At 70.8% G+C, this 57671-nt stretch carries 49 protein-coding genes and 2 pseudogenes (2 of these 51 only partly in view); 25 read left to right on the top strand and 26 right to left on the bottom strand.

Annotated elements, in window-relative coordinates:
• The 4 genes from ABD978_RS05440 to ABD978_RS05425 form a co-directional block, all read right to left on the bottom strand.
• Nucleotides 1-807 carry the 5' portion of an FAD-binding oxidoreductase gene (locus tag ABD978_RS05440; RefSeq protein ID WP_345349252.1) on the bottom strand. It extends 549 nt beyond the left edge of the window, so only the first 807 of its 1356 coding nucleotides appear in the window; the start codon lies at nt 805-807; its stop codon lies beyond the left edge, outside the window.
• 1137 nt (nt 808-1944) lie between these two features.
• Nucleotides 1945-3789 (bottom strand): WD40 repeat domain-containing serine/threonine protein kinase, encoded by a 1845-nt coding sequence (locus tag ABD978_RS05435; RefSeq protein WP_345349249.1) that lies wholly within the window; start codon nt 3787-3789, stop codon nt 1945-1947.
• Between the two features lie 272 nt (nt 3790-4061).
• Nucleotides 4062-5828 (bottom strand): beta-glucuronidase, encoded by a 1767-nt coding sequence (gene uidA / locus ABD978_RS05430; protein ID WP_345349246.1) that lies wholly within the window; start codon nt 5826-5828, stop codon nt 4062-4064.
• 49 nt (nt 5829-5877) lie between these two features.
• On the bottom strand, nt 5878-6372 hold the full coding sequence (locus tag ABD978_RS05425) for a hypothetical protein (protein WP_345349243.1): 495 nt from the start codon (nt 6370-6372) through the stop codon (nt 5878-5880).
• A 158-nt stretch (nt 6373-6530) separates the two neighbouring features.
• On the opposite strand from ABD978_RS05425, the gene ABD978_RS05420 reads away from it, so the two are divergent.
• From ABD978_RS05420 to ABD978_RS05385, 8 genes are all read left to right on the top strand, one after another.
• Complete coding sequence (locus ABD978_RS05420) at nt 6531-6833, top strand: urease subunit gamma (protein WP_345349240.1); 303 nt, start codon at nt 6531-6533, stop codon at nt 6831-6833.
• Between the two features lie 19 nt (nt 6834-6852).
• Nucleotides 6853-7155: an urease subunit beta gene (locus ABD978_RS05415; RefSeq protein WP_425550672.1), complete on the top strand. Its 303-nt coding sequence runs from the start codon at nt 6853-6855 to the stop codon at nt 7153-7155.
• A complete protein-coding gene (locus tag ABD978_RS05410; RefSeq protein WP_345349237.1) occupies nt 7148-8845 on the top strand; it encodes an urease subunit alpha in 1698 nt (565 codons plus the stop codon). Before ABD978_RS05415 ends, ABD978_RS05410 begins: the two co-directional genes overlap by 8 nt.
• Nucleotides 8845-9597, top strand: coding sequence for an urease accessory protein UreF (locus ABD978_RS05405; protein WP_345349234.1), 753 nt, complete (start codon nt 8845-8847; stop codon nt 9595-9597). Before ABD978_RS05410 ends, ABD978_RS05405 begins: the two co-directional genes overlap by 1 nt.
• Before the next feature lie 15 nt (nt 9598-9612).
• Complete coding sequence (ureG, locus tag ABD978_RS05400; RefSeq protein ID WP_345349231.1) at nt 9613-10266, top strand: urease accessory protein UreG; 654 nt, start codon at nt 9613-9615, stop codon at nt 10264-10266.
• The gene (locus tag ABD978_RS05395) at nt 10263-11015 is read left to right on the top strand and encodes an urease accessory protein UreD (protein WP_345349228.1); all 753 of its coding nucleotides are present in this window, start codon (nt 10263-10265) and stop codon (nt 11013-11015) included. The genes ureG and ABD978_RS05395 overlap by 4 nt, the downstream gene beginning before the upstream one ends.
• Nucleotides 11016-11179: 164 nt before the next feature.
• Nucleotides 11180-11986 (top strand): DeoR/GlpR family DNA-binding transcription regulator, encoded by an 807-nt coding sequence (locus tag ABD978_RS05390; protein WP_345349225.1) that lies wholly within the window; start codon nt 11180-11182, stop codon nt 11984-11986.
• Nucleotides 11987-12107: 121 nt separating this feature from the next.
• Nucleotides 12108-13634 (top strand): sugar ABC transporter ATP-binding protein, encoded by a 1527-nt coding sequence (locus tag ABD978_RS05385; RefSeq protein ID WP_345349222.1) that lies wholly within the window; start codon nt 12108-12110, stop codon nt 13632-13634.
• Nucleotides 13635-13643: 9 nt separating this feature from the next.
• Here the strand turns inward: ABD978_RS05385 and ABD978_RS05380 are convergent, their stop codons facing one another.
• From ABD978_RS05380 to ABD978_RS05370, 3 genes are read right to left on the bottom strand one after another with little or no spacing between them, the layout of a single operon-like run.
• Entirely contained in the window at nt 13644-14819 is a 1176-nt protein-coding gene (locus tag ABD978_RS05380; protein WP_345349219.1) for a hypothetical protein, read from the bottom strand.
• On the bottom strand, nt 14762-16099 hold the full coding sequence (locus ABD978_RS05375; protein WP_345349216.1) for a beta-L-arabinofuranosidase domain-containing protein: 1338 nt from the start codon (nt 16097-16099) through the stop codon (nt 14762-14764). The genes ABD978_RS05380 and ABD978_RS05375 overlap by 58 nt, the downstream gene beginning before the upstream one ends.
• A gap of 58 nt (nt 16100-16157) precedes the next feature.
• Nucleotides 16158-18686, bottom strand: coding sequence for a LamG-like jellyroll fold domain-containing protein (locus ABD978_RS05370; RefSeq protein WP_345349213.1), 2529 nt, complete (start codon nt 18684-18686; stop codon nt 16158-16160).
• Between the two features lie 248 nt (nt 18687-18934).
• Between ABD978_RS05370 and ABD978_RS05365 the strand changes: the two genes are divergently transcribed.
• The 4 genes from ABD978_RS05365 (at nt 18935) to ABD978_RS05350 (ending at nt 23643) form a co-directional block, all read left to right on the top strand.
• Nucleotides 18935-20017 (top strand): ABC transporter substrate-binding protein, encoded by a 1083-nt coding sequence (locus tag ABD978_RS05365; RefSeq protein WP_345349210.1) that lies wholly within the window; start codon nt 18935-18937, stop codon nt 20015-20017.
• Nucleotides 20018-20114: 97 nt separating this feature from the next.
• Nucleotides 20115-21674: a sugar ABC transporter ATP-binding protein gene (locus ABD978_RS05360; RefSeq protein ID WP_345349207.1), complete on the top strand. Its 1560-nt coding sequence runs from the start codon at nt 20115-20117 to the stop codon at nt 21672-21674.
• Nucleotides 21671-22636: an ABC transporter permease gene (locus tag ABD978_RS05355; protein ID WP_345349204.1), complete on the top strand. Its 966-nt coding sequence runs from the start codon at nt 21671-21673 to the stop codon at nt 22634-22636. The genes ABD978_RS05360 and ABD978_RS05355 overlap by 4 nt, the downstream gene beginning before the upstream one ends.
• Nucleotides 22633-23643: an ABC transporter permease gene (locus ABD978_RS05350; protein ID WP_345349201.1), complete on the top strand. Its 1011-nt coding sequence runs from the start codon at nt 22633-22635 to the stop codon at nt 23641-23643. Before ABD978_RS05355 ends, ABD978_RS05350 begins: the two co-directional genes overlap by 4 nt.
• A gap of 92 nt (nt 23644-23735) precedes the next feature.
• Here ABD978_RS05350 and ABD978_RS05345 read toward each other — a convergent pair whose 3' ends face one another.
• From ABD978_RS05345 to ABD978_RS05335, 3 genes are all read right to left on the bottom strand, one after another.
• Complete coding sequence (locus ABD978_RS05345) at nt 23736-24578, bottom strand: hypothetical protein (protein WP_345349198.1); 843 nt, start codon at nt 24576-24578, stop codon at nt 23736-23738.
• 217 nt (nt 24579-24795) lie between these two features.
• A complete protein-coding gene (locus ABD978_RS05340; RefSeq protein ID WP_345349195.1) occupies nt 24796-25278 on the bottom strand; it encodes a hypothetical protein in 483 nt (160 codons plus the stop codon).
• 228 nt (nt 25279-25506) lie between these two features.
• Nucleotides 25507-26658, bottom strand: coding sequence for a glycosyltransferase family 4 protein (locus tag ABD978_RS05335; RefSeq protein ID WP_345349192.1), 1152 nt, complete (start codon nt 26656-26658; stop codon nt 25507-25509).
• A gap of 350 nt (nt 26659-27008) precedes the next feature.
• Between ABD978_RS05335 and ABD978_RS05330 the strand changes: the two genes are divergently transcribed.
• From ABD978_RS05330 to ABD978_RS05290, 9 genes are all read left to right on the top strand, one after another.
• Nucleotides 27009-28142: a F420-dependent hydroxymycolic acid dehydrogenase gene (locus ABD978_RS05330; protein ID WP_345349189.1), complete on the top strand. Its 1134-nt coding sequence runs from the start codon at nt 27009-27011 to the stop codon at nt 28140-28142.
• Between the two features lie 121 nt (nt 28143-28263).
• Entirely contained in the window at nt 28264-29988 is a 1725-nt protein-coding gene (gene boxC / locus ABD978_RS05325; RefSeq protein ID WP_345349186.1) for a 2,3-epoxybenzoyl-CoA dihydrolase, read from the top strand.
• A 1-nt stretch (nt 29989) separates the two neighbouring features.
• Entirely contained in the window at nt 29990-31405 is a 1416-nt protein-coding gene (gene boxB, locus ABD978_RS05320) for a benzoyl-CoA 2,3-epoxidase subunit BoxB (protein WP_345349183.1), read from the top strand.
• Between the two features lie 19 nt (nt 31406-31424).
• On the top strand, nt 31425-32999 hold the full coding sequence (locus tag ABD978_RS05315; RefSeq protein ID WP_345349180.1) for a benzoate-CoA ligase family protein: 1575 nt from the start codon (nt 31425-31427) through the stop codon (nt 32997-32999).
• Between the two features lie 100 nt (nt 33000-33099).
• Nucleotides 33100-33960, top strand: a complete 861-nt coding sequence (locus ABD978_RS05310) for an amidohydrolase family protein (RefSeq protein ID WP_345349177.1) — start codon at nt 33100-33102, stop codon at nt 33958-33960.
• Nucleotides 33960-34478, top strand: a complete 519-nt coding sequence (locus tag ABD978_RS05305; protein WP_345349174.1) for a gamma carbonic anhydrase family protein — start codon at nt 33960-33962, stop codon at nt 34476-34478. The genes ABD978_RS05310 and ABD978_RS05305 overlap by 1 nt, the downstream gene beginning before the upstream one ends.
• 238 nt (nt 34479-34716) lie before the next feature.
• The gene (locus ABD978_RS05300; protein WP_345349171.1) at nt 34717-36210 is read left to right on the top strand and encodes a 3-hydroxyacyl-CoA dehydrogenase; all 1494 of its coding nucleotides are present in this window, start codon (nt 34717-34719) and stop codon (nt 36208-36210) included.
• A 4-nt stretch (nt 36211-36214) separates the two neighbouring features.
• Nucleotides 36215-36955 carry an enoyl-CoA hydratase/isomerase family protein gene (locus tag ABD978_RS05295; RefSeq protein WP_345349168.1) on the top strand — a complete coding sequence of 247 codons (741 nt, stop codon included), beginning with the start codon at nt 36215-36217 and terminating at the stop codon, nt 36953-36955.
• A 72-nt stretch (nt 36956-37027) separates the two neighbouring features.
• Nucleotides 37028-37549 carry a hypothetical protein gene (locus ABD978_RS05290; RefSeq protein WP_345349166.1) on the top strand — a complete coding sequence of 174 codons (522 nt, stop codon included), beginning with the start codon at nt 37028-37030 and terminating at the stop codon, nt 37547-37549.
• A 31-nt stretch (nt 37550-37580) separates the two neighbouring features.
• Here the strand turns inward: ABD978_RS05290 and ABD978_RS05285 are convergent, their stop codons facing one another.
• The 3 genes from ABD978_RS05285 to ABD978_RS05275 form a co-directional block, all read right to left on the bottom strand.
• Entirely contained in the window at nt 37581-37994 is a 414-nt protein-coding gene (locus tag ABD978_RS05285; protein ID WP_345349163.1) for a hypothetical protein, read from the bottom strand.
• A 211-nt stretch (nt 37995-38205) separates the two neighbouring features.
• On the bottom strand, nt 38206-38910 hold the full coding sequence (locus ABD978_RS05280) for a Clp protease N-terminal domain-containing protein (RefSeq protein WP_345349160.1): 705 nt from the start codon (nt 38908-38910) through the stop codon (nt 38206-38208).
• 135 nt (nt 38911-39045) lie between these two features.
• A complete protein-coding gene (locus ABD978_RS05275) occupies nt 39046-40275 on the bottom strand; it encodes an ROK family transcriptional regulator (protein ID WP_345349157.1) in 1230 nt (409 codons plus the stop codon).
• Between the two features lie 205 nt (nt 40276-40480).
• Between ABD978_RS05275 and ABD978_RS05270 the strand changes: the two genes are divergently transcribed.
• The gene (locus ABD978_RS05270; RefSeq protein ID WP_345349154.1) at nt 40481-42676 is read left to right on the top strand and encodes a discoidin domain-containing protein; all 2196 of its coding nucleotides are present in this window, start codon (nt 40481-40483) and stop codon (nt 42674-42676) included.
• A gap of 108 nt (nt 42677-42784) precedes the next feature.
• On the opposite strand, the pseudogene ABD978_RS05265 reads toward ABD978_RS05270, so the two are convergent.
• Both ABD978_RS05265 and ABD978_RS05260 read right to left on the bottom strand, forming a co-directional pair.
• Nucleotides 42785-42979: pseudogene (locus ABD978_RS05265) on the bottom strand (DNA glycosylase AlkZ-like family protein); the annotation flags it as partial.
• 106 nt (nt 42980-43085) lie between these two features.
• Nucleotides 43086-43508 (bottom strand): VOC family protein, encoded by a 423-nt coding sequence (locus ABD978_RS05260; protein WP_345349151.1) that lies wholly within the window; start codon nt 43506-43508, stop codon nt 43086-43088.
• Nucleotides 43509-43677: 169 nt separating this feature from the next.
• Between ABD978_RS05260 and ABD978_RS05255 the strand changes: the two genes are divergently transcribed.
• A complete protein-coding gene (locus tag ABD978_RS05255; protein WP_345349148.1) occupies nt 43678-44700 on the top strand; it encodes a helix-turn-helix transcriptional regulator in 1023 nt (340 codons plus the stop codon).
• Between the two features lie 359 nt (nt 44701-45059).
• Here ABD978_RS05255 and ABD978_RS05250 read toward each other — a convergent pair whose 3' ends face one another.
• Nucleotides 45060-45677 (bottom strand): hypothetical protein, encoded by a 618-nt coding sequence (locus ABD978_RS05250; protein WP_345349145.1) that lies wholly within the window; start codon nt 45675-45677, stop codon nt 45060-45062.
• A gap of 341 nt (nt 45678-46018) precedes the next feature.
• Here ABD978_RS05250 and ABD978_RS05245 point away from each other — a divergent pair, with 341 nt between their 5' ends.
• On the top strand, nt 46019-46183 hold the full coding sequence (locus ABD978_RS05245; protein ID WP_345349142.1) for a hypothetical protein: 165 nt from the start codon (nt 46019-46021) through the stop codon (nt 46181-46183).
• A gap of 347 nt (nt 46184-46530) precedes the next feature.
• Here ABD978_RS05245 and ABD978_RS43770 read toward each other — a convergent pair.
• From ABD978_RS43770 to ABD978_RS05225, 5 genes and pseudogenes are all read right to left on the bottom strand, one after another.
• Nucleotides 46531-47004 (bottom strand): annotated as a pseudogene (locus ABD978_RS43770) (SMI1/KNR4 family protein); the annotation flags it as partial.
• A gap of 172 nt (nt 47005-47176) precedes the next feature.
• Nucleotides 47177-48508 (bottom strand): GH1 family beta-glucosidase, encoded by a 1332-nt coding sequence (locus tag ABD978_RS05240; RefSeq protein WP_425550678.1) that lies wholly within the window; start codon nt 48506-48508, stop codon nt 47177-47179.
• Nucleotides 48509-48552: 44 nt separating this feature from the next.
• Nucleotides 48553-49410: a carbohydrate ABC transporter permease gene (locus ABD978_RS05235; RefSeq protein WP_345349136.1), complete on the bottom strand. Its 858-nt coding sequence runs from the start codon at nt 49408-49410 to the stop codon at nt 48553-48555.
• Entirely contained in the window at nt 49403-50398 is a 996-nt protein-coding gene (locus ABD978_RS05230) for a carbohydrate ABC transporter permease (RefSeq protein ID WP_345349133.1), read from the bottom strand. The genes ABD978_RS05235 and ABD978_RS05230 overlap by 8 nt, the downstream gene beginning before the upstream one ends.
• Before the next feature lie 16 nt (nt 50399-50414).
• Nucleotides 50415-51725, bottom strand: a complete 1311-nt coding sequence (locus ABD978_RS05225) for an ABC transporter substrate-binding protein (protein ID WP_345349130.1) — start codon at nt 51723-51725, stop codon at nt 50415-50417.
• Nucleotides 51726-51897: 172 nt separating this feature from the next.
• Here ABD978_RS05225 and ABD978_RS05220 point away from each other — a divergent pair, with 172 nt between their 5' ends.
• Nucleotides 51898-53628 (top strand): immunity 49 family protein, encoded by a 1731-nt coding sequence (locus ABD978_RS05220; protein WP_345349127.1) that lies wholly within the window; start codon nt 51898-51900, stop codon nt 53626-53628.
• Between the two features lie 16 nt (nt 53629-53644).
• On the opposite strand, the gene ABD978_RS05215 is transcribed toward ABD978_RS05220, so the two are convergent.
• From ABD978_RS05215 to ABD978_RS05195, 5 genes are all read right to left on the bottom strand, one after another.
• Nucleotides 53645-54598, bottom strand: coding sequence for a catechol 2,3-dioxygenase (locus ABD978_RS05215; protein ID WP_345349124.1), 954 nt, complete (start codon nt 54596-54598; stop codon nt 53645-53647).
• A complete protein-coding gene (locus ABD978_RS05210; protein ID WP_345349121.1) occupies nt 54582-55676 on the bottom strand; it encodes a 4-oxalomesaconate tautomerase in 1095 nt (364 codons plus the stop codon). The genes ABD978_RS05215 and ABD978_RS05210 overlap by 17 nt, the downstream gene beginning before the upstream one ends.
• Before the next feature lie 64 nt (nt 55677-55740).
• A complete protein-coding gene (locus ABD978_RS05205) occupies nt 55741-56436 on the bottom strand; it encodes a 4-carboxy-4-hydroxy-2-oxoadipate aldolase/oxaloacetate decarboxylase (RefSeq protein ID WP_345349118.1) in 696 nt (231 codons plus the stop codon).
• A complete protein-coding gene (locus tag ABD978_RS05200) occupies nt 56433-57179 on the bottom strand; it encodes a PIG-L deacetylase family protein (protein WP_345349115.1) in 747 nt (248 codons plus the stop codon). Before ABD978_RS05200 ends, ABD978_RS05205 begins: the two co-directional genes overlap by 4 nt.
• A gap of 348 nt (nt 57180-57527) precedes the next feature.
• A protein-coding gene (locus ABD978_RS05195; protein ID WP_345349112.1) for a GntR family transcriptional regulator crosses the window boundary here: on the bottom strand, nt 57528-57671 show its 3' end. 516 nt of this gene lie beyond the right edge of the window; only the last 144 of its 660 coding nucleotides appear in the window; its start codon lies beyond the right edge, outside the window; it ends in the stop codon at nt 57528-57530.

Raw genomic sequence — 57671 nt, 5'->3', positions numbered from 1 at the left:
CTTGACCTCGGCCGGCGACCCCGATTGCAGCACCGCCAAGAGGTCGATTCCGTCCGGACCGATGTCGAGCACGCTGCTGAGGCGCGAGTCGGTCGCCGGGGCCTGCCGCTGCCACGCGTCGAAGACACCCCGCAGGTCCTCGAAGCCATTCCACCGCGCCTCGAGCAAGCTGACCTGCTTGAGCGGGTGCATCCTGTAGGTGAAGGAGGTCACGATTCCGAAGTTGCCGTTGCCGGCGCCCCGCAGGGCCCACAGCAGGTCCGAGTTGTTGTGCTCGTCGGCCATGATCGCCTTGGCGCCGTCGTCGCCCGAGGGGACGACAACCTCGGCCGCCATCAAGTTGTCGCAGGCCATGCCAAAGTTGCGGGTGAGGAAGCCCAAGCCGCCGCCGAGCGTCGCACCAGCGAGCCCGACGGTCGCCTCCCCTCCGGTCGCCACGGCAAAGCCCTCCTCGCCGAGCGCCGTCACGGCCTCACCCTGGGTGAGGCCTGCCCCGACGGTCACAGTACGAGACGCCGGGTCGAGCCGAGCGGACTTCATCTCACTGACGTCGATGACGATCCCATCGGACACATTCGACCAGCCCGCGAGGCTGTGGCGGCCGCTGCGCGCCCGCAGCGCGACGTCGTTCTGGCGTGCCCAGGTGATCGCGTTGACGACGTCCTCCGTCGTGTTGGCGAAGACGATCACCAACGGATAGGAACGGTAGAGCCCGTCCCAGTCGGTGCGAGCCTTGGTGTAGGCAGGGCTGTCGGGGTGGATGACCCGGCCGGTGAGCTGAGCCGGCAGGCTCTTGCCCGTGGTCATGAGCGGCACGTTCCTGTCACCGCAGTCAGACGGCCACCGCTCGTCAATGCGTGACGACGCTTGCGTCTCAGGGCTGGGGCTCGAGCGCCTCGCGGTCGAACACAAGCCGGCCAAGAGGAACAGCCTTCCCGCGAGGGACCGGGCGTCCCGTTCACCTGCTGTCGATAACCCCCAGGCTCGACCGAACCCTCGGCGCCCCCGGCTGGTTTCGTCACCGCACCCCCCCATCTCCCGATGTGCATTTCCCATAACAGGGGGGCCTAAATGATGCTCGTGTATGCGCAAGACATTGTCAAGGGGCGCCGACCGACGCTCCGAGCGGGACGTTAGAGACATTCTGCGCGAAACTCATGGACAATTACGAAAGTGGTCTGTCCGGGTGATCTACTTCTAACCTCGAGCCCGTGAAGGCGTAGGCGCGGTACTGCGCGGTAGTGGGATGCGTCGCTGGGTGAACTTGGAGTCTGTGGTCCATGTGCTAGTCGAACAGAAACGAGTCGGACAGCTAGATATCAAGGGCGCTGTTAGAAGAGTCGTTGCCTCAGTATCTACCGGCAGGCTGCACGATGTCCGGGCCGCCGGTGTGCGGCGTCGGCACGTAACCGCGGTGTGGCTCCGGAAGTGCCGCCAGACGAGCCGGGGAGCACGCGTTCACCAGGAGCGGGAGCACGTCGGTGCCGATCCGGCAAGAGATTTACACTTGCCGCAGCTCAAGGTCGACCGGCCCGCTGCAGACACTGCAATTCCGTACCGCATCAGCACTCCACAGGGTTGGGTCGAGCGCGCCGAAAGCCGCATCCCCGGCGTCGGCCCCGGGCCGCAGTGTCGGAAACTTGTCCGTCAGCGCCATCGGGCTTCGACGCGACTTTCAGGTCGCCTACGTGGCCGGGAACCGGTTCGCTCTGATCGATGACATGGTCCCGCTGATCTGATCCACGGAACCGATTACGGCGCACACTTCAACCTCACGTCACAGCCCGCTGATCGTCGGCATGAGCGCCCGATCAGCGGCATGAGAGGGCGCCTCGGAAAGCACAGCGGCGGACTGCAAGAGCCACGCGATGTCTCGTGAGGAAGTAGCCCTTCCGTGACGAGATCTGTTTTCCGAGTGCACCTAGGCAGATGGTGAGATGCTGGTCATTCGATCTTCCACAGCCGGGTGGTGTGGTCTTCGCTGCCGGTGGCGAGGGTTTTGCCGTCCGGGCTGAACGCCACCGATCCGACCGAGTCGGTGTGGCCGGTGAGGGTGGCGGTGGTGCGGCCGGTGGCCACATCCCACAACCGGACGGTGTTGTCGTGGCTGCCGGTGGCGAGGGTCTTGCCGTCCGGACTGAACGCCACCGAATAGACCAAGTCGGTATGGCTGAGGGTGGCGGTGATGCGGCCGGTGGCCACGTCCCACAACCGGGCGGTATGGTCTTCGCTGCCGGTGGCGAGGGTTTTGCCGCCCGGGCTGAACGCCACCGATTCGACCGGGCCGGTGTGGCCGGTGAGGGTGGCCGTTGTGCGGCCGGTGGCCACATCCCACAACCGGACGGTGTCGTCGTGGCTGCCGGTGGCGAGGGTCTTGCCGTCCGGACTGAACGCCACCGATTCGACCCCGCCGGTGTGGCCGGTGAGGGTGGCCGTGGTATGGCCAGTGGCCACATCCCACAACCGGACGGTGCCGTCCCAGCTGCCGGTGGCGAGGGTCTTGCCGTCCGGACTGAACGCCACCGATTCGACCGAGTCGGTATGGCTGAGGGTGGCGGTGGTGCGGCCGGTGGCCACATCCCACAACCGGGCGGTGTGGTCGACGCTGCCGGTGGCGAGGGTCTTGCCGTCCGGACTGAACGCCACCGAATTGACCTCGTCGGTGTGGCCGGTGAGGGGGGCGATGGTGCGGGGTCCGGATTCGGCGTCTAGCAGCAGCAATGCCGCGGGGACGCCCGCGAGGGCGGCTGCTCCGAGACCGCCGAGGAGAACGGTGCGGCGCCGGATCCGGCCCAAGGCGGGCGGGGATGTCATCGTCGGCGCGAGGGCGGTCTGCGCTGGTCGCGGCGGATCCGGCCGTACACGCAGGGGAGGTGTCCGGTCTGCCGCAGGAGTGTTCGGGGTGTCGGTCACCTTTGCCGGAGGGGGCCGGCTTCCCTGCGGATGCGGCTCGTCGGGCAGTTGGCGCAGGCGTTCGGCGACGGATGTGGCGTCCTGGGGTCGGTCGTCGGGTTGTTTGGCCAGCAGGTCCAGCACCAGCGTGTCGAGTTGATCGGGAATGTCCTCCCGCAAGGATCGTGGTGGTGCTGGGGGTTGGTTGAGGTGCTGGTAGAGGATCGCGCCGAGATTTGAGTCGGCGTCGACCCAGGTGGTGCCGGTGAGCAGTTCGTACAGGACGCAGCCGAAGGCATACAGGTCGGTGCGCTGGTCCACCTGCCCGCCTTGGATCTGCTCGGGCGCCATGTACACCGGCGTCCCCGCAGAAGAGCCGGTGGCGGTGAGCTTCGTGGCGTCGGCGAGGCGGGCGATCCCGAAGTCGCAGATCTTCACCCGGCCCTCCTCCAGCAGGAACAGGTTGGCCGGTTTGATGTCACGATGCACCACGCCACGGCGGTGGGCGGCAGCGAGCGCATCGGTGACCTGCACGGCCAATCCCCGCACCTGCTCGATCGGCAGCCCCTTGCGATTGGCGGCGAGCAGGTGGCGCAGGTCACGGCCGACCATCAGCTCCATCACCAAGAACAGCCAGCGCTCATCCCCGACCCGATGTTCGTCGATGTCGAACACCGTGGTGATACCCGGATGATTCAACGTCGCGGCGACCTCGGCCTCCCGCCGGAACCGGGCGACTCCAGTCGCTTCCGCCGCGACCGTCAACGGAAGGATCTTGACAGCGATCTGACGGCGCAGCCGCAGATCGACCCCCCGCCACACCTCACCCATCCCGCCCCGGCCCAGCGGCTCCTCCAGCCGGTACCGGCCGGCCAGCTCCACGTTCCGCTGCACCATCGCCTCCGACCCTGCCCGCACCCAAGGGAAGATCACACAACCGCTACATCCCATCAGGTATGCGCGGCTAGGGTCCAGGTTTCTCCTTCCGTGAGCTGAATCGCGCAGAGACGAGACCACCGGTCTCAACCGACACTCATGCTCAATCCAGCAAACGGCACGAACATCCGACCATCGGCATGAGAGGACGTCTCGCGGCCGACCGTGGCAGGAGGCTCAGCGCCGGTTCAGCGGAACGGCGCCTGGGCGACGCGTGCTGTCGGGCCGGGAGGTCAGTCTTCCTTCGGGTGCCAGCGGCGGCGGAGGGCGAAGGCGGCGGCCTTCGGGCGGCGGTCGCGGGTGAAGACGCCCTTCTTGTTGCCGTCGGCGCGGTTGACGCCGTACCCCGTGGCGAAGTCGGCGAAGTTCCAGACGTGCTCGCCGATGACGGAGTCGACGCGGTCGAAGACCCGGTGGAACGTCTCCAGGAGCTCGATCTGGTAGTCCTCGGTCCAGGTGCCCGCCGCGACCGAGCGCACTCCGGCGATCGCGTCCGCGCCGTACTCCGTGACGATGATCGGCTTGCCGTGCAGGCGTACCCACTCGCGCAGTTCCGCCTCGAGCTCGCGTTCCGCCGTGACCAGGTCGCCGGTGTCGATGTACCAGCCGTTGTAGCGGTTGAGGCAGATGACGTCGAACAGGTCGCTCATGACGTCCTTGTCCGGCGGCAACTGGACCTGGGCGAAGCAGACCGGGCGGCTCGGGTCGGCCGCGCGTGCGGCGCGTACGAGCGGCTCGAAGTACGTGCGCGCCTCGGGGCGGGCCGAGTCCGGTTCGTTGGCGATGCTCCACATGACCACGCTCGGATGGTTCTTGTCGCGGGCCACGAGTTCCTGGATGGCGCGCAGGTGGGCGGCCTGGGTGGTGTCGTCGATCGCCGCCCAGATGTGCGGGGGATCGCCGGGCACGAGCGTGTGCGCGATCTCGAAGTTGAGCCCGACGGCCGGGGTCTCGTCGATGACGACGATGCCGTGCCGGTCGGCGTACTCCAGGACCTCCTCGGCGTACGGGTAGTGCGAGGTGCGGAAGGAGTTGGCGCCGATCCAGTCGAGCAGCGCGAAGTCGTGCACCATGTGCACGTCGTCGTGGCCTTTGCCGCGGACGGGGTTGTCCTCGTGCTTGCCGAAGCCGCGGAAGTAGAACGGCTCGCCGTTGATCAGGAAGCGGTCGCCCTCTACCTTCACGTCGCGGATGCCGACCGGCAGCGCGTAGTCGTCGGCGTCGTCGCCGCTCGTACGGACCTCGAGGCGGTAGAGGTGGCCGTGGCCGGGGCGCCACAGGGTCGCGTCCGGCACCTCCAGTGTGCCGGCGGCGGTCGTGCCCCGCGCGCGTTCGGCGCCGTCGGCGTCGCGCAGCACGACCTCGGCGACCTGGCCGGCCACGACGTCCACGCGGTAGTGCACGCGGGCGTCCGCGCCGGCCACCTCCGTGGTGACGGTGATGTCGCGGACGTACGAGCGGGGGGTGGCGCAGAGCCAGACGGCGCGGTGCAGCCCGGCATAGTTGAAGAAGTCGTGGAAGTACCGCTGCCGGCGGCGCCCGTCCGGCAGGACGTCGACGATGCCGGGCGGGATCGTGGAGGGCTCCAGGCGGTTGTCGACCACGACGGTCAGGCGGCCGATCTCGCCGGGCCGGGCGTGCTCGGTCACGTCGCACTCGAACGGCGTGTAGCCGCCCTCGTGCCGTCCGACCTCCACGTCGTTCCACCACACCACGGCGCGGTGCGCGGCGGCGTCGAAGCGCAGCACGACGCGCCGCCCCGCCCACCCGGCCGGGATCCGTACCTCGCGCTGGTACCAGACGTCGCCGACGTGGTCGTGGGCGTCCCGGGTGGCCGGCACGTCGTTGAAACTCGCCGGAACCGGCATCTCCACGGCGTCCGGCAGCGGGCCGCGCCACCACTGCTCGGCCCGGCCCCGGTCACCGGGGTCGAGGGCGAAGGCCCACAGCCCGTTGAGGCCGACACGTTCGCGGCTGGACGTCTCCTGAGGACGGAGCAAGGGAGCCTCCGGGTGGGTGAGAAGGGCCGGGATCCTCGTCTATCGACTGTCAGACGGATTCATCGAGGAGATGTGCGTTCCAAACGGCCGCCGCCTGCTCGTGGGAGTCGACGCCGGCGAAGAAGGCATCGGCCAATCCGGCGTAGTCCGGTTCCACGACATCCGTGACCTCGATGAATTTCGGCCGGTACACCGCGAAGCCCTGCGGAGCCGATTGCGGCCGGTAGGGCACGGCCATCTTCATCGACCGCCGGGCCGGGAGGTACTCGACGGCGTCGACGACCAGCGCGTCGACCCGTCTCCCGTCGAGGTTGAGGTAGGCGTCCGCGACGAATACCGCGCGGACCCAGTCAGGCCGGCCCGCTTCCAGCGCTTCCTGGCCGGCCTTCGCGGCGTCGGCGATATCGTCGGCCATAAGGCGGTTCATGCCTTTACCGCCGGCTGCGTCCGCGTGGCCCAGCAGGGGAATCAACGTGTCGCCGCCGGACACGCTCCAGATGCCGTGGGCGGCATAGAAACCGGCCATCCTGGAAACGTCGTACATGATCGGCCAGCGTAGCGAACGCGGCGGCCCCGAGAACGTGGCCGCGTCGCCGGGTTCCGGCGCCACGTCGTATGGTCCGCCTCCGATTCCTGTGAAGTTCCTGTTACATCGATGACCGGCCCGTTCCCAGCGGCTCCGGGCGGAGTTAGCGTCCGTATGTGCTGATCACTCCACATGAGCGGGAGCGGCTGCTCATCCACGTGGCGGCCGGGCTCGCCCGCGACCGGCGCGCCCGCGGCCTGCGGCTCAACCATCCCGAGGCCACCGCGGTCATCGCCTCGTACGTGCTAGAGGGCGCCCGCGACGGGTGTACCGTCGCCGAGCTGATGGAGGCGGGACGTACGGTGCTCACCCGCGAGGACGTCCTGGACGGCATCCCGGAGATGCTCGACTCCGTGCAGGTCGAGGCGACCTTCCCCGACGGCACCAAGCTCGTCACCGTCCACCGGCCGATCCCGTGACGTCGGCGAAGGGGACGCGATGAGCTCCGGAATCGTGCCGGGCGAGATCGTTGCCGGGGACGGCCCCGTACGCCTGAACCCCGGCCGTACGCGACGGACCGTCACGGTCGTCAACACCGGCGACCGCCCGGTGCAGGTCGGCTCGCACTATCACTTCGCGCAGGCCAACGACGCGCTCGCGTTCGACCGGGAGGCCGCGCGCGGCCACCGGCTCGACATACCGGCCGGCACCGCCGTGCGGTTCGAACCGGGTGTCACGCGTGAGGTGTCGCTGGTGCCGCTCGCGGGACGCGCGGTCGTACCGGGGCTGCGCCATGACTGACATCTCCCGGTACCGCTACGCCCGGCTGTACGGTCCGACCGCCGGCGACCGCGTACGCCTGGCCGACACCGACCTGTTCATCGAGGTCACCGAGGATCTGAGCCAGGGTGCCGGGGCCGGCGACGAGGCGGTGTTCGGCGGCGGCAAGGTGATCCGCGAGTCGATGGGCCAGGGCACGGCGACGCGCGCCGAGGGCGCGCCCGATCTGGTGATCACCGGCGCCGTGGTGCTGGACCACTGGGGCGTCGTCAAGGCCGACGTCGGCGTGCGCGACGGCCGGATCGTCGCGCTCGGCAAGGCCGGCAACCCGGACACGATGGACGGAGTCCACCCCGACCTCGTGATCGGGCCGTCGACGGAGATCCTGTCCGGCAACGGCCGGATCCTCACGGCCGGGGCGGTCGACTCGCACGTCCACCTCATCTGCCCGCAACTCGTCGAGGAGGCCCTCGGCGCCGGTGTCACCACGCTCATCGGGGGCGGTACCGGGCCGGCCGAGGGCACGAAGGCGACGACGGTCACCCCCGGCGCCTGGTACCTCGCCCGGATGCTGGAGGCGATGGACCCGTTCCCGGTCAACGTGGCGCTGCTCGCCAAGGGCAACACGGTGTCCGAGGAGGGCATGTGGGAGGCGCTGCGCGGCGGCGCGTCGGGTTTCAAGCTGCACGAGGACTGGGGGTCGACCCCGGCCGCGATCGACGCGTGCCTCCGCGTCGCCGACGCCTCGGGCGTCCAGGTGGCGCTGCACTCCGACACCCTCAACGAGGCCGGGTACGTCGAGTCGACGCTGAACGCCATCGGCGGCCGCTCCATCCACGCGTACCACACCGAGGGCGCGGGCGGCGGGCACGCGCCGGACATCATCACGGTCGCCGCGCACCCGAACGTCCTGCCGTCCTCGACCAACCCCACCCGGCCGCACACGGTCAACACGCTCGACGAGCACCTCGACATGCTCATGGTCTGCCACCACCTGAACCCGGCGGTGCCGGAGGACCTGGCCTTCGCCGAGTCGAGGATCCGCCCGACCACCATGGCGGCCGAGGACGTCCTGCACGACCTCGGCGCCATCTCGATGATCGGCTCGGACTCCCAGGCCATGGGCCGGATCGGCGAGACCGTGATCCGCACCTGGCAGACCGCGCACGTGATGAAGGCCCGCCGGGGCGGCCTGGACGACAACCTGCGCGCCCGGCGGTACGTCGCCAAGTACACGATCTGCCCGGCGATCGCGCACGGTCTCGACGCCGAGGTCGGCTCGGTCGAGGTGGGCAAGCTCGCGGACCTGGTGCTGTGGGATCCGGCGTTCTTCGGCGTCCGGCCGCACGTCGTGCTCAAGGGCGGCGTGATCGCCTGGGGCGCGATGGGGGACGCGAACGCCTCGATCCCGACCCCGCAACCGGTGTTTCCCCGCCCGATGTGGGGCGCGACCGCGGCCCCGGCGACGTCGGTGTACTTCGTCGCGCCCGCCGCGCTCGAGGACGGGCTGGCCGGGCGCCTCGACGTGCGGCGGCCCCTGGTCGCGGTCAAGGACACCCGGCGGCTGGGCAAGGCGGACCTGCCGCTGAACGACGCGCTGCCGGAGATCAGGGTCGACCCGGACACGTTCACGGTCACCGTCGACGGGGACGAGGTCGAACCCGCGCCCGTGTCCGAACTGCCCATGGCCCGTCGGTACTTCCTGTTCTGATGGACGCGCCGATGGACGCCGCGCTGCTGCTGCTCGCCGACTCGCGGCTGCCCGCCGGCGGGCACGCGCACTCCGGCGGCCTCGAGACGGCCGCCGCGACCGGCGTCGTCCACGACCTGGCCACGCTCGCCGCCTTCCTGCGCGGCCGGCTCGCCACCACGGGACTCGTCATGGCCGGCCTGGCGGCGGCCGCCTGCGCCTACGCGCACGAGTGCGCCGGATCCGAGGGCGATGGGCCCCCGGGCGATGCCGTTCCCGTACGACCCGGCGCGCGGGCTCGTACGGCGGCGTGGGCCGGCTGGGTCCGGCTCGACGCCGAGGCGGACGCGCGTACGCCGGCGCCCGCGCAGCGGCGGGCGTCGCGGGCGCAGGGGCGGGCGCTCCTGCGCGTCGCCCGCGGCCTGTGGCCCGGCTCCGTCCTCGACCTCCTGACCGGGGCGGCCGGCGGTCCGCACCAGCCGATCGTCCTGGGCGCCGCGGTCGCCGCCGCGGGTGGTGCTCCGGTACGGGCGGCGCAGATCGCGGCGTACGGCTCGGTGACCGGGCCCGCCTCGGCGGCGGTCCGCCTGCTCGGGCTGGACCCCCTCGGGGTGCACCGCGTCCTGGCGGGCCTGACCGCGCACGTCGACCACGTGGCCGCGGAGGCGGCCGAGTCCGTCCGCGTCGGCGATCTGCCGGCGGTCTCCGCACCGGCCCTGGACGTGTTCGCCGAACTGCACGACCGCGCCGACCTCCGCCTGTTCGAATCCTGACGATCGGAGGAACCCTTGGGACTCCACCACGGCCACGACCCGCACGAGCCGCGCCCCCACCGGGCCCTGCGGGTCGGCATCGGCGGCCCGGTCGGCAGCGGCAAGACCGCCCTGGTCGCCGCGCTGTGCCGGCTGCTCCACGAGGAGGCCGCGCTGGCCGTCGTCACGAACGACATCTACACGACCGAGGACGCCGACTTCCTGCGCCGGAACGCCGTGCTCGACGACGACCGGATCGCGGCGGTCCGCACCGGCTGCTGCCCGCACACCGCGATCCGCGACGACATCTCCGCGAACCTGGACGCCGTCGAGGCCCTGGAGGACCGGCACGGCCCGCTCGACCTCGTCATCGTGGAGAGCGGCGGCGACAACCTCACCGCGACGTTCAGCCGCGGGCTGGTCGACCGGCAGATCTTCGTCCTCGACGTGTCCGGCGGCGACAAGGTCCCCCGCAAGGGCGGTCCGGGCGTCACCACCGCGGACCTGCTGGTGATCAACAAGACCGACCTCGCGGCGTTGGTCGGCGCCGACCTGACCGTCATGGCGCGCGACGCCGAGCGCGTACGGGACGGGCTGCCCATCGCCTTCACCTCGCTGCGGGAACGCCCGGACGTCCCCGAGGTCCTCGGCTGGGTGCGCGCCGCCCTCGCCGAGCACGCCGCCGCGTGACCTCCGTCCGCGCGCCCTCGTACGCCGCCGCGACCGGCACCGGCTTCACGGCGCGGGCGGCGGTGCGCGCCGAGCGCGGTCCCGGCGGGCGGACGCGGATCACGCGGCTGCGGTCGGACGGCCCGCTGGCGCTGCGCGAGTCCGACGGGGCCGTCTATCTCGTCGGCGCGGGCGCGGGACCGCTCGGCGGCGACGACCTCGAGCTGACCGTCGAGGTCGGGCCGGGCGCGCGGCTGGACGTGCGCTCGGCCGCGGCGACGCTCGTCCTGCCGGGACGGCGGGGTGCCGGTGCCTCGCGCCTCGTCGTACGGGCCGACGTCGCGGCCGGGGGCCGGCTCGCCTTCACTCCCGAACCCGTGATCGCGGCGGCCGGCTGCGACCACCGCGCGCTGGCGGAGGCGACCTTGGCCGAGGGCGCGGACCTGGTGTGGCGAGAGGAGATCATCCTTGGCCGCCACGGCGAGGCGCCGGGCCGCTATACCGGCCGGTTCGACGTCACGGTCGGCGGGACGCCGCTGCTCCGCCACGAGCTGCGGATCGACGAGGACGCGCCGAGCGGCGCCGTGCTCGGCGACGCGCGGGCCGTCGGAACCCTGCTGGTCACCCGCGCCACCGCCGATCCCTACGCCGAGGAGGGGCTGGCCGTCCTGCCGCTCGCCGGGCCGGGCGTCCTGGTGACGGCCCTGGCCGCCGACGCCGTACGGCTGCGGGAACGCCTGACGGCGGGCCGCCGCCGGATCTCCTCGTGATCACCCGCCGAGCCGGGAACCTCGAAGCGAAGGCACGCGGAGCCGTGCTCGGGAGCCGGTCGCGGCGGCGGTCCGCCACCGCCGACTCGCTGATCGGGTGCGCCGTCGGCCCGGCGGGTGGCTACGATCTCAGAGAGTGGGAGTTTTCGCCTTCAGGGGGGACCGTGAGCGACGTCCCAGGGCCGTCGGACGGTCGCAAGCCGGTGTTCGCCGCCGAGCGCCGTAAGCGCATCCTCGAACTGCTGCGGGCGAACGGCACGCTGTCGCTGCGTCAGCTGGCGGAGGCCGTCCAGTCGTCCGAGGTGACGGTGCGCCGTGACGTACGCGCGCTCGAGGCCGACGGCCTGCTGGACCGCCACCACGGCGGGGCCTCCCTGCCCGGCGAGCTCTCTCGCGAACCGACCTACCTGCAGAAGGCCCAGGTCGCCGGCGACGAGAAGGCCGCGATCGCCGATCTGGCGGCGGCCCTGGTCGAGGACGGTGACGCGATCGCCATCGGCCCCGGCACCACGACACACGCGCTCGCGCAGCGGCTGACCGGCCACACCGACCTCACGGTGGTCACCAACTCGCTCTTGGTCGCCCAGACCCTCGCCGGCTCGCCGCGCATCGAGGTCGTGGTGACCGGGGGCACGCTGCGTGGTCCGGTGCAGGCACTGATCGGCAGCGCGGCGGAGCGGTCGCTGGCCGGGCTGCGGATGCGCCGGGTGTTCATCTCCGGCAACGGGCTGACCGCCGAGCGCGGCCTGTCGACCCCGAACATGCAGGTCGCGGGCACCGACCGGGCGCTCGCCGAGGCGGGGGAGGAGGTCGTGGTGCTCGCCGACCACACCAAGGTCGGGGTGGACACGATGGTGCAGACCGTGCCGCCCGAGCGCATCGACCACCTCGTCACCGGAGAGGACGCCTCGCCGGAGGAGCTTCACGAGCTGAGCGCGCGGGGCGTGCGGATCCACGTCGCCCGTCTCTGACGGCCCTCGGATCTCCCTTCCACGCCCTCGGCCGTATCGTCCGTGTCCGGCATCCCTGGTGGCGGACGGCCGCGGCGTGGTATTACCTGCGATACACCGGCGCGTTACCGGGAGGTGCGTCGTGACCGACAGAGCCCTTGAGGCGGCCGGGATCCTCAAGATGTTCCCCGGCACGGTCGCTCTCGACCATGTCTCACTCACGCTGGCGCGCGGCGAGGTGCACGCGCTGACCGGGGAGAACGGCGTGGGCAAGTCCACGCTCGTCAAGATCCTGTCGGGGGTGTACCGGCCCGACGCCGGACGGCTGCGCCGAGACGGCGAGCGGGTCCGCTTCGGCAGCCCGCTGGACGCCCGCCGCGCCGGCGTCATGGCGGTGCACCAGGACAGCGCGCTCATCCCGTCGCTGAGCATCGCCCGCAACCTGTTCGCCGGCGCCGAGCCGAGGGGCCGGCTCGGCCTGATCGACGTCGCGCGGATGAACGACGAGGCCGCCGGCGTCCTCGCCGGTCACGGGCTGCGGGTCGACGTCCGCCGGCCGCTGGCGACGCTGGACCCCGGCGCCCGCACGCTCGTCGCCCTGGCCCGGGCGGTGACGGCCGGCGCCGAGGTCCTCGTCCTCGACGAGCCGACCGCGGAGATGGAGCCGCCGCAGATCGAGACTCTGTCCCGGGTGGTGGCCGAACAGCGCGAACAGGGCCGGGCGGTGCTGTACGTCAGCCACCGGCTCGACGAGCTGTACCGGCTCGGCGACCGGCTGACCGTGCTGCGCGGTGGCCGGGTGGTGCACAGCGGGCCGTTCGCGGGTCTCGAGCGGCGCACGCTGGTGTCGATCATGCTCGGGCGGCGGCTCCCGCAGGTGTCGCCCGACCCGCCCGAGTCCGCCGCCGAGGCACCGGCCGATCCGCCGTACCTTCGCGCCACCGGGCTCACGCGCCGGCACGCGCTGGCCGACGTCTCGCTGGAGCTCCGGGAGGGCGAGGTGCTGGGGCTGGGCGGCCTGCTGGGGGCCGGCCGCTCGGAGACCGCCAAGGCCATCGCGGGCGCGCTGACGCTGGACGCCGGCCAGGTCACGGTGGCGGGCGCGCCGCTGCGGCGGCGCTCGATCGCCGGTGCGATCCGGGCGGGTGTCGGTCTCCTGCCGGAGAACCGCGCCACCGAGGGGATCATCCCGTCGCTGTCCGTCCGCGACAACATCGCGCTGGCCGCGCTGCCGCGGCTGTCCCGCTTCGGCCTCGTGTCGGGCGCGCGGATCGACCGGGTCGTGGAGACCTTCATGCGCCGCCTGCGCATCAAGGCGACGTCGCCGCTGCAGAAGGTCGCCGAGCTGTCCAGCGGCAACCAGCAGAAGGTCCTCCTCGCCCGCTGGCTGGCGATGCAGCCGAAGGTGCTGCTGCTGGACGAGCCGACGCGCGGCATCGACGTGGGCGCCAAGGCGCAGTTGCGGGACCTGCTGGACGAGCTGGCCGTCGCCGGCCTGGCCATCCTGCTGATCTCCTCCGACCTCGAGGAGCTGGTGTCCGGCTGCGACCGCGTCGTGGTGTTGCGCGACGGCGCCGTCGCGGCCGAGCTGACCGGCCTGGAGATCACCGAGGAGCGCATCATCACGGCCATGGCCTCCGCCGGCGGCGCGCCGCCGGCGGAGCGCTGACCTGTTCCTTCAGACCTGGTCGATCCTCCATTCGAGGATGCCGCCCGACACACCGTCGCCGAGCCGGGCCTCCAGCCGGAACGCGGTCGCCCGTACCGGAGTGAAGGTCGTGCGGTTGTACGTGTCGCGCGCCGTCCCGTACGCGGACGGGTTCTCGACCGGCGTCCACGTGTCGCCGTCGCGGTACAGCAGCCGCCACGACACCGGGACGCGGCACTGCCCGTGGCCGGTGTCGTCGAACCAGTACACGGCGGTGGCCGCGGCCGTGATCGGCTCCGGGTAGTCGTACTGGACCCACTCGACGCCGCCGCGGTGGTCCCACCAGGTGAACCGCGGGATCGACTCGTCGCCGGAGGACGCCGGTTCGATCCCGTCGCACAGCGCCTCCGTCGTGTCCCCCTGCCACAGGTGGGAGGCACTGGCGACCGGCACGAGCCGCCAGTCCCGGGCGTCCGCGCCGTGCCCGATGACGGGGAACGCGGTGATGCGGAGCCGCGCGGCGCCCATGGGGATGAGCGTGACGGTCTCCGCGCGTTCGTCCGACCGGACAGGGCCGTCCTGCAGCGGCCGGACGACGTTCTCGTCGTCGGTCCGCCAGTTGGGGATGCGGCGGGCCCGCGCCCGGATCTCGAGGGGCGCTCCCCGCCGGGTGAACGGGTTCCCGCGCGCCGGTCGCCGCCGCAGGCTGAACGACCGTCCGTCGAGGCCGTAGTTCCACGGGGAGCCGGCGGTGACCTCGTACTCCGGCCATGTCGTCGTGCCGGCGAACCGCCGCCAGTTCTCCTCGATGGCGAGGGAGAAGGTGAGCGGGCCGTATTCCACGGAGACCGCCCCGTGGTTCTTCTCCCAGGTACGGGTGGTGGCGCGCATGGGGAGACGGAGCTCGACCCGGTCCCCGTGCCGCCAGGTACGGGTGACGACGACGTAGCACGGCGGCGCCGCCCGCAGGGGAACGGGAGAACCGTTCACCCGCAGCGCGGGCTGCTCGCACCAGCGCGGCACGCGCAGGTAGAGCGGGAACTCGACGGGACGCGGCGTGGAGATCCGCAGCGTCACGCTCTCATCGAACGGGTACCCGGTCTCCTCGGTCACGGTGACGGTCGTACCGTCGCCGCCGACCTTCGCCGTCACCTCGGACGCGGCGTACATCGAGGCGCACAGCCGGCGTCGTACGTCGCCGGCCACAGCTCCTCGGCGTAGTACGGCCAGCCCATGCCGTAGTTGTGCGGGCAGCAGCGGTAGTTGTGCACGCCCGGCATGTACGCCTGCATCGCGAAGTCGTTGTCGAACTGGCCGTGGGTCTTGGCGATGTCGTCGAGCTGAACGCCGTTGGCGCTGGTGATGTAGTGCGTGCCGCGCTGCGCGGGGTCGAAGGCGGCGGGCAGCGAGTTGACGGCGATGTCCTCGCAGCGGTCGGCCCACACCGGGTCCCCGGTGATCCGGGTCAGCAGCTCGAAGCTGTGCATGAGCTCGACGAACCCACAGGTCTCCAGGCCCTGCCGCGGGTCGGTGAAGTACGGTCGGCAGTTCTCGTCGCCGGCGAACCCGCCGCCGGGGAACTGGCCGTACGTGCCCATCACCGTGTCGTAGTCCCGGTAGGTCGCCGCGCGCAGCGCCGGGTCGCCGGCCAGCACGCCGTACTGCGCGGGCTCGCGGAACCCCTGGGCGAGGTTCACGTTGTGCGGGGTCGGCAGGCCGGTGACGTAGTCGGCGGAACCGGCGTGGATCTTGCGGACGAGGTCGAGGAGCCGGTCGTCCCCGGTCCGGTTGTAGGCCCAGTAGACGCTGTCGATCGTGTCGCCCCAGCGGTACGCGCCCCAGCCGCGCCGGAAGACCTCGGCGGGCTGCCGGTTCTGGAAGTCGAAGTACCGCATGAGGAACGGTGTGATCCGCTCGTCGCCGGTCGCCTCGGCGTACGAGCGGAGCGCGTCGAGGACGGGCATGTGCGGCCAGAAGTCCGGGCCGCCCTCCAGGGAGGTGCGCAGGGCGGCCGGGCCGAACCAGCCGTCGGCCGTCTGCGCGGCCAGGATGCCGTCCACCCACCGGCGGGTCAGGCTCCGCACGCGCTCGTCGCCGGTGACGAGGCCGAGGTCGGTGAAGCCGCGCAGCCAGTACGGGAGCTCCTCCCAGCCTCCCTTCGCGGGGTCGACCCACCCGTTCGTGTCGTAGACCAGGTAGTCCGAGACCTCGGGCATGCGCCCGTTCAGCCCTTCGACCTGCAGGTCGAGCTGGCGCCGCAGCCATCCCTTCGGCCGCACGCTCCCCGGCGGCAGCTTCAGGAAGGGCGCCGGCCGCAGCGGCGCGCGGTTCGGCGTGTAGTGCCCGCCCGCCGAGGCGGCCTCCACCGTCCGCAGGACCCGCACGCGGTCCCGGGTGTCCGCGTCGGCGGGCCGTCCGCCGATTCCGGCCGCGGCCACGCCCCCGGTGACGGTGAGGCCGCGGGTGAGGAACGTCCGTCGTTCCATCCGACTCTCTCCTTCTCACGGGAGGCGGGAGGGACCCGAGGGTCCCTCCCGCGCCGCGTCACTTGCCGGACTGGTAGAGCTTGGCGACGTCGTCGGCGGACAGGGCCCGGTCGAAGACGTGCACCTGGTCGATGGCGCCGTTCCAGTAGTCGACCGGGTTGCCGCCGTACCTGCCGCGGCCGATCACCGTGTGCCCGGTGGACCGGTCGCCGAGGCAGGCCGCCGCGCTTCCGGCCTTCTGCCCGTCGACGTACAGGGTCAGCGAGCCGGAGGCGGCGTCACGGACCCCGACGAGGTGGTACCAGCGCCCGGTCTCCGGGGCGGTCGGCGCGAGCGCCCGTACCCCGGCGAAGCTGAACGCGAACCGGTCGTCAGCGCCCGAGTACTGCAGGTAGAAGGCGCTGTTCGTGTCGCCGTCCTGGCTGACCGCCGTGGCGAACCCGCCGCGCCGGTCGAGCTTCACCCAGGCGGACACGCTGTAGTTCCCGGTGGTGTCCAGGATGGCCGCGCCGGTGTCGGCGAACTGGTTGGAACCGTTGAACTGCAGTGCGGACCCGGAGTGCCCGGCCGTCCACGCCGGCCCGTTCACGAGCGTCGCGTCGTGCGTGCCGACCGTGTCCTTGGCGACCGCGCCGGATCCCTCGTCGAGCGGGTAGAAGCTGACGCCGTCGAGACCCGGCGTGCCGGGCGGGAAGCTCTGGCCGCCGCCCTGGCCGACCGAGCCGGACGCCTTGATGAGGGCCTCGTTGGCCGCGCGGACCTGCTCGGCGCCGGGCTTGAGGACCTGACGGTCGTAGGTGTAGATGCCGTTGAGCTCGTTCTCGACATCGGTGATCTGGGTGTAGACCGACGCGGACACGCCGCACCGCTGCTCCACGTCGAGCAGGCGGTTCTGCAACTCGGTGTAGCGCCGGGTCAGCGTGGCCTGGTCGGGCTCCATCTCGTAGGCGAAGCCGTGTGCGGGGTCCCACATGTGGCCGTCGACCTTGAGGCCGAGCCCGCCGTACTCCCCGTCGACCGCGGCCCGCGCCCCCTGCTGGACCGGGGAGCCGGGGCCGACGTAGGTGTGGTCGTCGTAGATGTCGCCCGAGCCGATGTTCGGGATGGACTCACAGCAGTTGGTGCCGCTGTCGATGTCCACGAGACGGCTCGGGTCCCAGCCCTTGACCTGCGCGGCGATCCGATCCGGCTCGTACTCGCCCCAGCCCTCGTTGAAGGGCACCCACACGACGATGGACGGGTGGCTGCGGTGCTGGTCGACGAGGTTGCGCAGCTCGGTCTCGAACTGCGTCTTGACCGCCGCGGACGGCGAGTGCCCGGCGTACGTCGCGGGCATGTCCTGCCACACGAGCAGCCCGAGCCGGTCCGCCCAGTAGTACCAGCGGTCGGGCTCGACCTTCACGTGCTTGCGGACCATGTTGAAGCCGAGGCGCTTGTGCGCCTCCAGGTCGAACCGCAGGGCGGCGTCGGTCGGCGCGGTGTAGATGCCGTCCGGCCAGAAGCCCTGGTCGAGCGTGCCGACCTGCATGACGAACTTGCCGTTCAGCAGCATCCGCACCTTGCCGTCGGGACCCTTCCCGAGGCCGATCGAACGCATCCCGGAGTACGAGCCGACCTCGTCGACGACCTTGTGACCCTCCCGGACCCGCACCTTCAGCGTGTACAGGTACGGGTCGTCCGGCGTCCACAGGTGCGGCTTGCGGATCGGAATGCTCAGCTCGGCACCCGCCGCGCCGACGGCCCGGCCCACCGGGCGGTGCCCGGCGTACGCGACGGCCTCGACCGTCGCCGCCGGGCTCCCGGCGACGTGCGTGGTCAGCCGCAGCGTCTTGCTCGCCAGGTCCGGCGTCGCGTCCAGGCGGGAGACGTACGACGCGGCGACCGGCTCCATCCAGACGGTCTGCCAGATCCCGGAGGACGGGGTGTAGAAGATGCCGTCACCGGGCTTGCGCTGCTTGCCGAGTGCCTGGGAGCCGATGTCGGTGGGGTCGTCGACGCCGACCAGCAGCTCCTGCGGGCCGTTGCCCCGGAGCGCGCCGGTGACGTCGGCGGAGAAGCCGTCGTAGCCGCCCGTGTGCGTGGCCACCTGCGTGCCGTTCACGTAGACGGTGGCGTGGTAGTCGACGGCCTGGAAGTGCAGGAGGAGCCGGCCGCCGTGCCAGGACTTCGGCACGGTGAACGTCCGGCGGTACCACATGTGGTCGACGTGGCGCTTGATCCCGGACAGCGCCGACTCGACCGGGTACGGGACGAGGATCCGCTCCGCCAAGGTCTTGCCGGTCGGCGGCGTCTCGCCGGCGGACGCCTCGGCGAACTGCCATTCGCCGTTGAGGTTCTGCCACCGGGACCGGGTCAGCTGGGGCCGCGGGTACTCCGGGAGGGCGTTGGTCGGGGAGACCTGGTCGGTCCAGGGCGTGGTCAGCGGCGGGGTCTGGGCCTTCCAGGACGCGGCGGCCGGTGCGGAGGCGGGGGCCGGTGCGGAGGCGGAGGCGGGGGCGACGAGTGCGGCGAGAAGCGCGACCGCGAGGCCGATGATGACGGCCGGGCCACGAGGTCTGGCGAGGCTGGATGATCGGAGGGCGGGCACGGCAGACTCCCATCTGTTGAAACAGGGTGATGGGCGGATGGGCGCAGCGCGGCGCGCGGCTGCGCCGGAACGGACGGAGGCCAGGAGGACTGGGACGGCCGGTACCGGTGAGCACAGCATGAAGGCCGCTGATCGATCCTGCAAGATTCAGACCGAAAAATTAGATCGATGCTGATCGCTATTGACAGAACTCGATCGTGGGTGCGTCAATTACCGGAATCTCGCCTCCGCCTGGGGAAGGACCTGCAATGACCGTCCCTCCGTACCGCTCGCGCCCGGTCGCGCTCACCACCACGTTCCTCGCGATGACCGCCCTGCTCGCCGCCGGCTGCGCCAAGTCCGAGAAGGACCAGCCGACCGGCGGCGGGAGCGCTCAGGCCGGGCAGGTGGTGCAGAGCCCGTCGGGTTCCGCGCCCTCCTGCACGATCGACAAGTTCGGGGGCACGAAGTTCGACCTGAAGACCTCGGTGGTCGGGTTCTCGCAGTCCGAGAAGGAGGCCAACCCCTTCCGCATCGCGGAGACGGCCTCGATCAAGGCGGAGGCGAAGCAGGAGGGGATCACCGGCCTGCGGACGACCAACGGCCAGTCGCAGTTCAGCAAGCAGATCAGCGACGTCCAGCAGCTCATCGCCCAGGGGGCGAAGGCACTGGTCATCGCGCCGCTGAACTCCGACGGCTGGGAGCCCGTGCTGCAGCAGGCCGCCGCCAAGCACATCCCGATCATCACGGTCGACCGGAAGATCAACGCGACCGCCTGCAAGGACTACGTGACCTTCATCGGGTCCGACTTCTACCAGCAGGGCAAGCGGGCCGCCGACCAGATGATCAAAGCTCTGAACGGCAAGGGCAAGGTCGCGGTCCTCCTCGGCTCGTCCGGCAACAACGTGACCACCGAGCGCACCAACGGCTTCAAGGACGAGATCGCCAAGCAGGCGCCCGGCATCCAGATCACCTTCCAGCAGACCGGCGACTTCGCCCGCGAGAAGGGCCAGCAGGTCACCGAGCAGATGATCCAGAGCCACCCCGACGTCAACGCGATCTACGCCGAGAACGACGAGATGGCGCTGGGCGCGGTCACCGCCCTCAAGGGCGCGGGCAAGAAGGCCGGCGACATCAAGATCGTGTCCGTGGACGGGACCCGCAACGCCGTGTCCCAGATCGTCAGCGGCTGGATCTACGCGGTCGTGGAGTCCAACCCCCGCTTCGGCCCGCTGGCGTTCCAGACGCTGAGCAAGTTCGTGAACGGCGAGCCGATCCCCGACAAGGTCATCATCTCCGACCGGGAGTACGACTCCTCCAACGCCAAGCAGTCGCTCGCGTCCGCGTACTGATCGATGCTCCGACACGACCGGGGGTGCCCATGACCGAGCGAAGCGAGGGAATCAGTGAGCACAGCACCTTGGTCATGAGGCCGACGAAGGAGGCCTCATGACCGATCCCGTCCCCGAACAGCGCGATCCGGGAGACACGCCGGTGCTGCAGGCGCGCGACATCGTCAAGCGCTTCACCGGCGTGCTCGCCCTCGACCGGGTGTCCCTGAGCCTGCGGCCCGGCGAGGTCCACGCGCTGGTCGGCGAGAACGGCGCGGGCAAGTCGACCCTCATCAAAGTGATCACGGGTGTGCACCGGCCGGACGAGGGTGAGGTGCTCCTCGCGGGCCGGCCCGCCGGGTTCACCGGTCCGCTGGAGGCGCAACGGGCCGGTGTGCAGGCGGTGCACCAGGAGATCGGGCTGGTCCCGGACCTCAGCGTGGCCCGCAACCTGCTGCTCGGCCGCGAGCCGCGCCGCGCCCTGCGGCTCATCGACACGCGCCGCATGCATCAGCTGGCCGCCCGGACGCTGGAGTCGTACGGCGTGCGGGTGGACGTCCGGCTGCCGCTGCGCTCCCTCGGCGTCGGCGCGCAGCAGATGGTCGCGCTGGCGCGCGCCGTCTCGGTCGACGCCCGCGTGGTCATCATGGACGAGCCGACCTCCTCTCTCGAACCGCGCGAGGTCGACACGCTGTTCGGCGTCATCGACCGGCTCCGCGAGCGGGGGATCGCGGTCATCTACGTCAGCCACCGCCTGGACGAGCTGTACCGCGTCTGCGACGGCGTCACGGTCCTGCGCGACGGCCGGGTCGTCCACCAGGGCGCCCTCGCCGATCTGGACCGGCTCCGCCTCGTCTCGCTGATGCTCGGCCGCGACGTCGCCCAGGTCCGCGCCGAAGGCGTCACCCGGTTCTCCGGAGCGCACGAGGCGTCCGGCGGGCCGGTCCTCGAGGCGAACGGGCTGTCCAGCCGGCACCTGCTCGACGACGTGTCGCTGGCCATCCGGCCCGGCGAGGTGGTCGGGCTGGGCGGCCTGCTCGGCGCGGGGCGTACCGAGACGGCGAAGGCCATCGCGGGCGTCCTGCCGCTCGACGCGGGCGGGGTCACCGTCGCCGGGTTCCCGGTCCGCCGGGGCTCGGCCACGGCCGCCGTACGGGCGGGCATCGCGCTGCTGCCCGAGGACCGCAAGGCGGAGGGCATCGTGCCGACCCTGTCGGTCCGCGACAACATCGCGCTGGCCGCCCTCCCGCGGCTGGCCCGCGCCGGCGTCGTCTCCGACGCGCGCATCGACCGGATCGTGGACACCTTCATGGCGCGACTGCGAATCAAGGCGACCGGGCCGCACCAGCCGGTCGCCGAGCTGTCCGGCGGCAACCAGCAGAAGGTCCTGCTGGCCCGCTGGCTGGCCACCGAGCCCAAGGTGCTGCTGCTGGACGAGCCGACACGCGGCATCGACGTCGGCGCGAAGGCGGAGGTCCAGGCGCTCGTCGACGAACTCGCCGAGGCGGGCCTCGCCGTCCTGCTGATCTCCTCGGACCTGGAGGAGCTGGTCGAGGGCTCGGACCGCGTCATGGTCTTGCGCAACGGCGCCGTGGTCGGTGAGCTGACCGGGGACGAACTCACCGAGGAGGCCGTGATGACCACGATCGCCGCCCACGCGCGGGAGGAAGTGGGATGAGCGACACCGCTGTCGCGCTGCCCCGGCCGGCCGGCGCGCGGGTGCTGGCCTGGCTGCAGAACTACGGCGTGTACGCGGCGATCGTCGCGCTCGTCGTCGTCAACATCGCGATCACCCCGCACTTCCTCAGCACCGAGAACCTGCGCACCCAGCTCGTCCAGGTCGCACCGGTCGTCATCGTCTCCCTCGGCATGGCCCTGGTGATCGGCACGGAGGGCGTGGACCTGTCGGTCGGCTCGGTGATGGCGCTGGCCACCGCGCTGATCCCGCTCTACCTCGGGTACGGCGTCGGCCCGGCGATCCTGGTCGCCCTGGTGGGCGGCGTCGCGGTCGGGCTGGTGAACGGCTCGCTGGTGGCGTTCGTCAACGTCCAGCCGATCGTCGCCACGCTGTGCCTGTTCGTCGGCGGGCGCGGCCTGGCCCTCGTGCTGGCCGGCGGTCAGCTCAAGGACGTGCACGACGCGACCCTGCTCGACCTCGGCTCGTCGAGCCTCGTCGGGGTCCCGCTGCCGGTGCTCGTCGCGGGCGTCCTGACCCTCGTGGTCACCGGCGTCGTCCGGCGTACGACCTTCGGCCGGCAGCTCGTCGCGATCGGCGGCAACCGCACGGCGAGCGTCCTGTCCGGGCTGCCGGTCCGGCGGGTCCTCCTGCTGGTGTACGTCCTGTCCGGCCTGCTGGCCGCGGTCGCGGGCGTGCTGGCCACCGCCCGCCTGCAGGCGAGCGACCCCTCGTCCCTCGGCCTGCTGATGGAGCTCTCGGCGATCACCGCGGTCGTTGTCGGCGGCACGCCGCTCACCGGCGGCCGGGTGCGGGTGCTGGGCACCGTCGCCGGCGCGCTGCTCATCCAGCTCGTACGGGCGACGCTGATCAAACACGATCTGCCGGACTCGGTCGCCCAGATGGTGCAGGCAGTGATCATCCTTGGTGCCGTGTACGCGGCGAGGGGAGGGGCCGGACGATGACCACCGAGCAAGCGACGGCCGACACGCCCGTCACCCAGGACGCCTACGCGCTGAGCCGGCGCGACCGCGCCTTCGGCCTGATCCAGCGGCACGGCGCGACCGCGGTGCTGGTCCTTCTGCTCCTGGTCGGCTCGCTCTCCTTCAGCCACTTTCCTACGAGGGAGAACCTCGGCGACATCGCCATCACGTCGTCGTTCCCCGCGATGGTGGCGCTCGGCATGACCTTCGTCATCATCACCGGCGGCATCGACCTGTCGGTCGGCTCGGTGTTCGCGCTCGGCGGGGTGCTGGCCGCGTACGCCGTACGGTGGGGGACCCCGGCCGGGCTCATGGTGCCGCTGGTGGTGTGCGGCGCGATCGGCCTCGTCCAGGGTCTGCTGATCGCCCGGGTCCGGCTGGCGCCGTTCATCGTCACCCTCGCCGGCCTGCTCGGCGCCCGGGGCCTGCTGCTGTCGATCTCCCGCGAAGGCGCGACGACGTACCTGATCCCGCACGGCTCGGTGCTCGCCCGGCTCGGCCAGGGACACCTGTTCGGCCTGGGCTACCCCATCTACCTGACGCTCGCGCTGTTCGTCATCGGCGGCGTGCTGCTGCAGCGGACCGGGTTCGGCCAGGCGGTGTACGCCATCGGCGGCGCGGAGGACGCCGCCGCGCTCATGGGCGTGCCCGTCATCCGGACGAAGATCACTGTCTACGTGCTGTCCGGCGCGCTGGCCGGCCTGTCCGGCGCGCTGAACGCCGCGCGCCTGTCGTCGGGCGTGACCATCCTCGGCACCGGCATGGAACTCGACGTCATCGCGGCGGTCGTCATCGGCGGCACGCTGCTGACCGGCGGCGCGGGCTCGGTCAGCGGCACGATCGCCGGCGTCCTCCTCCTCGGCGTCATCCAGAACCTGATCAACCAGATCGGTGACCTGTCCTCGTCCTACCAACAGGTCGTCAGCGGCGCGTTCCTCGCCGTCGTGGTGGTGGCCCAGACCTACCTGAGCCGGGCCCGCCGACTGTGACCGGCCACGCAACCCGAATGGCCGCGACCGGGAGGGCGCTGGAGCAGTACGGGCAGCGCCCTCCCGAAGCGATCACCTGCGACTGGCACACGTCATCCGCCGTTGGCCTGAAGCGCCTTCCTCAGCGCTGTGAGCTGCCCGGCAACCTGCGCCTTCAAGGGGGCGAGGGCGGCGGTGTGCTGGGCGATCGAGCTCTTCTGGTAGCCCGCCTCGAGGGTGGTGAGCGTCTGGACGTAATGCACTTGCTGCTGACAGGCGACGTCAGCGACAGCCGTCTTGATCTCCCGTTTGGTCACCGGGCCGTTGAGGTTGAAGCCGGCACTGGCCGCCAGCGGGGTGGCGTAACGGGAGTAGCCCTTGGCCGTCATGCACTGCCGCCATGCGGCGCTCGCCGTGAGAGCTCTGCGGTCGTGGAGGGTCTTGGTGAACGCCTCCTGGTTCAGCCTCGCCGCCAGCTCGTTCGCCTTCGCCGCGTCGGGCGCCGGGTCGTCCTTCAGTTCCCGGTGCGTCTGGCCACTGCAACCTCCAGCGGGGATGGCCTTGCCGAGGTAAGTGCCGGGCGAGACCGCCGAGTCCGGTGTCTTCGCTGTCAACGACGGCAGCTGCTTCGCCGCCACGCCGGTGAAGACCCGCCTCTTGTCAGGCGACATCGTCGTCGGTGAGGTGTCGGCTTGATCGCCGTCGTCGGAGGAGCTGGTGATCGTTGGCTGCGAGGGCAGATGGTAGCCGAATCTGCTCGCGGCGACCGGGTCACTGATCCCGTAACGGCGGCTGTTGTAGACGGCGAATGTCGCCGTGATGATCTTTGCGCGGTCGGTGTAGTGCGGGAGGTAGGACAGCCCGAACGACCTCATGCAAGCGCGGTCCATGAGGACACTGAGGTTGACCTTCTGCGCCTCCTGCGCGGCGCTGAGCTGATAGGCGTCCAGAGGCATCGCGGCGGCATGGACGGAGGGCGTGTAGACCGTTGTTGCGGAGGCTCTGGAGGCGTCCACAGAGGCGGGAGTCGCCGATCCTGATACGCCACCACTGACGACTACGGCTGCGGCGGCGGCGGTGACCCCGGCCCCGGCGATTAGCACCAAACGTCGCGACATGTCGGTGAAGAGTTCCTTTGCGATTGCAGGTGAGGGTTATGGCGTCAGTGATCGGTCAGCACAGGTTACCCTTGGAGGTGGACGCCTCATTATTCACCAGGTAGCTATTGAGGTTCCCCCATGAACCGCCCTCGATCCAGTTGAAATTCCCCGTGTAGTTCGGGGAGTACCAGACGGTCATGCCGGCGCAGCCTACGGCGGACATCGATGCGGCGTTGTTGCGTATGTATGTATTCCATCCCTCGCAGCTGCCGCTACCGCCCCCGGAACAGAGATCGAACTTCCAGCTGCCGAGGTCGGGCGTATAGTTGTTAAAACTCCACTCCGCATTGTTCGAATACCAAACGTCTTGATGGTAGTAGAGGCAGTAAAGCCCGGCGCCCTTGCATTGAGCATTGTGAGGGCCGGTGACATTCCATCCCTGCGCGTGCGCCGGAGTGGCTGTTAGGCCAGTAAAGGCCATAAGCCCTGCCGTGCCTGCCAGTGCCACACCCGCCAGTCGTACCAGGACCGCGTGCTTGAATTTTGGCAACGCCATAAAAGTGTTCGTTCCTCTCGCTCCGTAATCTCCTAGGTGAGGACCATGCGATCGCAGATCGTGACATGTAAAGATCTTGATGTCAACATTGTTTTCGGGCGCTGCTTCCTGCGGCCGCTCTGTCCTTCCTGGTCATTGAGCATCTCTCTGTAACGGTCGGCAGCAGGGTGTTATCGCCATTTCGGCTAGCCGAAATTCGCGAGGACGTCAGACGGTTGCGCGAGTGCGTCAGACGCCGTCGGAAATCGTGGTGGCCCGGTTGTGATCGGGCGTTAGGAGTTCGGCCAGGTGGCGGGCCGATGTGTTCCACGACCACGCCTGCCGGACCCATTCGCGGCCCGCGGCGCCCATGGCGGCGCGCTCGGGGTCGAGCAGCGTGGTCGTCAGGGCTTCGGCGATCGCGGCCGTCTCGGTCGGGTCCACCAGCCTGCCGGTCCGGCCGTCGAGCACCGCGTCCGGCGCGCCGCCCGAGTCACCCGCGATCACCGGCAGGCCGCTCGCGGCCGCCTCGAGGAAGACGATCCCGAGCCCCTCGGCCTCCAGGCCGCCCAGACGGGTGCGGCACGGCATCGCGAAGACGTCCGCGGCGGCGTAGTAGGGCGGTGTCGCGGCGTGCGGCGTGCCGCCGGCGAAGTACACCGAGCCGTCGGCGTGCCGTCGCGCCAGGCTGCGCAGCCGATCCTGGTCCGGCCCGTCGCCGACGACGAGCAGTGCCGCCTCCGGGACCTGGCGCCGGACCAGCGGAAGCGCGCGTATCAGCATGTCCACCCCCTTGCGCGACACCAGCCGGGCGACGCAGAGGATCACCGGCCTGCCGTACAGACGAAGATCGGCGCGTACCCGCTCGGCGGCGGCCGCATCGGGCCGGAACACGTCGGCGTCGACGCCGGGGACGAGCCGGCTGAGCCGCGGGCTCGGGCCCAGGGCCGGCTCGATCCGGCTGCGCGTGTACGGGCCGAGGTAGGTGACGACGTCCACGCCGTCGCCGATCCGCCGCATCAGCCGGCGGGTGCCGGGCACCTTGGCCCACCAGATCTCGTGGCCGTGCGTGGTGGCCACGATGCGCTCCACACCGCCGCGGCGCAGCGCCGGGGCCATCAGGGCGAGCGGCGCCGCGGCCCCGAACCACACCCGGTCACAGCCGTGGGTCCGGGCGAGCTCGACCGCCTTCCGGGCGACCCTGCGGGTCGGCAGCAGCGTGCGGCTCCGGTCGCGGACGACGGGGAACGGAAGGGCCGCGTCGAAGGCGGTGTCGCCGTCCTCGTGGGAGGTGTAGACGACGACGTCGTCCGGCAGGCGTGTGGCCATCGCGTGCACGAAGGTCTCGATCCCGCCCTGCCGAGGCGGGAAGTCGTTGGTGACGATGAGGGTGGAACCCATGGGCGCGTTCGTTCCTTCGGCGTCGGGGAGGCGGAGTGGCCGCGTGCGCGGCCGCGACCGCCTGTGGAGCCGGCCGAACGTGAGCCGTGATCTCCCGGGCCGCCCGGCCTGCTCCGCACGCGGTGCCGTGGCTGGTGCGACGCTAAGGGTGCGGACCGGTCCCTGACGTCGATCCACAGTCGTGATCTTCGTACCGCGTCTGGCTGACATCGCCGGACGTCATCCTCGGGATGTAGGCGTGTGGTCTCACTTCGCGGGCGGTCTGACCGCCCGCGGGCGGACCATGACCACTTTTGTGGGTATTCGCCGGATAAGGGGTTATCTGTCGTTAGGCGTGGGGGGATCTGGCGATGGGCGGACACGAGTACGGCCGGTGGCCGGAGGACGAGCCCGGTGACGGCCTGTCGAGACGGCGGTTCTCGATGCTCGGGGCCGCGGCGCTGTGCGCCGCGGGCGTGCGGCGCGCGGCCGGGCCGGTGCCGACGGGGCCCGGCGGGCGGCCGGTGGCCCCGGTCGGGATCGCGCTCGGGCATGAGCAGTTCCGGACGCCGGACATCGTCCGGTTCGCCGAGCTGGCGGACCGGGCCGGGTTCGGTTACGCCTGGACGAGCGACCACTTCCAGCCGTGGCAGGACAATGAGGGCCACGCGATGTTCCCCTGGCTGTCGTTGGCGCTGATCGGCGAGCACACGTCGCACCTGACGTACGGCACCGGCGTCACCTGCCCGCTCTACCGGTACCACCCGTCCGTGGTGGCGCAGGCGTTCGCCTCGCTGGGAGTGCTGTATCCGGGCCGGGTCTTCCTTGGCGTCGGCGCCGGTGAGGCGCTCAACGAGCTGGCCGCCACCGGGCGCTTCGACCGGTATCCCGAACGGCACGATCGGCTGATCGAGGCCATCGAGCTGATCCGCCGCCTCTGGACGGGGGAGCGGGTGACGTTCCACGGCCGGTTCTACCGGACCGACCAGGCCAGGCTGTACGACGTGCCGGCGCGGCCGGTCCCGATCTACGTCGCGGCCAGCGGGCCGAAGAGCGCCTACCTGGCGGGGCGGCACGGCGACGGCTGGATCGGCGGTGTCAAGGATCTGACCGACCCGCGGCTGCGCGACGCCTTCGCCCGCGGGGCCCGTGCCGCGGGCAGGGATCCCGACGGCATGCCGAAGTTCGCCGAGACGTGGGTCGTGGTGGGCGGCCGGGCGGAGGCCGACGAGGCCGCGGAGAAGTGGCGGTTCACCGTCCACGGGTTCGGCGACCTGCTGTACCAGCCGAATCCGGTGACCATCCAGCGCATCGCCGAACAGCGCTGGCCGCTGGAGAAGGTGTACGCCGCCTGGCCGCGCGGCACCGACCCGCAGGTGCACATCACGGCGCTGCAGCGGCTCCTGGACGCGGGCGTCACGCCGTTCGTCCATTCCGGCCAGGCGGACCAGCCGCGTGTGATCGACTTCTACGGCCGCGAGGTCCTGCCCCACCTTCGTCGCTGAGCGCGTCCACCCGGGCGGGCCGGCCATCGGGGCGCGGCGGGGCAATATTCTACGAACTCTTGACGGTCATCGATGAATCCGTAGAGTGTTGCCTCATCTGGATCGACGGGAGGATCTCCTGATGAGCAGCTTGGCCGGCGAGCCCACCGCCCAGCCGAACGCGGCGGCCGAGGAACCTGTTCGGCCCGAGAGAGTCGACTTCCGGACCGCCCCGCCGCACTATCGACATTGGCGGCTGAGCCTCGACGGGCCCGTCGCCACGCTGACGATGGACGTGGACGAGCAGGGCGGCCTGGCGCCGGGCTACGAGCTGAAGCTCAACTCCTACGACCTGGGCGTGGACATCGAGCTGTACGACGCGGTGCAGCGGCTGCGGTTCGAGCACCCCGAGGTCCGTACCGTCGTCGTCACGGGCGGCAAGGACAAGGTGTTCTGCGCGGGCGCCAACATCCGCATGCTGGCCTCCTCCTCCCACTCCTGGAAGGTCAACTTCTGTAAGTTCACCAACGAGACCCGTAACGGCATCGAGGACGCGAGCGCCAACTCCGGCCAGACCTACCTCGCGGCGCTGAACGGCACCGCCTCCGGCGGCGGCTACGAGATCGCCCTGGCCTGCGACCACATCATGCTGGTCGACGACCGCTCCTCGACGGTGTCGCTGCCCGAGCTGCCGCTGCTCGGCGTCCTGCCCGGCACCGGCGGGCTCACCCGCGTGGTCGACAAGCGGCACGTGCGGCGCGACCTCGCCGACTACTTCTCCACCAAGACCGAGGGCATCGGCGGCCGGAAGGCGGTGCAGTGGCGCCTCGTCGACGAGGCCGTGCCGCGCACCGCCTGGGACCGTACGGTCGCCGAGCGCGCCGCCGCCCTCGCCGAGCGCTCGGACCGGCCCGCCAACGCCGGCGGGATCGAGCTGACCGCCCTGGCCAAGACCCGTACCGACGACCACATCGGCTACCGGTACGTCAGCGCCGCCCTCGACCGGGACCGCGGCGTCGTGGAGGTCACCGTCCTCGGCCCGGACGGCGACCCGCCGGCCGACGCCGCCGGCGTCCATGCCCAGGGCACGGACTTCTGGCCGCTCGCCCTCACCCGCGAGCTGGACGACCTGATCCTGGACCTGCGCACGAACGAGATCGAGCTGGGCACCTGGGTGTTCCGCACGAAGGGCGACGCGGCCCGGGTGCTGGCGTACGACGCGCTGCTGCTGGAACGCTCCGGCGACTGGCTGGTCCGCGAGATCGTCCTCTACCTGAAGCGCACGCTGAAGCGCCTCGACGTCACCAGCCGCAGCCTCATCGCGCTCATCGAGCCCGGGAGCTGCTTCGCCGGCTCGCTGCTGGAGCTCGCGCTGGCCGCCGACCGGTCCTTCCAGCTCGCGGGCGTGTTCGAGGACGTCGACCCCGACGCCGAGCCGGCCACCATCACCGTCGGCCGGATGAACCTGGGCCCGTTGCCGATGGGCAACGGCCTCAGCCGCCTCGCGACCCGCTTCCACGGCGACGCGGACGCGCTCGCCGCCGCCGAGGCCGCCGAGGGCAAGGCGCTGCCGGCCGAGGACGCCGAGCGGCTCGGCCTGGTCACCTTCATCCCCGACGACATCGACTGGGACGAGGAGGTCCGCATCGCGGTCGAGGAGCGGGCCGGATTCAGCCCGGACGCGCTGACCGGGCTGGAGGCGAACTACCGCTTCGCCGGTCCTGAGACGATGGAGACCAAGATCTTCGGCAGGTTGTCCGCCTGGCAGAACTGGATCTTCTACCGCCCCAACGCCTCCGGGCCGGACGGCGCGCTGCGCAGGTTCGGCACCGGACGGCGCGCCCACTTCGACCAGAAGCGAGTCTGACATGACGACCGCCGACTACGGCGAGAAGATCCCCAACAACGTCGACCTGCGTGAGGATCGCCGCCTGCAGCGGGCCCTGGAGTCCTGGCAGCCGAACTTCCTGTCCTGGTGGGAGTCGATGGGCCCGACCCTGCCCACCGAGGACGTCTACCTGCGCACCGCGGTCAACGTGGGCCGCGAAGGGTGGGCGCACTTCGGCCACGTCGCGATGCGCGACTACCGCTGGGGCATCTTCCTGGCCGAGCCGCGCAAGGACCGGCGCATCCCGTTCGGCGAGCACAAGGGCGAGCCGGCCTGGCAGAAGGTCCCCGGCGAGTACCGCGCGGAACTGCAGCGCCTCATCGTCATCCAGGGCGACACCGAGCCCGCCTCCGTCGAACAGCAGCGCAACCTCGGGGCGACCGCGCCGAGCCTGTACGACCTGCGGAACCTGTTCCAGGTGAACGTCGAGGAGGGCCGCCACCTCTGGGCGATGGTGTACCTCCTGCACGCCTACTTCGGCCGGGAGGGCCGGGAGGAGGCCGAGGAACTGCTGCACCGCAACTCCGGCAGCGAGGACTCCCCACGCATCCTGGGGGCGTTCAACGAGGAGACGCCGGACTGGCTGTCCTTCTTCATGTTCACCTACTTCACCGACCGGGACGGCAAGTACCAGCTCGGCACGCTCAAGGAGAGCGGGTTCGACCCGCTGTCGCGGACGTGCGAGTTCATGCTGAAGGAGGAGGCGCACCACATGTTCGTGGGCACCACCGGCATCGACCGGGTGGTGCTGCGGACCGTGGAGCTGATGCGGGAGCACGACACCGACGACGTCGTCGGGCACGGCGGCATCCCGCTGCGCGTGATCCAGAAGTACCTCAACTTCCACTACTCCGTGTCGCTGGACCTGTTCGGCTCCGAGACCTCCACCAACGTCGCGAACTACTTCACCGCCGGGATCAAGGGCCGCTGGTCGGAGGAGCGCCGCAAGGACGACCACCGGCTCACCGACGACTCGATCATGGTCGACGCGGTCGTCGACGGCCGGGTCGGGCAGACCGAGGTCGCCGCGCTGGTGGGCCTCAACACCGACCTGCGGCGGGAGTACATCGCCGACTGCCAGAGCGGCGTCAACCGGTGGAACCGCATCCTGGAGGAGGCCGGCCTGCCGCAGCGGCTGCGCCTGCCGAGCGTCGCCTTCAACCGGCAGGTCGGCGCGTTCGCCGGCATCCAGGTCACCCCGGACGGCGAGGTCATCTCCCAGGATGAGTGGGACCGGCGCCTGGGCGAGTGGCTGCCCACCGACGTCGACAAGGCCTACGTCCGGTCGCTCATGCGTCCGGTCCACGAGCGCGGCAAGATCGCCGCGTGGATCGCTCCACCCCGCCAGGGGATCAACGGCAAGCCCTTCGACTACGACTACGTCCACCTCGCCTGAACCCCCCGGACGGCAGCTCATGAGCGAACCCTTCAACGCCTGCCTCTACCTGCTCGACCGCCACCTGGAACGGGGCGACGGCGACCGTCTGGCGCTGACCGGCGCCGGCGGGGACCTCACCTACGCCCGGCTGCACGAGCGCGTCCGGCGCACCGCCGCCGGACTGCGCGCGATCGGCCTGCTGCCCGAGCAGCGGGTGCTGATGTTCATGGCCGACTCACCGGACTTCGTCACGGTCTTCCTCGCGGCCCTGCGGATCGGCGCCATCCCGGTCCCGGTCTCGACGATGCTGCACGCCGACGGGCTGGCCGAGCTGCTGCGCGACTCGCGGGCGCGCCTGCTCGCGGTGACGCCGGAGTTCACCGCGGTCGCGGCCGAGGCCGCCGCCGCGGCGCCCGAACTGGCCGGCGTCGTCGCCGCGGACGGCGCCGCGATCACCGCCCCGGTGCCGGTGCACGCGCTGGCGGACCTGGTCGGCGCGGAGCCGGACGGGGAGCGGCCCGCCACGACCGCCGACTCCCCGGCGTTCTGGCTCTACACGTCCGGCACCACCGGCACGCCCAAGGCCGCGATGCACCGCCACGCCTCGGTCCGGGTCGTCTGCGAGACGTACGGCGCCCAGGTCCTCGGCATCCGTCCCGGCGACCGCTGCCTGTCGGCGGCCAAGGCGTTCTTCGCCTACGGCCTGAGCAACTCGCTGCTGTTCCCCCTGTGGGCCGGCGCCGCCGCGATCCTGGAACCCACGCCGTCCCGGCCGGACCTGCTGGCCGAACGCGCCCGTATGTTCGGCGCGACGCTGTTCTTCGCCGGTCCGACGTTCTTCGCCAACATGCTCCGCGCCGAACTGCCGCGCGCGGCGCTCGGGGGAGTACGCCTGTCGGCCTCGGCGGGTGAACCGCTGCCCGCCGCGCTGTACCACCGGTGGACCGAGCACTTCGGCGTCGACATCCTCGACGGCATCGGCATGACCGAGATGCTGCACATCTTCCTGTCCAACACGGAGGGCGCCGTACGGCCCGGCACGACCGGCCGCGCGGTGCCCGGCTACGACCTGCGCATCCTCGACGAGGAGGGGCGCGAGGTCGCCCCGGGAACGCCCGGCACCCTGTACGTCCGCGGCGAGTCGACGGCGACCGGATACTGGTCCCGGTACGCGGCGTCCCGCCAGGTGTTCCAGGGGGAGTGGCTGTGCACCGGCGACACGTACGTGCGGGACGCCGACGGCTACTACGTATGCCAGGGCCGGACCGGCGACATGCTGAAGGCCAGCGGAATGTGGGTGTCACCGGCCGAGGTCGAAACGCGGCTGCTGGCGCATCCGGCGGTCGCCCAGGCCGTGGTGGTGGCGGGCATCGACACCGACGGCCTCGAGAAGCCGGTCGCCTACGTCGTGACCGGGACCGGCGTCGAGGCGACGGAGGCGGACCTCGTCGAGTTCTGCCGGGCGGGGCTGCCGTCGTTCAAGCGACCCCGCCGGGTGCTGTTCGTCGACGCGCTGCCGACCACCCCGACCGGCAAGGTACGGCGGGTGGAGCTGCGCGCGCACGCCACCGGTGTGCTGTCCGGCCCTCAGGAAGAGGTCGCGTTGTCGTGATTCACAACGCCGCCCGGTTCGTCACGCGGATGGCGATCCGCCAGGATGGAAGGGTGCGTCCGAACCGCGTTCACCTCATCGCCGCGTACGAGGCGGTCTGATGCTCGACGGCATGCCGCTGATCGACGTCCACCTGCACGCCGCCCGGCTGCCCACGCTCAAGCCCGCGTGGCGGCAGTGGGCGCACGACTTCGGCGACCGGGAGGTCCTCGACCGGGTCTACGACGCCTCCGGGACGCTCGACCCCGCCCGGTTCGCCGCGTACCTGGCCGAGGAGGGCGTCGACGTCGCGCTCGTGTTCGCGGAGTACAGCCCGAAGGCGACCGGGTACCAGCCGGTCGAGGACATGCTCCCGCTGACCGGGTACGACCCGGCGCGGATCAAGCTGGTCGCCAACATCAACCCGCACCTGCACTACCCGATCGACGAGGAGCTGCGGCGCCAGCTCGACCTCGGCGCGGTCGCGTGCAAGCTGCATCCCGTCCACGCGGGCGTCGCGGCCAACGACCGCGCCCTGTACCCGGCGTACGAGGTGTGCCAGGCGGCCGGGATCCCCCTGATCGTGCACTGCGGCACCAGCACGTTCCCCGGCTCGACCAACCGCTTCGCCGACCCGGTCCTGCTGGACGACGTGCTGCGGGACTTCCGGCGGCTGAACGTCGCGCTCGCGCACGGCGGGCGGGGATGGTGGTACGACGCGGCCGCCTTCATGGCCCTGTCGAACGAGCGCGTGTGGATCGAGCTGTCCGGACTGCCCCCGTCCCGGCTGCGCGACTACTACGCCAGGCACAACTGGAAGCGCCTCACCCGACGCATGATCTTCGGTACGGACTGGCCCGGAGTCCCGGGGATCGCCGCGAACGCCCGGGCGGTCGCCGCGCTGTGCCCCGACGAGGAGACCGCCGCGCTGGTGCTGGCCGGCAACGCGGCCCGCGTCTACAACCTGAAGCTGGAGACCTGATGGCGATCTACGCCCTCGGCGAGCTGACCCCCGACATCCACCCCGAGGCGTTCGTGCACCCGGACGCGACCGTCATCGGCGCGGTCACGATCGGGCCCCGCGCCTCGATCTGGCCCGCCGCGGTGCTGCGCGGCGACTACGGGCGCATCGAGGTCGGAGCGGCGACGTCCATCCAGGACGGCACCGTGCTGCACACCACCGAGGAGTGGCCGACGTTCATCGGCGACCGCTGCGTCGTCGGCCACAACGTCCACCTGGAAGGCTGCACGGTCGGCGACGGCTGCCTCATCGGGTCCGGGTCGATCGTCCTGAACCGCGCCGTCATCGAGCCGGGGGCCGCCGTCGGCGCCGCCGCGCTGGTGACCGAGGACACTCACGTCTCCGCCGGGCACATCGCCGTCGGCGTACCGGCCCGGCAGCGCCCCGCGCCGAGCCTGGACAAGTGGATCGCCGAGGCCGTCGACCTCTACCAGAACAACGCGGCACGCTACCGTACGGATCTACGCCGGATCGGGTGAAAGGGACACCTTGACGTCCTCTCCCGCCTCAAGGCGGGAGATTCCGGCCTCTCACGAGGGAGAAGCCAGTGGTTCGCGGTTCACGGCCCCGCCCAACGGCTGGAGGGCTCCCCGCGCTGTCACGGCCCGCCCGGCCGCGAATCCGCTTGGCTATCGCGGACTCACGCACCGTAGCAGAATGGAGGGAGCGGCGCTTCCTCTCCGGCCTCAAGGCCGGAGTTTCCGCGCCGCGAACGAGATGAACGACGTCGTCGCGGTGGTGGGCGCGGGGACCATGGGCACCGGGATCGCCCAGGTCGCCGCCCTGGCCGGACACCCGGTCCTGCTGCTGGACACGGTCCCCGGCGCCGCCGACCGCGCCGTGTCCGGCATCCGGGAGCGGGTGAAGACCCTGGTGACCCGCGGCAAGATCGACGCGGATCCCGACGCCCTGGACCTGACCGCCGTCGACTCCCTCGACGCGCTGGCGTCCGCCGGGCTGGTGATCGAGGCGATCGTCGAGGACCTGGCGGTCAAGCGGCGGCTGTTCGCCGACCTGGAACGCGCGGTCGGCCCGGAGTGCGTGCTGGCGAGCAACACCTCGTCCCTGTCGCCCACGGCGATCGCGGCCGGTCTGGAGCGCCCCGGCCGGGTCCTCGGCCTGCACTTCTTCAACCCGGTGCCGCGCATGCGTCTCGTCGAGCTGATCGCCGGCGCCGACACCGCGGCGGGGCTCGCCGACTGGACGGCCGCCCTGGTCGAGCGGTGGGGCAAGACGGTCGTCCGCGCCGCCGCGACGCCGGGGTTCATCGTCAACCGGATCGCCCGGCCGTACTACGCCGAGGCCTGGCGGCTCTACGAGGAGCGCGCCGCCGCCCCCGAGGTGATCGACGCCGTGCTGACCGGGGCCGGTGGCTTTCCGATGGGGCCGTTCGCGCTGATGGACCTGATCGGCCACGACGTCAATGAGGCCGTCACCCGCTCGGTGTGGACGGCGTTCGGCCAGGACCCGCGCTTCGCGCCGTCCCCGGCGCAGCGTGCCCTGGTGGAGGCCGGGCGGTACGGCCGCAAGAGCGGGCGGGGCGTCTACGGGTACGGCCCGGACGCGCCGCCGCCGGAGGCGACCCCCGCCGCGCCGCGCCCGGTGCCGGTCGGAGAGGTGACCTTCAACGGCGCGGCCGACCTGCATCCGCTGCTGACCCGCTCCGAGGTCGACTTCCGCGTCGGCGCGCTGTCGAACGACACGGTCGTCCTGCCGAGCGGCGCGCTGCTCGTCCGCAGCACCGGCACCCCGGCCACCGAACTGGTCGAGGAGCACGGCCGAACGGTGATCGTCGTCGACCGTACGCTGGACGACGCCACCGCCACCGCGGTCGCCGTCGCGCCCTGCGACGGCTGTCCCGAGGAGGCCCTGGACGAGGCGATCGGCCTGCTGCAGGCGGCGGGACTGGTCGTGCACGTCGTCGACGACACGCCCGGCCTCATCGTCACCCGGACCGTCGCCATGCTGGTCAACCTGGCCGTCGACGCCCTCCAGCAGGGGGTCGCCACCGCCGCCGACATCGACACGGCCATGCGGCTGGGCGCCGGCCACCCGCTCGGCCCGCTCGCCTGGGGCGACCGGTGGGGCGCCGAGATCGTGGACGAGATCCTGGCCGCCCTCCAGGAGTCCTACGGGGAACCGCGGTACCGGCGCACCCCGCTGCTGCGCCGCCGCGCACTGACCGGAGCGACCCTGACGGGAGGGGAGTGACGTCATGACGCTGGTCCAGGTCCGCCGTGAGGACCATCTGTGGTGGGTCGGCCTCGACCGGCCGGCCAAGCACAACGCGCTCGACCAGGAGATGGTCACCGAGCTGGCGGCGGTGCTGGAGGAGGCCCGCCGCGAGCCGTGCGTCCTGATCGTGCACTCCACCACGCCCGGCATGTTCGCCGCCGGGGCCGACATCGCCGAGCTGCGCGAGCGCGACGCCGACGCGGCGCTGCTGGCCATCAACGCCGGCCTGTTCGAACGGCTGGAGGCCCACCGCTGGCCGACGATCGCGCTCGTCGACGGCCCCGCGTTCGGCGGCGGCTGCGAACTGGCGCTGGCCTGCGACTTCCGCATCGCCTCGCCCAACGCGCGGTTCGCCCAGCCGGAGCTGTCGCTGGGCATCATCGCCGGCGCCGGCGCGAACTGGCGGCTACCGCAACTGGTCGGCCTGGCCACCGCCCGCCGCATGCTCTACGCCGGAGCGCGGCTCGACGCCCACCAGGCTCTCGCCGAGGGCCTGGTCGACGAGGTCGCCGAGAACGGCGAGGAGCTGCCCGAGCGCGGCCGGGCGCTGGCGGCCACCATCGCCGAGCGTTCCTGGCGGGCCCTGGAGCTGACCAAGCTCGCGCTGCGCAGCAGCCGGCCCGCGACCACGACCTTCGACCTGGCGGCCCAGGCCCTGCTGTTCGAGAGCGAGGACAAGCAGGCCCGGATGACGGCCTTCCTGGACCGGCGAAAGCGCTAGCGCGTATTCGGTAGGGATCCGTCCGCCAATGCGCACGAGCGTGACCGGCGGCGGCAAGCCGAACTACTCCGCATGCAACAACAGATCGCAGAGAGCCAGGCCGCGATCACGCAGATGGTCGCGCACTATTCGGATCGGGCGCGCTCCGGCATCCCCGACGATGCCGAACAGTTCATCGGCATGGATGCCATACAGGCAAGGATCGAGCAGCTCGCGCTGCACGCCGACACCGAGGTGGCGAGCATGATGCCCGGCGGCGCCCAGGATCCGGCGCTGATCGAGGAGGCAAAGATCGTCGATCAGCAGGTGCTCGATCGCGGTGTGTCGATCCGCACGATCGGATTGGACAGCATCCGTAACGATACGAGCAGCCTGGCCTATGCTCGGTGGCTCGTCGAGCGGGGTGCGCAGGTACGGACGAGGCCTACCTTGCCGGTGCGGATGCTCATCTATGACGGTCAGACCGCCCTGCTCCCGCTCGATCCCGCCCATACCTCGGTCGGCGCACTCGCCAACACGGCCCAGGTCCTGCTGTTCGAGGGCGAGGACGAACAGGCCCGAATGACGGCCTTCCTGGAACGACGAAAGCACTGACCTAGTGCAGGAGAACCGAGCGAGTGGCGGACTATGGCCGTCCAGCCCTGGCCTGAATCCCCGCCTCACACAGACGGCGGGCCAGCAACTCGACTTCGGGCAAGGTCCCTGTGTGACCCCCGGCCCGGACTCGCTGCAGCATCTCTTTGGCCTGGTGCAGGCCTCCAGCCAGCTCAGCGCGTAGTGCTTTCATCAGCAAGGCCGAATTGGCGGACCGATCGACGATCTCAAGCCGCGTTGGACCATGCTCGGTCAGCAGTCGGTCCCGCAGGTCCGCCGGGATGTCCGCCCGCCCGCACGCGATGAAAGCCTGGCCGCAACCTGGGCAACTGCTCGCGACATCCCAGCGCAGCCCGTCATCGAGCAACACTTGTGCGCCGCTGCATTCCGTCACAGCTCCACAAGCCTCGCATGCGGACGGATATTCGACCGACTCGTAGATCATGCGCTCCACCAGGACCGGAGTGGGGCACTCCGGGAGTTCTTGCGGTGACGATCAAGACGCTCAGCGTATACGCCGCGACTGCGATGATGCGGCGCGGCGCGGTACAGGATGCCGTGATCCCTGGCATGCGGTGCCTCTAGGAGGCAGCGAAGGCCAGGGATCACGACAAGCCCCTAGCCGGCCCGGCCTGCCGGCACGACTGATTCTTGCGTTACTGCTTGTCGCGGGCGGCGAGGCGTTTGGTGATCTCGGTTTTGACCGTCTCGCGCAACTCGTCCGACGTGAAGCCGAGGTTGCGCAGGATCTGTGCGGCCGGGCTGTCCTCGGCGCGGATCAGGCCCAGCAGCGTGTGTTCCGTGCCGACCCAGTCGTGGCCGAGGTCGTCCGACGCGCGGCGTGCCTGCTCGATGGCCTCCTTGCTCTCCGGCCGGAACGCGATGTGACCCCGCAGCGCCTTCTCCCCGGCCGGCGGCATCGCTTCCTCGATCGCGTCGCGGATGCGTTGCTCCGACTCGGTTTTCGCCATCAGCACCTCGTATGCCAGGCCCCGCGGTTCGCCGAGCAGGCCGAGCAGGATGTGTTCGGTGCCGATGAAGTCGTGCTTGTGCGTTCGGGCGGCCTCCTGCGCCAGCACGATGCTGTGCCGGTTCAGGTCGGTGAACCGATCGAACGCGGCGGGCGCGTGGCGTTGCTGGGCGGCCTGCTTGGACACCCCGATGGCGTCGCCGATCTCGCTCCACGACGCGCCGGCCTGCTTGGCCTTGCCGACGTAGTGGCCGACGAGCTGGTCGGCGAGGTCGGACAGGGTCTGGGCACGTAGGTGCGCCTCGCTGATGCGAGCCAGGTCGTTGGCGTCGGGGAGGTCCTCGTCGAGATGGGCGATCAGGTCAGCGAGGCTGATGTCGAGTGGGCTCATGCGTCAACCGTAGGTTGACGATCGTCAATCGTCAACCTGTAATTGACGCACGTTTTCCGGGTGCGCTCGGCACGGGCCGCGAGTCCCTGCCGCCGTCGCGTTGATCGGTAGGAGCTGCCAGGTTATGAACCGTGGTCAGCCGGCGGAGCGGCGGCGGTCCGCCACGGAGAGCGGGGCGCCGTTGAGGAACAGTTCGATGGGGAGGGTGGCCGCGCCGAGCGCCACGGCCTCGGGGCCCAGCCGGCCCAGCTCGATCGACGTCGAGGTGAAGGCGTGCTTGAGCGAGTTCTGCTGCGCCGCGTCGCGGATGGCCGGCAGCAGCCGCTCGCCGAGCAGCAGGCCGGCCCAGCCGCCGAGGATGATCCGCTCGGGGTTGAACAGGTTGATCAGGTCGGCGAGGCCGACTCCGAGGTAGAGCGCGGTCTCGTCGAGGACGTGCGTCGCGTCGTCCACGCCGCGGGCGGCCGCGTCGAGCAGGGCGGCCAGCGCCGACTCCTCGTCCTGGCCGGGCGTCCTGCCGTAGCGGTCGAGAACGGCCTCGGCGCCGACGTACGCCTCCAGGCATCCGGCGGCGCCGCACCGGCAGCCGCGGCCGCCGACCACGACGGTGGTGTGTCCCCACTCGCCGGCGCTGGACGTGGATCCGCGGTGCGTCCTGCCGTGCGCGATGATGCTCGCGCCGACGCCCGAGCCGATCAGGCAGACCACCGCGTGCTGGGCGCCCCGCCCGGCACCGAACCACATCTCGGCGCGGCCCATCGTGTTGGCACCGTTGTCGATGTGCAGCGGCAGGTCGGTCCCGGACCGCAGCAGGCGCTCCAGGGGGACGGCGTCCCAGCCGTACGTCTGGCCGTGCACGAGCACCTCGTCGCCCTGCTCGACCACGCCGGGGACCCCGATGCCCACCCCGAGCACCGCCGAGGCGTCGACGTCCGCGTCGGCGAGCACGGCGGACAGACCCTCCAGGATCCGCTCGACGATCGTCGTGACGCCGTGCTCCCGGGGGTCGAGCGGATAGTCGGCCCTGGCTCGCTCGTTCATCGCCAGGTCGAACAGCTCGACCCGGACGCGGGTCTCGCCGACGTCGACGCCGATGACGTAGCCGTAGTCGCGGTTCATCCGCAGCAGGACGCGCGGCCGCCCGCCGTCGGAGTCGACGGCCCCGGCCTCGGCGACGACGCCCTCCTCGATCAGCTCCCGGACGACGTTGCTGACCGACGCGGGGGACAGGCCGGTCGCCTGGCTGAGCTCCTGGCGCGTGCAGGGCTGGTCGAAGTACAGCGACCAGAGCAGGACCGACCGATTGTCACGGCGGAGGTCCCGCACCGTGCCTCGCCGTCGTTCCGATGTGACGTGCTCCCGCATACCGACCTCCCCGATTAGTTCAGATCTTATAACAAGCGATCGAAAAGCCGTGCTGCCGGGTGTTACACGGTCTTGACGATGCGACACCCTCGAGGTTAAATCACGTCATTAATTAAGCCCTGTATCAACGGGCCCCGCCGCGACGCGTGCACCGAAGGCGCCGCACGCGTCGTCTCCTCCCCGCCCCCGAAACCGGGAGAAGCTCATGAGACCCGCCTTCGTCCCAGGTACCCGTACCAGACCGCGGCCCCAACGCCACCTGCCGGTGGCGATCGCCGCGGTCATCGCCCTGCTCACCGGCCTCTTCGTCACCCTCGCCCCGGCATCCGGCGCCGCCACCTGCGGCACCGCGAACGCGGCCCAGGGCCGGCCCGCCACCGCGTCGTCGACCGAGAACTCCGGCACCCCCGCCTCGAACGCGGTCGACGGCAACGGCGGCACCCGCTGGTCCAGTGCCTTCAGCGACCCGCAGTGGCTCCAGGTCGACCTCGGCTCCTCGCAGTCCGTCTGCCAGGTGGTGCTGCAGTGGGAGACCGCCGCCGGCAAGGCGTACCAGATCCAGACCTCGTCCGACGGGAACACCTGGACCACCATCTACTCCACCACGACCGGTCAGGGCGGCACCGAGACGCTGAACGTCAGCGGCACCGGCCGCTACGTTCGCATGTACGGCACCGCTCGCACCACCGGTTACGGCTACTCGCTGTGGGAGTTCGTCGTCCACACCGCGAGCGGGGGAGGCGGCACGCTCCCCGGCGGCGGCGACCTCGGGCCCAACGTGTACGTCTTCGACCCGTCGATGTCCTCCGCCACCATCCAGAGCCGGCTGGACACCGTCTTCCAGCAGCAGGAGAGCAACCAGTTCGGCAGCGAGCGGTACGCGCTGCTGTTCAAGCCGGGCAGCTACAACGTCAACGCGAACATCGGCTTCTACACCTCCATCGCCGGGCTCGGCGCGAACCCCGACGACGTCACCATCAACGGCTCGGTCAACGTCGATGCCGGCTGGATGAACGGGAACGCCACCCAGAACTTCTGGCGTTCCGCGGAGAACATGGCGGTGCAGCCCTCCGGCGGCTCCGACCGCTGGGCGGTGTCCCAGGCCGCGCCGTTCCGCCGCATGCACATCAAGGGCGACCTGAACCTCGCGCCCACGGGTTACGGCTGGGCCAGCGGCGGCTACATCGCCGACAGCAAGGTCGACGGCCAGGTGCAGCCGTACTCCCAGCAGCAGTGGTTCACCCGCAACAGCCAGATCGGCGGCTGGCTGAACGGCGTGTGGAACATGGTGTTCACCGGCGTGGCGGGCGCACCGGCGCAGAGCTTCCCGAACCCGCCGTACACGACCGTGGCCAACGCGCCCGTGACGCGGGAGAAACCGTTCCTGTACGTCGACTCCTCCGGCGCGTACCGGGTGTTCGTGCCGGCGCTGCGGCAGAACACCCAGGGCACGACCTGGAGCGGCGGGAGCACGCCCGGCTCGTCCATCCCGCTGAGCCAGTTCTACGTCGCCAAGCCGTCCGACAGCGCGGCGACGCTGAACCAGGCGCTGGCCCAGGGCCTCAACCTGCTGTTCACACCGGGCGTCTACAAGATCGACCAGACGCTCAACGTGACCCGCGCCGACACGGTCGTCCTCGGCCTCGGCTACGCCACGCTTGTACCCCAGAACGGCGTCACGCCGATGTCCGTCGCCGACGTGAACGGCGTGAAGATCGCCGGGCTGCTGTTCGACGCCGGCTCTACCAACTCGCCGAACCTGCTCCAGGTCGGGCCGAGCGGATCCACGGCCGACCACTCCGCCGACCCGACCTCGATCCAGGACGTGTTCTTCCGGATCGGCGGCGCCGGCGTCGGCAAGGCCACCAACAGCCTGGTCGTCAACAGCAACAACGCGATCATCGACCACATCTGGGCCTGGCGTGCCGACCACGGTTCCGGCGTCGGCTGGACGAGCAACACCGCCGACACCGGCCTGATCGTCAACGGCAACGACGTGACGGCGTACGGCCTGTTCGTCGAGCACTACCAGAAGTACGAGGTCGTCTGGAACGGCGAGCGCGGCCGTACGTACTTCTTCCAGAACGAGATGCCGTACGACCCGCCGAACCAGGCCGCCTGGATGAACGGCTCCACCAACGGCTACGCCGCCTACAAGGTGGGGGCGAACGTCACGACGCACGAAGGGTGGGGCCTCGGCAGTTACTGCTACTTCAACGTCGATCCCTCGATCCACGCGGCGCACGCCTTCGAGGCGCCGAACGCCTCCGGCGTGAAGTTCCACGACCTGCTGACGGTGTCCCTCGGCGGCAACGGCACGATCGACCACGTCATCAACGACACCGGCGGTGCCGCCCAGGGCACCGCCACCACCCCGGTCGACGTGGTCAGCTACCCGTGACCCCCTGACCCCTACCACCCCGGGCCCGCGCGGCACCCCGCCGCGCGGGCCCTTCCACGTTCGCGCCCCCGGCCCGCGAGCGCGGCGGCCGTCGGCCGATGCACGTGCTCAGCGGTCGGCGTGAGCGGCGGTGATCTCCACGTGTTCGATGCCCTCGTCCAGGAAGGTGGCGAGGTCGTGGGCCTCTTCCTCGATGGCCTCCCGTTCCGGGATGGCAAGGGGCCGCAGCGGCGTCACGCGGAGCCGCTGGTCGCGCGCGGTCCAGGTGGCGGCGACGCGTCCGTCGACGAGCACGGCGCGTCGGGCTGTCGCATTCGCACGGTGACCCGTCTCCTTCCGGTTCGCTCTCCCCGGACCGCCGCAGGGGTGCGGCGGTCCGGGGAGATCTTCTGTGCTCGGCCGGGCCGGCTCAGCCGTTGTACGGAGCGGCGACGTCGAGGACCCAGGTCACGCCGAAGCGGTCGGTGAGCATGCCGTACAGCGGCGCCCACTGCGCCGCCTCCAAGGGCCGCACCACCGTCGAGCCCTCCGCCAGCTTCTGCCACAAGGCGCTGATCTCGTCGGCGTCATCGCCGCGTACGGAGACGAAGAACGGGTCGTCACCCTGGCTCCAGGGCAGCTGGGAGGGCACGTCGTAGGCCATGACATGGAAACCGTTGTCGCCGACGGCCTCGCCCCACATCACCCAGTCCGCCTCGTTCTCGTTCCGCACAGCGCCGGCGTCCTTGTACGTGACGGCGACGGTGCGGCCGCCGAACACGGACTGGTAGAAGTCGAGCGCCTCACGCGCGCTGCCCCGGAAGTTCAGATGGGTGGTGGTGGTGACGGACATGTCCTCGCTCCTTTTGCCTTCGGTTCGACGGAGGTGCGCCGCTGCCACGACGGGGCCCGCGGGCGCTGCAACCCCGTGGCCAGGGGCAACGCCCCCTCGGCGACTCTGGTAGCCACCATTCCATGGGTAGCGGACAGGTTGTGTCCTGTACTCCGCGCAGAATGGGACCATGCAGAAAACCTCGTCGCGGCTGCTCGCGTTGCTCTCGCTGCTTCAGACGCACCGTGACTGGTCCGGTGACGACCTCGCCGAGCGGCTCGACGTCACCTCGCGCACGGTGCGCCGTGACGTGGACCGGCTACGGGAGCTCGGATATCCGATCACGGCTTTCAAAGGGCCCTCCGGCGGTTATCGCCTGGAGGCCGGCTCGCAGTTGCCCCCACTGCTGTTCGACGACGGCCAAGCCGTCGCCTTGGCCGTCGCGCTCCAGGTCGCGGCCACCGACACCACGATCGGCGAAGACGCCACACGGGCCCTGTCCACCGTCCGCCAGGTCCTGCCATCCCGTCTGCGCCAGCGTGTCGACATGCTCCGGATCACCGCCGTCCAGCCATCCGAGAATGACGACACCTCACCAGGCGACCCGCAGATCCTCATGGACCTGAGCAACGCCATCCACGCCCATGCGGAGCTTCGTTTCGACTATGACCAAGACCACCCTGCCCCCGCTGAACGACCCCGCAGAACGGAGCCCCACCACCTGGTCACCTGGCGAGGCCGCTGGTACCTCATCGCCTGGGACCTCGACCGCGACGACTGGCGCACCTTCCGCGTCGACCGCATCCGCCCGCGCACACCCACCGGCCCGCGCTTCACCCCGCGCGAGCTCCCCGGAGGCGGCGTATCCGCCTTCATCACCGGCCGTTTTCGGGGTACCGACGGCACCACCACCGACTGGCCCTGCCACGGCGAGGTCGTCCTGAACCTTCCGGCCACCGCCATAGCCCCCTTCGCCCGGGACGGAATCGTCGAAGAAGTCGGCCCGGACCGCTGCCGGCTGACCCTCGGCTCCTGGTCATGGACCGGTCTGGCCGCCGCGATCGGCCGCTTCGACACCGACATCGAGGTCATCGGCCCGCCGCAGCTGACCGCCGCGTTCGCGCGCCTCGCCGCGCGCTACGCCGCCGCCGCACGCATCACCCGCCCGCCCGAGGCACCGGACACCGACGCCTCGGGTTCGTTGGAGACTTGATCTGGGTCCTCGGCGCGTCACGCCCACGCTTCCGACGGCGGCCGTGTCGACGGGCCTTACGGAATCGGCGTCGAGACGGGCGCAGCGCTCGGTGAAACCGGGGGAGCGAGCCTCCTTATCGGGACGAACCACCCGGCAGCGCGGCCTTCACCGAGCATTGCGCCAGCAGCAGTCGGGTCATCGACCTTGAAACCCGTCCTGCCCGAGCCGCAGGGTGGTCTCGCCGGACCGATCAGTCACTGTGACGTCGATAGCGACGTAGCAGACCCGGCAAACCGGCCATCGATCCGTCCACGGCGACGGCAACGAGACCACGGCGACGGTGAGGTCACCGCGGTGCCGGCCTACGCGGCGGGCCTTCAGGATGGCCATGGGTAACGCTGAATGCCGGAGAGGCGGCGCTTGCGCCTCCGCTCACGGACGCGGCGCTTGATGAGGCGGATCACCACGACGACGAAAACGACGATCCCCGCCAGCACGATGAAGACTGGGATGCCCAGTTTCCAGTCCGGCCACTCATCGTCGATGTGCGTGCCGATCCGCAGCCGTACCACCCGGCCGTGCCAGATATCGGCGGTGCCGGTGGTGCCGGCCTTGGCCACCTTGTAGAAGTCGTGCTCGACCTCAAACTCGTGGTACCGCCCGTCCGCGGTGCGCACGGTGATCTTGTAGTGGGTGGTCCGCGAGGCGGCGACGACCCGCAGCTTCGCCACGGTCGGGGGAACCATCCGGAAGGGTCCCATCGGGGGCGGCTGTGGCGGCAACTGCGGCGGGTCTGGTGGATCCGGGTCCTCGGTCGTGTACGTGGACTGCTTGATGACGGTCATCGAAAGCCGCGTGACGCAGTGACCCGCGTCGGCCGATGGCGGCGCCGCGCAGAGCGGCGCCCGCTCGAACGCCTCGAAGTCGGCGAAGGGCCGGGCGCCCAGCGCCACGGCCCCCGCGATCAGTGCCGGCCCCACGGCCAACGCCGCCAACGTTCTGAACCTGGTTGCCCACCCCACGCACCGAACGTAACTCGGACCGAGCGTTTCGTGGCCGAGTTTCGGCGCGATCCCGCGGGGCGACGGAGATTCCTACTTCGGCCAGGGCACTCCCAGCGTCTCCACCCATGGCGACGTCGTCCCGACTGGGGAAGGCGTCATCGGTGGTCACCCCGCGGCTGGGACAGCAGGGCGCGGCCGCGTTCGGGAGTGAGCGTGTCGGCCAGGACGGGGGCGGTGAGCAAGGCGACCGGGGCGATGTGGTCGGTGGATCTGGGTCGCCAGTGGGGTAGCGCATCGCCGACGGCCCGCCACAGTGCGTCAGAGTCGGTCGTGTGCCGCTCCAGGGCCGCGTGGACGAGGTCGTCGAATTCGGGGTTGCCGTAGGTCGTGCGGGCCGCACCGCGCCGGAGCCGCGCCTGGTGCTCGGCGATGATGAGCTGCAGTTCGGGGGGATCCCCGATGAGCGCGGACTGCAGGATCGAATTGTGGGCCGGTGAGGAGGTTCTGGCGTGCTCGGCGAACAGCAGCGGAAGGACTCCTCGGCGAACAGCGGGTCGGCGAAGAACCCGTCCGGGGTGAACGAGGGATGCAGTAGTCGTCCCAGGAGCTGCTCGGCCTCGTAGGTGCGTCCGAGAAGGAGAAGGATCTGGGCGCGCAGGACGGTGGCGCGGCTCAGGCCGAAGTCCTCGGCCTTGGCCAGGACGGGTTCGGCGGCGTCGATGTCGCCGGCGAGGGCGTGGCGGCGCGCCTCTTCGACTTGGGCCTCCCAAGAGTCGCGGGTCGCTCCCTCGGGCCGGCGCATCTCATGGAACTCGGCGTACAGGCTCTCCATGAGCGCGATGAACGACGGGAAGCGGGTGGGCGGCTCGGCGCGCCAGGAGAACAGGCTGTAGGCGGCCCATTCTCCGCTCTCATCCACGTCGCCGGGATCGAGGAACAAGATGCCCGCGTCGGTCTCCTGGGAGATCAGCAGCCCTCGGCTGATCGGACCACCCTCCGCATCGCTCTCTTCGTCGTCGGGTTCCTCCCAGTCCTGCCAGAACGGCTCAAGGTCGCGCACCCAGCCCAGAGTGGAGGTGTCGCTCATACGCCACACGAAGCATCCGGCGTCGCGCCAGCCATCGGTAGTGAGAAGGAACTCCCGGTAGGAGGGAGGCAGATCCGTCTCGAGCCGTTCCTCGGCGGCCGCGACGGCCTCGGGGCTCGCCGGCGCGAACCCGAGCCAGCCGTCGCGGATCACTTCCGGATCCAACTCGCCGGGATCGGTGCAGCCGATCCACTCCTCGCTCCACCGGGTCAACCATGGTCTCCAGTCCATGGGAGGCACTATGGCGGGCAGCTCCGACAAAGCTGTCGACGGCGCTTTGACGGCGCCCACGAGGATGCACACGAATTCGTCGCGCGACACGTGGAATGGCGCGGCCCTCGCCGGGAGACGGACACCGGCGAGGGCCGCGGTCTGCGGGCGGGCCCGGAAGGGCCCGACGGGGTCAGGCGCCGGTCCGCTGCCGGTGGTCGCGGATCAGTTCGGCGTAGCGGAGGCCGCTGTCCTTGACGGTGCGCCGCTGCGTGGCGAAGTCGACGTGGACCAGGCCGAAGCGGGGGGCGTAGCCGGCCGCCCATTCGAAGTTGTCCATCAGCGACCAGGCGAAGTACCCGGCCAGCGGTGCCCCGCGCCGGATCGCCGACGCGCACGCCGCGAGGTGCCCCTCCAAGTAGCCCGCGCGGTCGGAGTCGTGCACCCGCCCGCCCTCGACCGTGTCCGTCCACGCCGAGCCGTTCTCGGTGACGTACATCCGGGGCGGCCGGTACTCCTCGGCGACACGGGTCAGGATGTCGTCAAGCCCCTCCGGCTCGATCACCCAGTCCATCCCGGTGAGCGGGCGGCCGGTCGGCGTGGTCTCCCGGACGTACGGCGGGGCGCCGTCCGGGTCGTCGGCGACGACGGCCGGCCGATAGTAGTTGACGCCCAGCCAGTCCAGCGGCGCGCCGATGGTCTCCAGGTCACCGGGCTGTTCGGGGAGGTCGACGCCGTACACCTCGAGCATGTCGGCGGGGAAGCCGCGCCCGAAGACCGGGTCGAGCCACCAGCGGTTGGTGTGCCCGTCGAAGCGTTCCGCCGCGGCGGCGTCGGCGGCCGACCCGCTCGCGGGCTCCACCGGGTTCAGCAGGTTCACGATGCCGACCTGGACGTCGGGCACGGTGGCCCGCAGGGCCTGCGCCGCCAGACCGTGGCCGAGCAGCATGTGGTACGACGCGGGCACGGCCGCCTTCACGTCGGTGAGGCCGGGCGCGTGCCGGCCTTCGAGATGGCCGATCCAGGCGGCGCACATCGGCTCGTTCATGGTGGCCCAGCCCTTGACGCGGTCGCCGAGTCCTTCGGCGACGCAGGCGGCATAGTCGGCGAAGTGCCGGGCGGTGTCGCGGTTGGCCCAGCCACCGGCGTCCTGGAGCACCTGCGGCAGGTCCCAGTGGTAGAGCGTGGGGAACGGTGTGATGCCCGCCTCGAGCAGGGCGTCGACGAGACGGTCGTAGAAGGCCAGTCCCGGGGCGTTCACGGGACCGGTCCCGCCGGGGAAGACACGGGGCCAGGCGATCGAGAACCGGTAGGCGGTCAGGCCGAGCCGCTTCATGAGCTCGATGTCCTCGGGCCAGCGGTGGTAGTGGTCGCACGCCACATCGCCGTGGTCACCGCCGTCCACCTTCCCCGGGGTGTGGCTGAAGGTGTCCCAGATCGACGGGGACCGGCCGTCCTCGTCGACCGCGCCTTCGATCTGGTAGGAGGAGGTCGCCACGCCCCATGCGAAGTCCACGGGGAGCAGGCTGAGGTGATCCACGGAGTGCCTTTCTGTACTGATGGCGGCGTTCACTTGACGGCTCCGGCGGTGAGACCGGCGACGAGGTAACGCTGCAGGAGGAGGAACCCGGCGACCACGGGCACGCTGACGACCAGCGAGGCGGCCATCACCTGGTTCCAGTACACGTCGGTCTCGGTCGAGTAGGCGCGCAGTCCCACGGCCAGCGTGCGGGTCGCGTCGTTGGTCATCACGGAGGCGAACAGGACCTCGCTCCAGGCCGTCATGAAGGCGTAGATCGCCACCGCGACGATGCCCGGAAGCGAGGCGGGGATGACGACGCGGAAGAGCGCGCCGAGCGGCCCGCAGCCGTCCACCATCGCCGCCTCGTCCAGCCCTTCCGGGATGGAGTCGAAGTAGCCGACCAGCATCCAGATCGAGAAGGGCAGCGAGAAGGTGAGGAAGGTGAGGATCAGGCCGCCGCGCGAGCCGCTCAGCGCGATGCCGGTGGCGTTGCCGACGCCGACGTAGATGAGGAACAGCGGCAGGAGGAACAGGATGCCGGGGAACATCTGGGTGGACAGCACCGTGACGGTGAACAGCCGGCGGCCCTTGAACCGGTAACGGCTGACCGCGTACGCCGCGAAGATCGCCACGACCACCGAGCAGGCCGTCGCGCCGACGGAGACGATGATCGAGTTGGCGAAGTAGTGGGCGAGTGGAACGGTCCGCCACATGTCGATGTACGGGCGGATGGTGATCCGCTCCGGGATCCAGCGGAACGTCCCCGCGACGTCCTGCAGCGGCTTGAGCGAGCTGCTCAGCATGACGTACACCGGCAGTGCCGAGAACACCGTGAGCAGGGTCAGGACGACACGCCGGGTCCACACGAAGGAGCGCGGCGGCGCCATCGGCGATCGGCTAGGCACGGGCACCCCTCCTTCGTGACGTGACCAGCAGGTAGACGGCCGTGACCAGGCCGAGGAACAGGAGCATGAGCACCGACATCGCCGATCCCTCGCCGAAGTTCCAGGTGATGAACGAGGACTGGTAGATGTGCAGCGAGACCAGGTCCCCGCCCGCCGGCGGGGCCTGGCCGAACAGCACGTACGGCGTGGAGAAGTCGTTGAACGTCCACAGGAACAGGACCAGGACGAGGACCTGGTTGACCGAGCGCAGGGACGGCATCGTGACCCGGCGGATCTGCTGCCAGATCCCCGCGCCGTCGATCGCGGACGCCTCGTACAGCTCGCGCGGGATGTTCTGCAGGCCGGCGACGACGACGAGGAAGGCGAACGGCCAGTTGCGCCAGACGGAGACGACGACGAGCGAGACGAAGCTGTTGTCGCCCAGCAGCCAGAAGGTCGGCTTGCCGGTGAGGTGCAGCTGGTCGTGCAGGACGTGGTTCACGATGCCGTTGTCGTGCTGGAACATGAAGGCCCAGACGATCACCGAGGCGTACAGCGGCAGGGCGTACGGGGTGAGGAACAGCGCCCGCAGCACCCCCCGGCCACGGAACTCGTCCTGCATGAGGATGGCCGCCGCCGTGCCGAGCAGCCAGGACAGGCCGACCGCGAGCACGGTGAAGGCGCAGGTGACGAGGAAGGAGTTCAGCAGGGCGTGCCCGATCGGCCCGTTCACCTTCACCACGACCCGGTAGTTGTCCCACCCGGTCCAGGGGGCCTTCCACCATTCGCGGATGAAGAACTGGGTGAGCTCCTTGAAGCTCATCGCGAGGCCCAGCACCATCGGGATGATGTGGACGATGAGCTCGAGGAGGATCGCGGGCAGCAGGAGGAGGTACGGCAGGCCTCCGCGCCGCACCCGGTCGGGCAGGCGGAACGGGCGCCGGCGCGGCGCCCCCGGGCCGGTCTCCCCGGCTCCGGGGGGCGCCTGACGATGCGCGGTCGTTGTCATCAGTGGCGGACCCGCGCTACATCTGCTGCTGGGCCTTGGCGAGCCGGCTGCGCACCGACTCCAGCGTCACCGGGTGTCCGGCCGCCGCGTCCGCCAGCAGGTCCTTCAGCGCTCCGCCGATGACCTGCTCGAACTGCGACTCCTTGGGCACCTGCGGCAGCGGCGTCGCGCTGGTGGCGATGGTGGTGCGCAGGATGTTCTGCTCCGGGGTGGCGAACGCCGGGTCCTGCGCGGCGGTCTTGACCGAGGGGATCGAGCCGTACTCGGAGTTGAGCTTCTTCTGCTCGGCGTCACTGGTCATGAACTGCACGAACTTGAGCGCGCCGTCGAGGTTGCCGGTGTTCTTGAAGACGGCGATGTTGATCCCGGCGACCATGGAGTTGACGTTCTGCCCCTGTCCGGGCGCACCGGACTGCACGGGAACCGGCGCGACGCCGTAGTCGTCGGGCTTCATGCCGTGGCTCTGGAAGTTCTTGCCGCCGGCCTGCCACAGGATCATCCCGGCCTTGCCGGAGGCGAAGTCGCGGACGGACTCGTTCTGGGCGTACTCCGCGTCGCTCGGCGAGGCGATCTTGTCACCGGCCACGAAGTCGACGTACTGCTTGACGCCCTCCGCGACCCCCGGCGCGGTGAACGTCGGGTTGCCCTGCGCGTCGAAGAAGTCACCGCCGTGCTGCTTGGCGAAGATGTAGGCGTGGTGCGTGTTCTCCGGGATGCTGGCACCCTCGATGGCCAGGCCGGTGTGGCCGCCGGTGGTCAGCTTCTTGCCGTCCTGGACGAGCTCGTTCCAGGTGGCCGGCGGCTTGCTGATCCCGGCGTCGCCGAAGAGCTTCTTGTTGTAGTAGAGCGCGTAGGCGAGGGAGTAGAGCGGGACCGCCGTCGGCGGCTTGCCGGCCGTGCCGGTCGAGCCGAGCGCCGACTCCTGGAAACGGCCCTTACCGCCGATCTTGGCGAAGTTCTTGTCGTCGAAGGGCAGGAGGGCGCCGGTCGCCTGTAGCGAGGCCGACCAGGTGTTGCCGATGTTCATCACGTCGGGGCCCTGCCCGGAGGTGGTGGCGGCGAGGATGCGGTTGAGCAGGTCGGACCACGGGACGACCTCGAGCTTCACCTTGATCCCGGTCTGTTTCTCGAACGCCTGCAGCTCGGGGGTGAGCTTGGCCTTGTCGTCCTCCAGGCTGGCGCCCTGGTTGCTCGCCCAGTAGGTGAGGGTCTTCGGATGGCTGTTGCCACCGGAGTCGGTCGAGGTCCCGCCCCCGCAACCGGGAAGAACGGCGAGGACGGTCGCGCCGACGACGGCGCCAATGGCGGTACGGGCCCGCACGCTCATAGTCCACTTCCTCACATGTGGCTAATTTCACGACATGATTTAAGAGCTGAGATAAGCATGTCAAGGGTGCGGCGATCGAGCGATTGTCACGAATGCGCATACGCGCGGCCGTCCGGTTCGGCACTCGCGAACCTCGGAAACAGCGCAGTAGGCGACCTCATAGGGTTGGCGGGTGATCCAGAAGCACACGCCCGATGCCCATTTGCCCATGCTCACCGTGCCCCAGGCCGAACGCCTGCGCGGGCTGGTGGCCGACCACTTCCTCACCCGGTGGGGTGTGCGTCCCGTGGTCGAGGGAGGGGCCGTCGTGCATGACGGGCACCTCAACCCGCTGACGAACCTGGCGCAGCGGTGTCGCACCGTTCCGGAGGAACACTGGCCGGAGCTGGTCGCCGAGCACTTCACCCGGCTGGAGGGCGCCTCACAGGGCGGCGAGGAGCGAGCGGAACTGCTGCCGCGGACGTGTCTGCGGCTGGTATCCGGCGACGCCTTCGCCGGACCCGCCGCCGACCAGTTCCGCTATGCCCGGCCGGTGGCCGAGGACCTGCTCGCCGTCCTGGCTCTGGACACGCCCACCTCCGTACGGATGCTGACCGATGTCGACGTGGCCCGTGCCGGCCTCGACGAGCTGTGGGCGGCGGGCCGCGCGAACCTCCTGAAGGAGCCGGTGAAGCACGAAGAGGTGCGCGGGCCCTCGGGCGCGCTGCTGCACTCGGTCAGCGGCGACTCCCATTTCGTCGCGAGCAAGGCGCTCGTACTGCCCGAACTGGCCCGGACCGTCACCGGCCGGGAGCTGCCGGAGGCCGGAGCGCTCGTGGTCGTTCCGACCAGGCACCTGCTGGCGTTCCATCCGATCGTCGACGGCACCGTGGTGGACGCGGTCAACGACCTGGGCGGCTACGCCTTCCGCGCGTACGAGGACGGGCCCGGTTCGCTCAACCCGCTCCTGTACTGGTGGCATCGGGGACGCCTGGTCTGCCTCACGGTCTTCGACCACCAGAGCCGCTCCGCGTCCGTGCGGCCACCGCAGGAACTGCTGGACCTGATGAAGAGGCTGCGCGGGGAGCAGGAGACCTCCGCGGCAAGCTCGACGGCCGCGGTCGAGGACCTGGCGCGTGCGGTGGGCGAGCTCACTGGGCGGCTGGAGCAGAATCCGGGCGGGTTCGGTGAGGCGTTCGCGGCGGCCCTGAACCTTGCCCACGCGCGCTGCGCGACCGACCCCGATGCCGCGAAGCTGGAGACCTGGGAGGCCTGGGTCACCGCCATGCAGATCGGCTCGGCGATGTTCGCCACCACCCTCGGGCGGCAGGGCACCGTGCGGTGCCGGGTCGGCGACCGTGTGCTGAACCTGCCCGCCACCGGCCCCGCGCCGTACGCCGACGCCCGCGCCTGGCTCGACACCTGCTGGCTCGCCCTCGTCTGCCGGGAGCGCGACCGGCTGGCGACGCTGAGCCAGGTCCCGCTGGACGACCTGCGCCGAGCCGGCGCTGCGGACGACTACGTCTTCCACTGGATCGACACCCTGCAGAGCCACTGGCTGCGCCGGCCCATGGACGACATCGTGCCCAAGCTGATCGCCACGATGGAGACGTCCCACCCGCACGTGGCGACCCGCACTCCCAGGGACTTCCTCGACCTGGTCGACTACCAGCCCGTCGCCCTCTTCCACCGGCTCATCACCGGCGACAAGGCCGCCTTCGCCGATGCCCTGACCGAGGCACTCGCGAACCACGAGCGCTACTGGGACGGCCCGAGGAGGAACGAGCCGCGCGGCCGCGTGGCCCTGGGCCCCCTCGCGATGGCGTGTCTCGCCGAGGACTGGGAGTTCCCCGTCGACACCGCGTCGCCGTACCTGCCGAAGCACCTGGTCACCCGGGCGTGGTGCGGAGAGTTCCCGACCTGAGCCCGCGGGACCGTGGCTACGGCAGGTCGACCGGCGGGGTGCCGTGGGTGTGGAAGGACTCGATCGTCTTCAGCCCCCACGCCTGACCCTTGGCGCGCTCGGCCTCGGTCCAGGTGACGGTCATCCAGTCGGGCGCGAGCACCAGCCGCGCGCACGGGTTGCACAGCTCGACGCGGTTGCCGCCCGGCTCGTAGACGTAGAGGAAGAACGTCTGCTGGATCGCGTGCTTGTGCGGCCCCGTCTCGATGAACACGCCCTTGTCGAGGAAGATGTCGGCCGCGCGGAGGATGTCCTCACGCGTGTCGGTGGCGAACGCGATGTGGTGCAGGCGGCCGTTGCTGCCCGTCCAGTCACGCGTGTACACGAGGTCATAGGACTTGTTCGTGAAGGTCAGCCAGCGGCCCGCGATGGTCCCGCCGTCCAGCATGATCTGCTCGGTCGGCTGCCCGCCGAGGACGTCCCGGACGAACTCGGTGCTGCCCTCGACCTCGGCGGCCAGGAAGTTGACGTGGTCGAGGCGGCGGACGCAGACGCCGCGTGCCGGGTACGCCTGCGCCTGGTTCTTCAGCGACGGCGCCAGCTCCGGAGGCGCCTCGTACCACTCGCTCTCCCAGTAGATCTCCAGCTCGTGCCCGTCGGGGTCACGGAAGACGTACGTCGGGCCGAGACCGGGGTCGCCGTCCCGCCAGCCGATGCCGTACCCGGCCTGCTCGATCGCCTTGACCCGCCGGTCGAGGGCCTCCTGGCTCGACGCGCGGAGCCCGGTACGGCGGACGCCGGACGTCGTGTGGGCGGTCAGCTTGAGCGTGTGGTGCTCGTAGTCGTCCCACGTCCGCAGGTAGACGGAGTCGCCTTCGGAGCCGTTCTCGGTCAGCCCCATGACCTCGGTGAAGAACCACAGGCTCCGCTCGGGCTCGGGCGTCAGGAGCTCGACGTGGGCCATGTGGGCGATCTCATGCATGGGCGCCATGGGTGCCTCCAGTGCGGGGAAAGACGGTCCCGTCGAAGAGTTTGCGGGCCGTGCGGACGATGCTCGACCGGCGGACCGCGGGCCGATCGGCGGTGCCATCGAGCTCGACCATGACGTCCAGCCTGCCGGTGGGGTGCTCGATACTCATGGGGGAGCCGGGGGCCGGAAGCTCGGCCAGGTCGTGGCCGACCGCCCCGTCCACGAGGAGCGCGGTGGCCACGGTGACGGCGCCGAGGACGCCGATCGAGTCGTGGACGCGCAGGGGGATGAAGGTGCGCGTGGCGATGGCGCCGCCCGCGCGCGGGGCGGCGACGAGCGTGGTCTTCGGGACCGAGGTGTTCGCGACGTCGCCGAGCCCCATGAGCCTGCCGGCCCGCAGCCGGAGCGACTGGATCCGGTCGCGCAGCAGGTCGTCGGCGGCCAGCTCGGTGGGGCCCTCGTCACCGGTGACGCCGAGGTCGGACGCGCGGACGACCACGACCGGCATCCCGTTGTCGACGCACGTCACCTCGACGCCGTCGACCACGTCCCGTACGTGGCCGGTCGGCAGCAGCGCGCCGCAGGCCGACCCCTCGGTGCCGGCGAAGTCGAGCACGATCGCGGCGGCGGTGCCGGGCACTCCCGAGATGGCGGTGTCTCCGTCGTACTCGACCGAACCGCCCGGCGTGGGGAACGTCGCCGTGGCGACGCTGTCGGAGTTCACCATCCTGATGCGGACGCTCGTCCGCGGGTCGCCGGGCGTGAGGAGGCCGCGCTCGACCGCGAAGGGCCCGACGCCGGCGAGGAGGTTGCCGCAGTTCTGCAGGTCGGAGACGGTCGGCTCCTCGACGCCGAGCTGCAGGAACAGGTAGTCGACGTCGGCCTCGGCGTCGCGCGAGGGAGAGACGACGGCGACCTTGCTCGTTAGCGGGTGGGCGCCGCCGATGCCGTCGATCTGGCGCGGGTCGGGCGTGCCCATGACGCGCAGCAGCAGGTCGGCACGCTCGACCGGGTCGGCCGGCAGGTCCCCGGCGAGGAAGTACGCGCCCTTGGACGTGCCGCCCCGCATCAGCATGCAGCGCAGTCCGGTACCGGTCATGGGGCCTCCTTCGTCGGAGGAGTGACCAGGGGGCTGTGCTTGTCGATTCCCTCGCTTCGCTCGGTCATTGTCCCTGCTCGCCGTACTTGACGTACTCGATGCCGAGCTCGGGGAGCCGGTCGCGCAGTCCGTAGCGGTCCAGACCCAGCTCACCGCGGCGGAACGCCTCGCGGGTCGCCTCCTCCTTGGCGGCGCGGGCCTCGGCGGCCGCGAGGACCGTCGCGACGTCCTCGCGGGGCACGCACACGACACCGTCGTCGTCGGCGACGATCGCGTCGCCGGGGTGGATCGGCCGGCCGGCGATGCTCACGGGGACGTTCACCGCGCCCGGGGTCGCCTTGACCGTTCCCTGCGCGCTGACGGCCGCCGACCACACCGGGAAGCCCATCGCGTGCAGCTCGGCGACGTCCCGTACGCCCGCGTTGATCACGAGACCGCGGACGCCCCGGTGCTGCAGCGCGGTCGCGAACAGCTCGCCGAACATTCCGTCCGTGGACGGCGACGTGGTGGCGACGACCAGGATGTCGCCGGGACGGCACTGCTCGACCGCGACATGGATCATCAGGTTGTCGCCGGGCCAGGACAGGACCGTCACGGCGGTGCCGCCGACGCGTGAGCCGAGATGCACGGGGCGGATCCCCGGGCCGAGGTACCCCGTCCGGCCCATCGCCTCGTGGACGGTCGCGACGCCATGGCCGGCCAGGGCGTCGACCGTCTCGAGGTCGGCGCGGGGCGGGTCGGTGACGACCACAGTCCTCATGCCAGCACTCCCGTGGTCTGCGGGTACAGCCGGACGTACGCCTCGGCCATCGTGTCGTGCGCCAGGCCGAGGTTGGGCCCCGCGTTGCGCTTGAGCTGCACGCCGCGCCGCTTGGCCAGGTCGGTGTAGTAGTCCCACATGTGCTGCTGGGCGGGCAGGCACTCCATCGCCTTGCGCTTGCGTTCGAAGACCGGCGTGATGTCCAGCAGCACGTCCGGCTTGAAATCGCACTGCTCCGGCTGGTGCGGCTCGAAGAAGAACACCGGTGGCGCCCCGAGCGGCTCGCCCGGCGCGTCGTAGCCGATCGCCTGGGCCAGGACGCGTGCCTGCAGGGCCATGCGGGCGGCGGCGGGATGGTCGCCGTTGTACGGGTCGGTGAGGGTGTGGGTGAGGACGACGGCGGGCTCGAAGTCGCGGTGGACGCGGACGAGCCGGTCGACGAGCTCCGGGGTCTCGCGGAGTGGGTAGTCGCCGGCGTCCAGGAACTCGATCTCGGCGCCCAGCTCGGTGGCGGCGGCCTCGGCCTCGGACCGGCGGATCGCCTTGATCTCCTCCAGTTTCTTGCCCTCGCGCCAGGCACGGGCGGACTCGCCCCGCTCGCCGAAGCTCAGGCACACGACCTTCGCGCGGTCACCGCGCTCGGTCGCCAGCGCGATCGCACCGGCGGCGCGCCAGACGAAGTCCCCGGCGTGCGCGCTGATCACCAGCAGCGGATTGGCGGTCTCCTTGGTCTCGGTGGTCATCGGAACCCTTCTCGACAGGCCTTCCCGAACGAGGCGGCTGCATGGTCGCCCACCGTCCATGCTGGCCGCCGCCTGAGCAGATTGTCAACAATATTGCTGCATCTCTTGTCGCTGACTTATGCGGCAATGCATCAGTAGCCGCCAGGCCCCGGCAGGTCGACGGCTGCGCCCTGCTCACAGCCGGCCCCGACGCACGATGATGCGCGGCAACGGGGACGAGCTGGGTAGATCGCAGGGGTGGTCGGCGCGGTGATGATGGCGGCTGCGTACCTGACCATCCGGCCGCCGGCCCGCGCCGGCGCCGCCGGCGGCCGGTGTCCTCGCCGTCCGGTCCGGCGGGATCCGGGGTCAGATCGCCTTGAGTGCCTGGATGACGCTGGCGAGGTGGCGGCGAGCGGCGCGCTCGGCGGCGTCGGGGGCGTGCGCGCACACCTCGTCGATGATCGCCAGGTGCTCGGCCAGCGAGACGTTCGGCCGTCCGGGCACCAGGGC

The sequence above is a fragment of the Actinoallomurus liliacearum genome, assembly GCF_039542035.1.
Lineage (GTDB): Bacteria > Actinomycetota > Actinomycetes > Streptosporangiales > Streptosporangiaceae > Actinoallomurus > Actinoallomurus liliacearum.
This window is presented reverse-complemented; position numbering and strand designations above follow the sequence as displayed.

Coding starts and splice junctions, on each gene's coding strand:
- ABD978_RS05305 (WP_345349174.1), top strand. CDS start 33,960: ATGGCGATCTACGCCCTCGGCGAGCTGACCCCCGACATCCACCCCGAG.
- ABD978_RS05340 (WP_345349195.1), bottom strand. CDS start 25,278: ATGGCGTTGCCAAAATTCAAGCACGCGGTCCTGGTACGACTGGCGGGT.
- ABD978_RS05365 (WP_345349210.1), top strand. CDS start 18,935: ATGACCGTCCCTCCGTACCGCTCGCGCCCGGTCGCGCTCACCACCACG.
- ABD978_RS05335 (WP_345349192.1), bottom strand. CDS start 26,658: ATGGGTTCCACCCTCATCGTCACCAACGACTTCCCGCCTCGGCAGGGC.
- ABD978_RS05345 (WP_345349198.1), bottom strand. CDS start 24,578: ATGCCTCTGGACGCCTATCAGCTCAGCGCCGCGCAGGAGGCGCAGAAG.
- ABD978_RS05210 (WP_345349121.1), bottom strand. CDS start 55,676: ATGACCGGTACCGGACTGCGCTGCATGCTGATGCGGGGCGGCACGTCC.
- ABD978_RS05280 (WP_345349160.1), bottom strand. CDS start 38,910: ATGAGCCCACTCGACATCAGCCTCGCTGACCTGATCGCCCATCTCGAC.
- ABD978_RS05375 (WP_345349216.1), bottom strand. CDS start 16,099: ATGGAACGACGGACGTTCCTCACCCGCGGCCTCACCGTCACCGGGGGC.
- ABD978_RS05435 (WP_345349249.1), bottom strand. CDS start 3,789: ATGGTGCAGCGGAACGTGGAGCTGGCCGGCCGGTACCGGCTGGAGGAG.
- ABD978_RS05205 (WP_345349118.1), bottom strand. CDS start 56,436: ATGAGGACTGTGGTCGTCACCGACCCGCCCCGCGCCGACCTCGAGACG.
- ABD978_RS05405 (WP_345349234.1), top strand. CDS start 8,845: ATGGACGCGCCGATGGACGCCGCGCTGCTGCTGCTCGCCGACTCGCGG.
- ABD978_RS05285 (WP_345349163.1), bottom strand. CDS start 37,994: ATGATCTACGAGTCGGTCGAATATCCGTCCGCATGCGAGGCTTGTGGA.
- ABD978_RS05315 (WP_345349180.1), top strand. CDS start 31,425: ATGAGCGAACCCTTCAACGCCTGCCTCTACCTGCTCGACCGCCACCTG.
- ABD978_RS05415 (WP_425550672.1), top strand. CDS start 6,853: ATGAGCTCCGGAATCGTGCCGGGCGAGATCGTTGCCGGGGACGGCCCC.
- boxC (WP_345349186.1), top strand. CDS start 28,264: ATGAGCAGCTTGGCCGGCGAGCCCACCGCCCAGCCGAACGCGGCGGCC.
- ABD978_RS05310 (WP_345349177.1), top strand. CDS start 33,100: ATGCTCGACGGCATGCCGCTGATCGACGTCCACCTGCACGCCGCCCGG.
- ABD978_RS05355 (WP_345349204.1), top strand. CDS start 21,671: ATGAGCGACACCGCTGTCGCGCTGCCCCGGCCGGCCGGCGCGCGGGTG.
- ABD978_RS05290 (WP_345349166.1), top strand. CDS start 37,028: ATGCAACAACAGATCGCAGAGAGCCAGGCCGCGATCACGCAGATGGTC.
- ABD978_RS05215 (WP_345349124.1), bottom strand. CDS start 54,598: ATGGCGCCCATGCATGAGATCGCCCACATGGCCCACGTCGAGCTCCTG.
- ABD978_RS05425 (WP_345349243.1), bottom strand. CDS start 6,372: ATGTACGACGTTTCCAGGATGGCCGGTTTCTATGCCGCCCACGGCATC.
- ABD978_RS05300 (WP_345349171.1), top strand. CDS start 34,717: ATGAACGACGTCGTCGCGGTGGTGGGCGCGGGGACCATGGGCACCGGG.
- ABD978_RS05260 (WP_345349151.1), bottom strand. CDS start 43,508: ATGTCCGTCACCACCACCACCCATCTGAACTTCCGGGGCAGCGCGCGT.
- ABD978_RS05270 (WP_345349154.1), top strand. CDS start 40,481: ATGAGACCCGCCTTCGTCCCAGGTACCCGTACCAGACCGCGGCCCCAA.
- ABD978_RS05230 (WP_345349133.1), bottom strand. CDS start 50,398: ATGACAACGACCGCGCATCGTCAGGCGCCCCCCGGAGCCGGGGAGACC.
- ABD978_RS05350 (WP_345349201.1), top strand. CDS start 22,633: ATGACCACCGAGCAAGCGACGGCCGACACGCCCGTCACCCAGGACGCC.
- ABD978_RS05410 (WP_345349237.1), top strand. CDS start 7,148: ATGACTGACATCTCCCGGTACCGCTACGCCCGGCTGTACGGTCCGACC.
- ABD978_RS05360 (WP_345349207.1), top strand. CDS start 20,115: ATGACCGATCCCGTCCCCGAACAGCGCGATCCGGGAGACACGCCGGTG.
- boxB (WP_345349183.1), top strand. CDS start 29,990: ATGACGACCGCCGACTACGGCGAGAAGATCCCCAACAACGTCGACCTG.
- ABD978_RS05275 (WP_345349157.1), bottom strand. CDS start 40,275: ATGCGGGAGCACGTCACATCGGAACGACGGCGAGGCACGGTGCGGGAC.
- ABD978_RS05295 (WP_345349168.1), top strand. CDS start 36,215: ATGACGCTGGTCCAGGTCCGCCGTGAGGACCATCTGTGGTGGGTCGGC.
- ABD978_RS05330 (WP_345349189.1), top strand. CDS start 27,009: ATGGGCGGACACGAGTACGGCCGGTGGCCGGAGGACGAGCCCGGTGAC.
- ABD978_RS05225 (WP_345349130.1), bottom strand. CDS start 51,725: ATGAGCGTGCGGGCCCGTACCGCCATTGGCGCCGTCGTCGGCGCGACC.
- ABD978_RS05255 (WP_345349148.1), top strand. CDS start 43,678: ATGCAGAAAACCTCGTCGCGGCTGCTCGCGTTGCTCTCGCTGCTTCAG.
- ABD978_RS05200 (WP_345349115.1), bottom strand. CDS start 57,179: ATGACCACCGAGACCAAGGAGACCGCCAATCCGCTGCTGGTGATCAGC.